The organism is Pseudomonas sp. FA117, from assembly GCF_057370475.1.
The window spans coordinates 5,493,992-5,551,662 of sequence record NZ_CM170675.1 but is presented as its reverse complement, the minus strand read 5'-3'; the positions used below and the strand labels follow the sequence as shown (position 1 = coordinate 5,551,662).

The 57,671-nt window shown below is 63.7% G+C and carries 40 protein-coding genes (2 of these 40 running past the window's edge); 20 read left to right on the top strand and 20 right to left on the bottom strand.

The window, feature by feature from the left end; translation table 11 throughout:
• Positions 1 to 1,213, bottom strand: the 5' end (the start) of a protein-coding gene (locus AC1TXO_RS25395) for a penicillin-binding protein 1A (RefSeq protein WP_486406913.1). Its footprint begins 1,238 nt before the window's first position; only the first 1,213 of its 2,451 coding nucleotides appear in the window; its start codon is at positions 1,211 to 1,213; the stop codon falls past the left edge of the window.
• A 215-nt stretch (positions 1,214 to 1,428) separates the two neighbouring features.
• Between AC1TXO_RS25395 and pilM the strand changes: the two genes are divergently transcribed.
• The 12 genes from pilM (at position 1,429) to AC1TXO_RS25335 (ending at position 17,027) form a co-directional block, all read left to right on the top strand.
• Complete coding sequence (gene pilM / locus AC1TXO_RS25390; RefSeq protein ID WP_486404266.1) at positions 1,429 to 2,283, top strand: type IV pilus biogenesis protein PilM; 855 nt, start codon at positions 1,429 to 1,431, stop codon at positions 2,281 to 2,283.
• Positions 2,268 to 2,801 carry a PilN domain-containing protein gene (locus AC1TXO_RS25385; protein ID WP_486404265.1) on the top strand — a complete coding sequence of 178 codons (534 nt, stop codon included), beginning with the start codon at positions 2,268 to 2,270 and terminating at the stop codon, positions 2,799 to 2,801. The genes pilM and AC1TXO_RS25385 overlap by 16 nt, the downstream gene beginning before the upstream one ends.
• Positions 2,802 to 2,809: 8 nt before the next feature.
• Positions 2,810 to 3,817 carry a pilus assembly protein PilP gene (locus tag AC1TXO_RS25380; protein WP_486404264.1) on the top strand — a complete coding sequence of 336 codons (1,008 nt, stop codon included), beginning with the start codon at positions 2,810 to 2,812 and terminating at the stop codon, positions 3,815 to 3,817.
• Positions 3,738 to 5,009, top strand: coding sequence for a type IV pilus secretin PilQ (locus tag AC1TXO_RS25375; RefSeq protein WP_486404263.1), 1,272 nt, complete (start codon positions 3,738 to 3,740; stop codon positions 5,007 to 5,009). Before AC1TXO_RS25380 ends, AC1TXO_RS25375 begins: the two co-directional genes overlap by 80 nt.
• A gap of 4 nt (positions 5,010 to 5,013) precedes the next feature.
• On the top strand, positions 5,014 to 5,532 hold the full coding sequence (aroK, locus tag AC1TXO_RS25370) for a shikimate kinase AroK (RefSeq protein ID WP_486404262.1): 519 nt from the start codon (positions 5,014 to 5,016) through the stop codon (positions 5,530 to 5,532).
• A gap of 97 nt (positions 5,533 to 5,629) precedes the next feature.
• Positions 5,630 to 6,727 carry a 3-dehydroquinate synthase gene (gene aroB / locus AC1TXO_RS25365; protein ID WP_486404261.1) on the top strand — a complete coding sequence of 366 codons (1,098 nt, stop codon included), beginning with the start codon at positions 5,630 to 5,632 and terminating at the stop codon, positions 6,725 to 6,727.
• 15 nt (positions 6,728 to 6,742) lie between these two features.
• Positions 6,743 to 8,347, top strand: a complete 1,605-nt coding sequence (locus AC1TXO_RS25360) for an AAA family ATPase (protein ID WP_486404260.1) — start codon at positions 6,743 to 6,745, stop codon at positions 8,345 to 8,347.
• Between the two features lie 374 nt (positions 8,348 to 8,721).
• Positions 8,722 to 13,167 carry a glutamate synthase large subunit gene (gltB, locus tag AC1TXO_RS25355; protein WP_486404259.1) on the top strand — a complete coding sequence of 1,482 codons (4,446 nt, stop codon included), beginning with the start codon at positions 8,722 to 8,724 and terminating at the stop codon, positions 13,165 to 13,167.
• Between the two features lie 122 nt (positions 13,168 to 13,289).
• Positions 13,290 to 14,708, top strand: a complete 1,419-nt coding sequence (locus tag AC1TXO_RS25350; RefSeq protein WP_486404258.1) for an FAD-dependent oxidoreductase — start codon at positions 13,290 to 13,292, stop codon at positions 14,706 to 14,708.
• A 195-nt stretch (positions 14,709 to 14,903) separates the two neighbouring features.
• The gene (gene hemE, locus AC1TXO_RS25345) at positions 14,904 to 15,971 is read left to right on the top strand and encodes a uroporphyrinogen decarboxylase (protein ID WP_486404257.1); all 1,068 of its coding nucleotides are present in this window, start codon (positions 14,904 to 14,906) and stop codon (positions 15,969 to 15,971) included.
• 112 nt (positions 15,972 to 16,083) lie between these two features.
• The gene (locus tag AC1TXO_RS25340; RefSeq protein ID WP_486404256.1) at positions 16,084 to 16,599 is read left to right on the top strand and encodes a cytochrome b; all 516 of its coding nucleotides are present in this window, start codon (positions 16,084 to 16,086) and stop codon (positions 16,597 to 16,599) included.
• Positions 16,600 to 16,679: 80 nt separating this feature from the next.
• Positions 16,680 to 17,027, top strand: a complete 348-nt coding sequence (locus AC1TXO_RS25335; protein ID WP_486404255.1) for a NirD/YgiW/YdeI family stress tolerance protein — start codon at positions 16,680 to 16,682, stop codon at positions 17,025 to 17,027.
• Positions 17,028 to 17,075: 48 nt separating this feature from the next.
• Here AC1TXO_RS25335 and AC1TXO_RS25330 read toward each other — a convergent pair whose 3' ends face one another.
• The gene (locus AC1TXO_RS25330; RefSeq protein WP_486406912.1) at positions 17,076 to 18,263 is read right to left on the bottom strand and encodes an MFS transporter; all 1,188 of its coding nucleotides are present in this window, start codon (positions 18,261 to 18,263) and stop codon (positions 17,076 to 17,078) included.
• Between the two features lie 165 nt (positions 18,264 to 18,428).
• On the opposite strand from AC1TXO_RS25330, the gene AC1TXO_RS25325 reads away from it, so the two are divergent.
• Positions 18,429 to 19,334 carry a LysR family transcriptional regulator gene (locus tag AC1TXO_RS25325; RefSeq protein ID WP_486404254.1) on the top strand — a complete coding sequence of 302 codons (906 nt, stop codon included), beginning with the start codon at positions 18,429 to 18,431 and terminating at the stop codon, positions 19,332 to 19,334.
• A gap of 52 nt (positions 19,335 to 19,386) precedes the next feature.
• Complete coding sequence (locus tag AC1TXO_RS25320) at positions 19,387 to 20,160, top strand: ParA family protein (protein ID WP_054891199.1); 774 nt, start codon at positions 19,387 to 19,389, stop codon at positions 20,158 to 20,160.
• Here the strand turns inward: AC1TXO_RS25320 and trxC are convergent.
• The 7 genes from trxC to betI form a co-directional block, all read right to left on the bottom strand.
• The gene (gene trxC, locus AC1TXO_RS25315; protein ID WP_486404253.1) at positions 20,157 to 20,591 is read right to left on the bottom strand and encodes a thioredoxin TrxC; all 435 of its coding nucleotides are present in this window, start codon (positions 20,589 to 20,591) and stop codon (positions 20,157 to 20,159) included. The two genes, AC1TXO_RS25320 and trxC, sit on opposite strands and share 4 nt — an antisense overlap.
• A gap of 49 nt (positions 20,592 to 20,640) precedes the next feature.
• Positions 20,641 to 22,101 (bottom strand): protein adenylyltransferase SelO, encoded by a 1,461-nt coding sequence (selO, locus tag AC1TXO_RS25310; protein WP_486404252.1) that lies wholly within the window; start codon positions 22,099 to 22,101, stop codon positions 20,641 to 20,643.
• Between the two features lie 161 nt (positions 22,102 to 22,262).
• Positions 22,263 to 25,568, bottom strand: coding sequence for a mechanosensitive channel MscK (gene mscK, locus AC1TXO_RS25305; protein WP_486404251.1), 3,306 nt, complete (start codon positions 25,566 to 25,568; stop codon positions 22,263 to 22,265).
• A 36-nt stretch (positions 25,569 to 25,604) separates the two neighbouring features.
• Positions 25,605 to 27,347, bottom strand: a complete 1,743-nt coding sequence (locus AC1TXO_RS25300; protein WP_486404250.1) for a potassium/proton antiporter — start codon at positions 27,345 to 27,347, stop codon at positions 25,605 to 25,607.
• A 255-nt stretch (positions 27,348 to 27,602) separates the two neighbouring features.
• Positions 27,603 to 29,300 carry a choline dehydrogenase gene (betA, locus tag AC1TXO_RS25295; protein WP_486404249.1) on the bottom strand — a complete coding sequence of 566 codons (1,698 nt, stop codon included), beginning with the start codon at positions 29,298 to 29,300 and terminating at the stop codon, positions 27,603 to 27,605.
• A 76-nt stretch (positions 29,301 to 29,376) separates the two neighbouring features.
• A complete protein-coding gene (gene betB / locus AC1TXO_RS25290) occupies positions 29,377 to 30,849 on the bottom strand; it encodes a betaine-aldehyde dehydrogenase (protein WP_486404248.1) in 1,473 nt (490 codons plus the stop codon).
• Between the two features lie 30 nt (positions 30,850 to 30,879).
• Complete coding sequence (betI, locus tag AC1TXO_RS25285; protein WP_486404247.1) at positions 30,880 to 31,545, bottom strand: transcriptional regulator BetI; 666 nt, start codon at positions 31,543 to 31,545, stop codon at positions 30,880 to 30,882.
• A gap of 533 nt (positions 31,546 to 32,078) precedes the next feature.
• Here betI and AC1TXO_RS25280 point away from each other — a divergent pair.
• Positions 32,079 to 34,025 (top strand): BCCT family transporter, encoded by a 1,947-nt coding sequence (locus tag AC1TXO_RS25280; RefSeq protein ID WP_486406911.1) that lies wholly within the window; start codon positions 32,079 to 32,081, stop codon positions 34,023 to 34,025.
• Between the two features lie 163 nt (positions 34,026 to 34,188).
• Positions 34,189 to 38,874 carry a dermonecrotic toxin domain-containing protein gene (locus AC1TXO_RS25275; RefSeq protein WP_486404246.1) on the top strand — a complete coding sequence of 1,562 codons (4,686 nt, stop codon included), beginning with the start codon at positions 34,189 to 34,191 and terminating at the stop codon, positions 38,872 to 38,874.
• A gap of 24 nt (positions 38,875 to 38,898) precedes the next feature.
• Here the strand turns inward: AC1TXO_RS25275 and AC1TXO_RS25270 are convergent, their stop codons facing one another.
• From AC1TXO_RS25270 to gpmI, 4 genes are all read right to left on the bottom strand, one after another.
• Positions 38,899 to 39,663: a divergent polysaccharide deacetylase family protein gene (locus tag AC1TXO_RS25270; protein ID WP_486404245.1), complete on the bottom strand. Its 765-nt coding sequence runs from the start codon at positions 39,661 to 39,663 to the stop codon at positions 38,899 to 38,901.
• An 8-nt stretch (positions 39,664 to 39,671) separates the two neighbouring features.
• Complete coding sequence (locus AC1TXO_RS25265) at positions 39,672 to 40,997, bottom strand: S41 family peptidase (protein ID WP_486404244.1); 1,326 nt, start codon at positions 40,995 to 40,997, stop codon at positions 39,672 to 39,674.
• Positions 40,998 to 41,083: 86 nt separating this feature from the next.
• Positions 41,084 to 42,376 (bottom strand): murein hydrolase activator EnvC family protein, encoded by a 1,293-nt coding sequence (locus AC1TXO_RS25260; protein WP_486404243.1) that lies wholly within the window; start codon positions 42,374 to 42,376, stop codon positions 41,084 to 41,086.
• A 141-nt stretch (positions 42,377 to 42,517) separates the two neighbouring features.
• Positions 42,518 to 44,053: a 2,3-bisphosphoglycerate-independent phosphoglycerate mutase gene (gpmI, locus tag AC1TXO_RS25255; RefSeq protein ID WP_486404242.1), complete on the bottom strand. Its 1,536-nt coding sequence runs from the start codon at positions 44,051 to 44,053 to the stop codon at positions 42,518 to 42,520.
• 206 nt (positions 44,054 to 44,259) lie between these two features.
• On the opposite strand from gpmI, the gene AC1TXO_RS25250 reads away from it, so the two are divergent.
• Genes AC1TXO_RS25250 through secB form a run of 3 tightly spaced genes read left to right on the top strand, consistent with a single transcriptional unit; the run spans position 44,260 to position 45,451 of the window.
• Positions 44,260 to 44,673, top strand: coding sequence for a rhodanese-like domain-containing protein (locus AC1TXO_RS25250; RefSeq protein WP_486404241.1), 414 nt, complete (start codon positions 44,260 to 44,262; stop codon positions 44,671 to 44,673).
• A gap of 1 nt (position 44,674) precedes the next feature.
• Positions 44,675 to 44,929, top strand: coding sequence for a glutaredoxin 3 (gene grxC, locus AC1TXO_RS25245; protein WP_486404240.1), 255 nt, complete (start codon positions 44,675 to 44,677; stop codon positions 44,927 to 44,929).
• Between the two features lie 39 nt (positions 44,930 to 44,968).
• Positions 44,969 to 45,451 carry a protein-export chaperone SecB gene (gene secB / locus AC1TXO_RS25240; protein ID WP_054891215.1) on the top strand — a complete coding sequence of 161 codons (483 nt, stop codon included), beginning with the start codon at positions 44,969 to 44,971 and terminating at the stop codon, positions 45,449 to 45,451.
• A 72-nt stretch (positions 45,452 to 45,523) separates the two neighbouring features.
• Here secB and AC1TXO_RS25235 read toward each other — a convergent pair whose 3' ends face one another.
• Both AC1TXO_RS25235 and AC1TXO_RS25230 read right to left on the bottom strand, forming a co-directional pair.
• Positions 45,524 to 45,967, bottom strand: coding sequence for a hypothetical protein (locus AC1TXO_RS25235; RefSeq protein WP_486404239.1), 444 nt, complete (start codon positions 45,965 to 45,967; stop codon positions 45,524 to 45,526).
• A 75-nt stretch (positions 45,968 to 46,042) separates the two neighbouring features.
• Positions 46,043 to 48,145, bottom strand: coding sequence for a TonB-dependent receptor (locus AC1TXO_RS25230; protein ID WP_486404238.1), 2,103 nt, complete (start codon positions 48,143 to 48,145; stop codon positions 46,043 to 46,045).
• A 486-nt stretch (positions 48,146 to 48,631) separates the two neighbouring features.
• Here AC1TXO_RS25230 and AC1TXO_RS25225 point away from each other — a divergent pair, with 486 nt between their 5' ends.
• Complete coding sequence (locus tag AC1TXO_RS25225; protein ID WP_486404237.1) at positions 48,632 to 49,954, top strand: OprD family porin; 1,323 nt, start codon at positions 48,632 to 48,634, stop codon at positions 49,952 to 49,954.
• A gap of 58 nt (positions 49,955 to 50,012) precedes the next feature.
• On the opposite strand, the gene AC1TXO_RS25220 is transcribed toward AC1TXO_RS25225, so the two are convergent.
• The 5 genes in view from AC1TXO_RS25220 to tssH are tightly spaced (at most 23 nt apart) and all read right to left on the bottom strand, a layout consistent with a single transcriptional unit that may run on beyond the window.
• Positions 50,013 to 50,804: a hypothetical protein gene (locus AC1TXO_RS25220; protein WP_486404236.1), complete on the bottom strand. Its 792-nt coding sequence runs from the start codon at positions 50,802 to 50,804 to the stop codon at positions 50,013 to 50,015.
• Entirely contained in the window at positions 50,801 to 55,210 is a 4,410-nt protein-coding gene (locus AC1TXO_RS25215; RefSeq protein ID WP_486404235.1) for an RHS repeat-associated core domain-containing protein, read from the bottom strand. The genes AC1TXO_RS25220 and AC1TXO_RS25215 overlap by 4 nt, the downstream gene beginning before the upstream one ends.
• Positions 55,211 to 55,218: 8 nt before the next feature.
• Entirely contained in the window at positions 55,219 to 55,653 is a 435-nt protein-coding gene (locus AC1TXO_RS25210; protein ID WP_486404234.1) for a DcrB-related protein, read from the bottom strand.
• An 11-nt stretch (positions 55,654 to 55,664) separates the two neighbouring features.
• A complete protein-coding gene (locus AC1TXO_RS25205; RefSeq protein ID WP_486404233.1) occupies positions 55,665 to 57,602 on the bottom strand; it encodes a type VI secretion system Vgr family protein in 1,938 nt (645 codons plus the stop codon).
• 23 nt (positions 57,603 to 57,625) lie between these two features.
• Positions 57,626 to 57,671, bottom strand: partial view of a type VI secretion system ATPase TssH gene (tssH, locus tag AC1TXO_RS25200; protein ID WP_486404232.1) — the 3' portion only. Its footprint extends 2,630 nt past the window's final position; the window shows 46 of its 2,676 coding nt (coding positions 2,631–2,676); its start codon lies off the right edge, out of view; its stop codon occupies positions 57,626 to 57,628.

The window sequence follows — 57,671 nt, the reverse complement described above, 5'->3', positions numbered from 1 at the left end:
CGCGAACCAGGTCGCCGACCTGCACGACGTCTGCCGGCGACTGTGGCGCACGGCCCTGGGCGTTGCTGTTGATGAACGGGCGGGCCCATTTCATGGTGTCCCAGGCCACGTCTTCGTCCTGGCCGCCACGGGTCATGACCTTCAGGCCGCTCTTGTCGACCTGGGTGACGATGGCCGGCTCCAGGCCGCCAAGGGTGCGCTGCTTGCCCAGTTCCTGCTGCCAGGCAGCGCGGGCCTTGCCCGGGAAGCGCGATTCGGGGCCGCGGTAGCCATGACGTTCGTCGTACTGGGAAAGGCCGTTGAGAACAGCCTTGTTGGCAATTTCCTGGGTGTCGCTGGGGACGGTCGTGGTCACCCGGAAACCTTCGGTGTAGGCATCGCTGCCGTAGCGGCCGACCATTTCGGCGCGGGCCATTTCGGCGACGAACGGCGCGTTAACTTCGGGTGTCGGCACGTGATAGCTGGCGTTCAGCGGTTCGGCGAGGGCCGCCTGGTAGCTGGCCTCGTCGATCTTGCCGAGCTTGTACATGCGGCCAAGGATCCAGTCGCGACGCTCCTTGGCGCGCACCGGGTTGGCCAGCGGGTTGAAGCGCGACGGCGCTTTGGGCAGGCCGGCGATCATCGCCATCTGCGCCAGGCTGATGTCGCGGATCGACTTGCCGTAGTACACCTGCGCTGCGGCATCGATGCCGTAGGCGCGGTTGCCCAGGTAGATCTTGTTGACGTAGAGCTCGAGGATTTCGTCCTTGGTCAGCTCGCGTTCGATCTGCAGTGCCAGGAGGATTTCGTTGGTCTTGCGCGAGAAGCTGCGCTCGCTGGTGAGGAAGAAGTTCTTCGCCACCTGCATGGTGATGGTACTGCCGCCGGTCTGGATATGACCGGACTTCACCAGCTGGGTCGCGGCGCGCATCAGGCTGCTCGGATCGACACCGTAGTGATTGAGGAAATTGTCGTCTTCGGCTGACAGAAGCGCCTGGATGAACTGTGGGGGAATTTCCGCGAAACGGATCGGCGAGCGCCGCATCTCGCCAAACTCGGCAATCAGCTTGCCGTCGCTGCTGTACACCCTCAGCGGGATCTGCAACTGGATGCTTCTGAGCGAGTCGACCGAAGGCAGGCTGGGACTAAGATACAGAAACGCACCGCTCAGACCGAGTACGAGCGCGCAGATGACGGCGACGAAAGACCACCAGAAGAACTTCAGCAGGCGTATCAAGGCTTTTGGGTGTCCAGGTTGAGAAATGGAGTGCACGCAGGCCCGGCGGACGGGAAAAAACGCTGGGCATTATAAGCATTTTCGCCCTGCCGGGTCATCGGCCGGGCGGAGTGAAAGGAGCAGCGGCTCCGGATGGCAAGGGTTTGCCACGGTCAAAAAAGGGAACAGCGATGCTTGGACGCTTTGGCAGGGATGCCGGTTCAGTGTTGGGGGTGCAAATCACCTCTGGTTCGGTGAGGGTGCTGCGGTTGCAGGGGCGGCCAGGGCGCCAGCGCGTAGCTGGGTGGGCACTGGAGCCCATTGACGCACCAGCGCAGGGCGAGGGCGATGGCGAGCCGCTCCTGCGGGCGCTGCGCCAGGCCTGGAGACGCTGTGGCGGTCGGGCGCGGCAGGTCGCGCTGGCATTGCCGGGCTCGCAGGTGATCTGCAAGCTCGGCCACTTGCCTGCTGCGCTGCCCGAGGCCGAGCGCGAAGCCCGATTGCTGGCCGATGCGCAGCAGTTGTTTCCCTTTCCTGTCGAGGATCTGGCCCTGGACTTCCAGGTGCTGGGTGCTTCTGCGCAGGTGCCCGACGCGCTCGATGTGTTGATAGGTGCTGCCCGGCACAGTCTCCTGGAGCCGTGGCTACAGGTGTTCGAGGAGGCCGGTCTCGATGTTGTCGCGTTCGAGGTGGACAGCCTGGCACTGCGCCGCCTGCAGCCGGTTGAGTCCCGTCGACCGCTGTTGCTGATGGAGCCTGACCGGGTGACCCTATACGCCTGGACCGACAGTCCGCTGCCCTGGCGCAGCGGGCAGGCTGTGGCGCCAGGCGCGGACCAGGAGGGTTACCTGCAGTGCATCGATTGCCTGGTTGGGGGGCAGCCGCCTGTCGATCTGGCACGCGGGCTGGTCGTCGGCGGCGCGGGTATCACGGCCGGCTGGCTGCACAGGCTGGAGCGGCACCTTGGCATTGCCTGTGAGCGGGTGTGCATCCCGGGCAACTGGCAGGGCGCATCAGCCGACGAAACGGGTGCGATGGCACTGCCCCTGGGGCTGGCGCTGGGGGGTGGGCAATGGACATCCGCCTGAATCTGCTGCCCTGGCGCGAGCGTCGGCGCCTGGCAGTGTTGCGCAACTTTCGCCTGCTGTTGCTGGGCAGCCTGTTCGCCGCCTTCGTGGCGGTGATGCTGGTGGATCGTCTTGCGCATCAGCGTCTCAAGCTGCAGGCCAGCGCCGCTGCACAGCGAGCGGTGCAGCTCCAGGCGCTGGAGGTGCCGTTGGCACGCATAGCGCAACTTCGCGACAAGCACGATGAAGTTCGCCGGCAGATCGATGCCCTTGCTGGGCTGCGTGCCTCGCAGGAGCTGGTGCCGCAGTTGCTGGCCCGGGTCGAGTCGGCGATGCCGCAGGGCATGCAGCTGACCAGGCTCGACCTGCAGGGCGACCAGTTGCAGATCAATGGCCTGGCAGTGTCTGCAGCCGTGCTGGCGCAGTTCATGCGCGACCTGCAGGGCTGGCCCCTGCTGCTCGACCTCGAGCTCAAGCAGATCATCGGACGTGCGGGGGGCGATGCGTTTCTGCTGGTGGCGCGCGTCGTTGCCTCTTGAGCAGATGGATGGTGTGGCCGTTCGAGTGGCAGGAGTGGGTCGGCCGCTCGCGGTTGTGGCGGCTTGCACTGATGACACTGGGTGTCGCGCTGGTTCTGGCCGGTGGCTACTGGCTGCGTCTGAAAGGATTGCATGACGCTTACCGCCATGGGCTGGCTGAAGCCCTCGAACAGCAGCGGTTGCTGTCACAGCGTGGGCAGCAGGTGACGGCGCTCGATGCCGCCGAAGCGGCATTGGCCGCTGGGAATGCACAATTGCAGGATGCACGCTGGCGACTGTCCGGTGGCGCGCAGATGAGCGATCTGCTCGATCGCCTGGCACTGTCGGGGCGAACCCATGGACTGTTCTTCGAGCAGCTCGATGTGGATGAGCAGTTGCAGGGTCCGGGGTACTTGCAAATCCCCTTGCAGGTAGTGGCCAGCGGGCGTTACGCCGCATTGCGCTCGTGGCTCGATGACTGGCTGGGCCAACTGCGGTTGTTGCGGGTGACGCACCTGCAATGGGAGGCCGTCGCGGACCGTCCGGGTTTGTTGCAACTGCGTTTGCACCTGCAGGTGTTTCATGCCGGTCAAGTGCTGCCCGTGCCAGCCTCTCTGGCACAGGAGCCGTCACGACCGCCGGGCGAGCCACCGCTGCTCGACCCTTTCGCACCCTGGTCCTCGCGCCAGCAGGCCCCGGGACTGGCAGGGGTGCCGCTGGAACAGCTGGAAATGGTCGGTAGCCTGTCGCGTGCAGGGCGGCACCAGGCACTGCTGCGCTGGGCCGGGCGTGTCTACCGAGTGGGGCAAGGAGAGCGCCTGGGGCGGGAGGAGGGTGAGATCATGAGGATCGACCCGGACCAGGTCGAAGTCAGGGAGCGGGTATTCAGCGCCGGGGTGTGGCATAAGCGCTACAGCTACCTCGCCCTGGATGGGCGCGCAGCCGCAAGGAGCAGGGATGAGCGTGAAAAGTCTGTGGGTGGTGATCGTGGCGGTGTTGGCGTCGACCCAGGCGCTGTCGACGCCTTTCAGAGGTGAGCCGCTTTCGCTGAACTTCCAGGACGTGGAAGTTCGCGCGGTGCTGCAGGTGCTGGCCGATTATGCGGGTATCAACCTGGTGGCCAGTGATTCTGTGCAGGGCAATGTCACCCTGCGGCTGCACGAGGTGCCCTGGGACCAGGCGTTGGACCTGGTGTTGCGCAGCCGCGGTCTGGCCAGACGCGAAGAAGGCAACGTGCTGCTGATAGCGCCTGCGGCCGAGCTTGCCGGGCAATCGCGCGAGGCGCGCGTCGACCAGGCACTGGAGGCGCAGTTGCAACCGCTGCAGCGTGAGTTGCTGCCCATCCACCATGCCGATGCCACCGAGCTCGCGCAGCTGTTGCTCGCCAGCCTTGCCGACGATGACCTGGCTCCCGGTCGCGGCAGCCTGAGCGTGGATGCCCGCACCAACACCCTGATCGCCACCCAGTCGGCAGCGCGGCTCGCCGAACTGCGGCAATTGGTGGCGCAACTGGATGTGCCGGTTCGCCAGGTGATGATCGAAGCCCGCATCGTCGAGGCCAGTGTCGACTACGAGAAGATCCTCGGCGTGCGCTGGGGCGCGCAACTGGGGGCAAGGCCGGGGCGGTTGGGGAGCGAGCTGTTCGTCGACCTGGGCGCCTCGACCGCGACTTCCGGCATCGGCGTGGGGCTGGTGCGCGGCGATGTGCTGTTTGACCTGGAGCTCAGCGCCATGGAAAAGAGCGGCAATGGCGAAATCATCTCCCAGCCCAAGGTCGTCACCGCCGACAAGGAAACCGCGCGCATTCTCAAGGGTACCGAGGTGCCCTACCAGCAATCGAGCAAGAGCGGCGCCACCTCGGTGGCATTTCGCGAGGCTTCGCTGTCGCTGGAGGTCACGCCGCAGATCACGCCGGATGGCAAGGTCATCATGGCGGTGCGGGTAACCAAGGACGAGCCGGACTACCTCAATGCCCTTAACGACGTGCCGCCGATACGCAAGAACGAGGTCAACGCCAAGGTGCGGGTGGCCGATGGCGAGACGATTGTGATTGGTGGCGTGTACTCGACGTCGCAGAACAATGTGGTGGACAAGGTGCCATTTCTTGGCGATCTGCCGTATGTTGGACGGCTGTTTCGACGCGATGCATTACAAGAGAAAAAATCTGAGCTGCTGGTCTTCCTGACTCCGCGTATCATGGGTGACCAGGCGATTGCTGTGAGTCGTTGATTCTGTGCGAAATTTGATACTTGTAGGGCCCATGGGCGCCGGTAAGAGCACCATCGGGCGCCTTTTGGCCAAAGAGCTGCGCTTGCTGTTCAAGGATTCCGACAAGGAAATCGAGCTGCGAACCGGCGCCAACATCCCGTGGATCTTCGACAAGGAAGGCGAGCCGGGCTTTCGTGATCGTGAGCAGGCGATGATCGCCGAGCTCTGCGAGCTCGATGGCGTGGTGGTCGCGACCGGTGGCGGCGCGGTGATGCGCGAAGCCAATCGCCAGGCGCTGTACAAGGGTGGGCGGGTCATCTACCTGCATGCCTCGGTCGAGCAGCAGGTCGGGCGCACCGCACGTGACCGCAACCGCCCGCTGCTGCGCACTGCCAACCCGGAGGCCACGCTGCGGGCACTGCTGGAAACCCGCGATCCGCTCTACCGCGAGATCGCCGACCTGGTAGTGGAAACCGACGAACGGCCTCCGCGGATGGTGGTGCTCGACATTCTCGAGCGCCTCGAGCAGTTGCCGCCCCGCTGAGCCGGGACTATCCTCGGCGACCAACGCCGGGCGACGTTGAACGTTACCGCGCTGGCTGCTCAGGCAAAGGCCGCGCCAAAGCATATTGTGGGGATACATGCAGACATTGAAGGTCGATCTGGGCGAGCGTAGCTACCCGATCTACATTGGCGAGGGCCTGCTGGACCAGCCCGAATTGCTCGCGCCGCACATTGCCGGGCGGCAGGTCGCCATCGTCTCCAACGAAACCGTCGCGCCGCTGTACCTCGAGCGCCTGAGCAAGACCCTGGGCGCCTGGTCGGTGCTGCCGGTGGTGCTGCCCGACGGCGAAGCCCACAAGAACTGGGAAACCCTGCAGTTGATCTTCGACGCGCTGCTGACGGCCCGTCATGACCGGCGTACCACTGTCGTGGCGCTGGGGGGCGGTGTCATCGGCGACATGGCCGGCTTCGCTGCCGCCTGCTACCAGCGCGGCGTCGATTTCATCCAGGTGCCGACCACGCTGCTGTCCCAGGTGGACTCGTCCGTCGGCGGCAAGACCGGCATCAACCATCCGCTGGGCAAGAACATGGTCGGTGCCTTCTATCAGCCCAATGCCGTGCTGATCGATACCACCAGCCTGCGTACGCTGCCTGCGCGCGAGTTGTCGGCAGGGCTGGCCGAAGTCATCAAGTACGGCCTGATCTGCGACGAGCCGTTCCTCGGCTGGCTGGAAGACAACATGGTCGCCCTGCGCGAGCTCGACTCCGTTGCACTGACCGAAGCCATTCGTCGCTCCTGCGCGGCGAAGGCTGCGGTAGTCGGTGCCGATGAGCGTGAGTCCGGCGTGCGCGCCACCCTGAACCTCGGCCACACCTTCGGCCATGCCATCGAAACCCACATGGGCTACGGAGTATGGTTGCACGGTGAGGCTGTCGCCGCCGGGACCGTCATGGCCCTGGAGATGTCCATGCGCCTGGGCTGGATCGACCAGTCGGCGCGTGATCGCGGAATCCGCCTGCTGCAGGATGCAGGCTTGCCGGTGGTGCCTCCACAGGAAATGACCCCGGCGCATTTCATGGAACATATGGCGGTCGACAAGAAGGTGCTCGACGGACGCCTGCGCCTGGTGCTGTTGCGCCAGATGGGCGAGGCCGTGATCACCGACGACTATCCGAAAGAGATTCTTCAGTCCACGTTGGCCGCGGATTACCGCGCGATCGTGGCGCAGCTTTGAGGTTGTGACAGCGCAATGACCAGTTTGCATGCCGATGAGGCGTTTCTCGATCACTACCAGTTGAGCCACGATCCGTTCGCACCGCGCGTGCCCGGATTCAAGTTCTTTCCCGCCCAGCGCAAGCCTGTACTGGGCCAGCTGCACCACCTGGCCCGCTACAGCCACCTGATGCTGGTGGTGACCGGCCCGCTGGGCAGCGGCAAGACCCTGTTGCGCCAGGCCCTGGTGGCCAGCACCAACAAGCAGTCGGTACAGAGCGTGGTGGTGTCGGCGCGTGGCGCGAGCGACGCGGCCAGTGTGCTGGGTCAGGTTGCCCAGGCGCTGAACGTGGCCCAGGCCGAAGTGCAGGCCATCCTCTCCCAGGTCGTGCAACTGGCGCTGACCGGTCAGGAAGTCTATCTGCTGGTGGACGATGCGGAACAACTTGACGAGTCGGCACTCCAAGCGTTGCTGGAACTGGCCGCCGGCGTCCCGGAAGGGCGTCCGCATGTGTTCCTGTTCGGCGAGCCTTCGCTGATTGCAGGGCTGGACGAGCTCAGTGCCGAGGAAGAACGCTTCCACATCATTGAACTGGCCCCCTACAGCGAAGAGGAAACCCGCGAGTACCTGGAGCAGCGCCTGGAGGGTGCCGGTCGAGGGCTCGAAGTGTTCAGCGCCGAGCAGATCACCGATATCCACGAAAACTCCGACGGTTGGCCGGGAAATATCAACCAGGTCGCCCGCGATACCTTGATCGAAGCCATGATCGCCACTCGCAGTACCGAGAAGCGACCATCCATGGGGTTCAAAATGCCTAAGAAACACGTCCTCGCGCTGTCCGCTGTCGTCGTGGTCGCCGTCGCTGCCGCGGTCCTGATGCCCAAGAAAGGCGACAAGGCGCCGGCCGAGGCACCTGCTGCCCAGGCCCAGTTGCCCTTGGGGCAGGGGCAGTCCGGCAACGGCGGCCCGACCGTCGAGTTCTCCGGCTCGTCGCAACCCATGCCGCTGCCGTTGGTAGGGCAGTCGCAGCCGGTGATGCGCGAGCCGCTGGCCCAGGCCGCGGGCATGGGTGATGGTGATGAAGGCGGCCCTGCCGGCAACACTGCGCTGCAGCCATCGGCGCCTTCGGCTGCCGTTCCGCCAACCGTCACCACCACCGCACCGCCCCAGGGTGTTGCCGCAGGCCCGGCACCTACGCCTGCCCAGCCGGTTGCACCGGCTCAGAAGCCTGTCGCAACCCAACCAGCCAAGCCGGTTGCGCCGGCCGCCAAGCCTGCGCCTGCGCCAACCCAGGTCGCTACTGCCAAACCCGCTGCCAAGCCCGCCGAGAAGCCGGTCGCCGGTGGTGCTGGCAACAGCAGCTGGTACAGCGGCCAGAAGCCGGGCAACTATGTGGTTCAGGTATTCGGTACCAGCAACGAGTCGGCTGCCCAGTCGTTCGTCAAGGAGCAGGGTGGCGACTATCGCTACTTCAAGAAAAACCTGCAGGGCAAGCCGCTGTACGTGGTGACCTACGGTAATTTCGGCAGCCGCGACGCAGCGGCTGCGGCAATCAAGAACTTGCCAGCGAAGGTCCAGGCTGGTAAACCTTGGCCTCGTACCGTCGGCAGCGTTCAACAAGAGCTGGCCACGGCCCGCTGATCCTTCCGGGCGGCACCACCCCCGCCGCCCAGTTGCTGAGCGAATCCCGGACTCTCAAGAGCCTGCTGTGCTGATGCGCGGCAGGCTTTTCTGTCCCAGACTGCCGGCCACAAGCCTCTGTTGCAGTCACGGCTGAAACGCTTCAGACTCGAGTCAAGCCGCTATCACGGTGCATGACGCAAAAACATTCAAAATTGCGACATAAATTTTCAACGATTCGTCGTGAAAATTTGTGGGGCTCCCTGTCGCTGTGCAACAATGGTTTCCCTATACCCACCGCAAAAAAGCTGGCATTCGATCGGCGTGGATGGTAAGTGGTTGTACTAAAAAGAGATTTGCCTTGGTTGAGAGGCGAACCTGGTGAGAAAGTGTCTATGAAAACAGGTCTGTACCATCCCGAAGAATTCAAGGACAACTGTGGTTTTGGCCTGATCGCCCATATGACGGGCGAACCCAGTCACCACCTCCTGCAAACCGCCGTCGAGGCCCTGACCTGCATGACCCACCGCGGTGGGATCAACGCAGACGGCAAGACCGGTGACGGTTGCGGCCTGCTGATGCAGAAGCCCGACCAGTTCCTGCGTGCCGTGGCCCAGGAGCACTTTGCCGCCGAGCTGCCCAGGCAGTACGCCGTCGGCATGGTGTTCTTCAATCAGGATCCGGTGAAAGCCGAGGCTGCGCGCGCCAACATGGACCGCGAGATCCTCGCAGCCGGCCTGACGCTGGTCGGCTGGCGCAAAGTACCGATCGACACCAGCGTGCTCGGTCGCCTGGCCCTCGAGCGCCTGCCGCAGATCGAGCAGGTGTTCATCGGTGGCGAAGGTCTCAGCGACCAGGAGTTCGCCATCAAGCTGTTCAGTGCCCGTCGCCGCTCGTCCGTGGCCAACGCCCACGACGCCGACCACTACATCTGCAGCTTTTCGCACAAGACCATCATCTACAAAGGCCTGATGATGCCGGCGGACCTCACCGCCTTCTATCCGGACCTGGGTGACGAGCGCCTGAAGACCGCCATCTGCGTCTTCCACCAGCGCTTCTCCACCAACACCCTGCCGAAATGGCCGCTGGCGCAGCCGTTCCGCTTCCTCGCCCACAACGGCGAGATCAACACCATCACCGGCAACCGCAACTGGGCCATGGCCCGTCGTACCAAGTTCGCCAACGACCTGATTCCCGATCTGGAAGAGCTCGGCCCGTTGGTCAACCGTGTCGGCTCCGACTCCTCCAGCATGGACAACATGCTCGAGCTGATGGTCACCGGCGGCATCGACCTGTTCCGTGGCGTGCGCATGCTGGTACCGCCAGCCTGGCAGAACGTCGAGACCATGGACGCCGACCTGCGCGCTTTCTACGAATACAACTCCATGCACATGGAACCGTGGGACGGCCCGGCCGGTATCGTCATGACCGAAGGCCGCCATGCGGTGTGCCTGCTCGACCGCAACGGCCTGCGTCCGGCGCGCTGGGTGACGACCAAGAACGGCTACATCACGCTCGCCTCGGAAATCGGCGTGTGGAACTACAAGCCTGAGGATGTCATCGCCAAAGGCCGCGTCGGCCCGGGCCAGATCTTCGCCGTGGACACCGAGACCGGCCAGATCCTCGACACCGACGCCATCGACAACCGTCTCAAGTCGCGCCATCCCTACAAGCGCTGGCTGCGTCAGCACGCCACCCGCATCCAGGCGACGCTGACCGACGACCAGGGCGTGGCCAGCTACGACGCCGACCAGCTCAAGCAATACATGAAGATGTTCCAGGTCACCTTCGAGGAGCGTGACCAGGTGCTGCGTCCGCTGGGCGAGCAGGGCCAGGAAGCCGTCGGCTCGATGGGCGACGACACGCCGATGGCCGTGCTCTCGCAACGGGTTCGTTCGCCGTACGACTTCTTCCGCCAGCAGTTCGCCCAGGTTACCAACCCGCCGATCGACCCGCTGCGCGAAGCGATCGTGATGTCGCTGGAAATCTGCCTGGGTGCCGAGCGCAACATCTTCCAGGAATCCCCCGAGCACGCCTCGCGGGTGATTCTCAGCTCGCCGGTGATCTCGCCGGCCAAGTGGCGCTCGTTGATGAGCCTGGAGCGTGAGGGTTTCGAGCGTCAGCTGATCGACCTCAACTACGACCAGGCCATCGGTCTCGAAGCCGCCATCCGCAACATCGCCGACCAGGCCGAAGAAGCGGTGCGCAGCGGCAAGAGCCAGCTGGTGCTGAGCGACCGTTTCATCGCCCCGGGCAAGCTGCCGGTGCACGCCTCGCTGGCCGTCGGTGCGGTGCATCACCGTCTGACCGAGCAGGGCCTGCGCTGCGACAGCAACATCCTGGTGGAAACCGCCACCGCCCGCGACCCGCACCACTTCGCCGTGCTGCTGGGCTTCGGCGCCTCGGCCGTGTATCCGTACCTGGCGTATGAAGTACTGGCCGACCTGATCCGCACCGGTGAAGTGCTGGGCGATCTGGACGAAGTGTTCAAGTACTACCGCAAAGGCATCTCCAAGGGGCTGCTGAAGATCCTGTCGAAGATGGGTATCTCGACCATCACCTCCTACCGCGGTGCGCAGCTGTTCGAGGCCATCGGTCTGTCGGACGAGGTGGTTGGCCTGAGCTTCAAGGGTGTGTCCAGCCGCATCAAGGGTGCGCGCTTCGAAGACCTGGAGAGCGACCAGAAGCTGCTCGCTGCCGAAGCCTGGAGCGCGCGAAAGCCGATCCAGCAGGGCGGCTTGCTCAAGTTCGTCCATGGCGGCGAGTACCACGCCTACAACCCGGACGTGGTGAACACCCTGCAGGCAGCAGTGCAGCAGGGCGACTACGCCAAGTTCAAGGAATACACCACGCTGGTCGACCAGCGCCCGGTGTCGATGATCCGCGACCTGCTCAAGGTCAAGGTGGCCGACCAGGCGCTGGCACTGGACCAGGTCGAACCGCTCGAGGCCATTCTCAAGCGCTTCGACTCTGCCGGTATTTCCCTGGGTGCCTTGTCGCCGGAAGCCCACGAGGCGCTGGCCGAGGCGATGAACCGCCTGGGCGCGCGCTCCAACTCCGGCGAGGGCGGTGAAGACCCGGCCCGCTACGGCACGCTCAAGAGCTCCAAGATCAAGCAGGTGGCCACCGGCCGCTTCGGCGTGACCCCGGAGTACCTGGTCAACGCCGAAGTGCTGCAGATCAAGGTGGCCCAGGGCGCCAAGCCCGGTGAGGGTGGCCAGCTGCCAGGCGGCAAGGTCAACGGCCTGATCGCCAAGCTGCGCTACGCAGTACCCGGCGTGACCCTGATTTCGCCACCGCCGCACCACGACATCTACTCGATCGAAGACCTGGCGCAGCTGATCTACGACCTCAAGCAGGTCAACCCGCAGGCGCTGGTGTCGGTCAAACTGGTGGCCGAGGCCGGTGTCGGCACCATCGCCGCCGGTGTGGCCAAGGCCTATGCCGACCTGATCACCATTTCCGGCTACGACGGCGGTACCGGTGCCTCGCCGCTGACCTCGATCAAGTACGCCGGTGCGCCCTGGGAACTGGGCCTGGCCGAAACCCACCAGACCCTGCGCGGCAACGACCTGCGCGGCAAGGTGCGGGTACAGACCGATGGCGGCCTGAAAACCGGCCTGGACGTGATCAAGGCAGCTATCCTCGGTGCCGAAAGCTTCGGCTTCGGTACTGCGCCGATGATCGCCCTGGGCTGCAAGTACCTGCGCATCTGTCACCTGAACAACTGCGCCACTGGCGTCGCGACCCAGAACGACAAGCTGCGCAAGGACCACTACATCGGCACCGTCGACATGGTGATCAACTTCTTCACCTTCGTCGCCGAAGAGACTCGTGAATGGCTGGCCAAGCTGGGCGTGCGCAGCCTCGGCGAGCTGATCGGGCGTACCGACCTGCTCGAGGTGCTGCCGGGCGACACCGAGCGTCAGCATCACCTGGACCTCACGCCGCTGCTGGGCAGTTCGCACATTCCGGCCGACAAGCCGCAGTTCTGTGAAGTCGACAAGAACCCGCCGTTCGACAAGGGCGAGCTGGCCGAGAAGATGGTCGAGATGGCCCTGCCGGCGATCCGCGACCAGGCCGGTGGCGAGTTCGCCCTCGACATCTGCAACTGCGACCGTTCCATCGGTGCCCGCATCTCTGGCGAAATCGCCAGGCTGCACGGCAACCAGGGCATGGCCGCCAGCCCGATCACCTTCCGCTTCAAGGGCACGGCGGGCCAGAGCTTCGGCGTGTGGAACGCCGGTGGCCTGAACCTGCACCTGGAAGGTGACGCCAACGACTACGTTGGCAAGGGCATGACCGGTGGCAAGGTCACCATCGTGCCGCCAGCTGGCAGCCCGTTCGAAACCCAGCACAGCGCCATCGTCGGCAACACCTGCCTGTACGGCGCCACTGGCGGCAAGCTGTTCGCCGCCGGCACCGCGGGCGAGCGCTTCGCTGTGCGTAACTCCGGCGCCCACGCTGTGGTCGAGGGCACCGGTGATCACTGCTGCGAATACATGACCGGCGGCTTTGTCTGCGTCCTGGGCAAGACCGGTTACAACTTCGGTTCCGGCATGACGGGCGGTTTCGCCTACGTGCTCGACATGGACAACACCTTCTTCGACAAACTCAACCACGAGCTGGTGGAAATCCAGCGTATCAGTGGTGAGGCGATGGAGGCCTACCGCAGCCACCTGGCGCGGGTCCTGGGCGAGTATGTGGAAGAAACCGGCAGCGAGTGGGGGCGTGAGCTCTCCGAAAACCTGGACGACTACGTGCGGCGCTTCTGGCTGGTCAAGCCGAAGGCGGCCAACCTGAAGCAACTGTTGTCCAGCACCCGCGCCAACCCGCAGTAAGAGCAGCTGCAAGTGGTGCGCCTCGAACCGCGAACAGAGCGGTTCGAGGCTCGCCCGGCTTAAGTGATCGTCTTGCGGCTTGCAGCGTGTAGCTTGCAGCTGCTGTTGAGAGGTTTTGAAAAATGGCTGAACGTCTGAGCAACGACTTCCAGTTCATCGAAGTGGGCCGCAAGGACCCGAAGAAAAAGCTGCTGCGCCAGCGCAAGAAGGAGTTCGTGGAGATCTACGAACCCTTCAAGCCGCAGCAGTCCGTGGAGCAGGCGCATCGCTGCCTGGGCTGCGGCAACCCGTATTGCGAGTGGAAGTGCCCGGTGCACAACTTCATCCCCAACTGGCTGAAGCTGGTGTCCGAAGGCAACATCCTGGCTGCGGCCGAGCTGTCGCACCAGACCAACACCCTGCCCGAAGTGTGCGGCCGCGTGTGCCCGCAGGACCGCCTGTGCGAGGGCGCGTGCACCCTGAACGATGGCTTCGGTGCAGTGACCATCGGCTCGGTGGAGAAGTACATCACCGACACCGCCTTCGCCATGGGCTGGCGCCCGGACATGTCCAAGGTCAAGCCGACCGGCAAGCGCGTTGCCATCATCGGTGCTGGCCCGGCAGGCCTGGGCTGTGCCGACGTGCTCGTGCGTGCCGGCGTGACCCCGGTGGTGTTCGACAAGAACCCCGAGATCGGCGGCCTGCTGACGTTCGGCATTCCTGAGTTCAAGCTGGAAAAGACCGTGCTGAGCAATCGCCGCGAAGTCTTCACCGGCATGGGCATCGAGTTCCGCCTGAACACCGAGGTGGGCAAGGACATCACCATGGAACAACTGCTCGGCGAGTACGATGCAGTGTTCATGGGCATGGGCACCTACACCTACATGAAGGGCGGCTTCCCGGGTGAAGACCTGCCGGGGGTGCACGACGCCCTGGACTTCCTGATCGCCAACGTCAATCGCAACCTGGGCTTCGAGAAGTCTCCCGAAGACTTCGTCGACATGCAGGGCAAGAAGGTCGTGGTGCTGGGCGGTGGCGACACCGCGATGGACTGCAACCGCACCTCGATCCGCCAGGGCGCCAAGGCCGTGACCTGTGCCTATCGTCGCGACGAGGCGAACATGCCCGGCTCGCGCAAGGAAGTGAAGAACGCCAAGGAAGAGGGCGTGAAGTTCCTCTACAACCGCCAGCCCATCGCCATCGTCGGCGAGGACAAGGTCGAAGGCGTCAAGGTCGTCGAGACCCGCCTGGGCGAGCCGGATGCCCGTGGCCGCCGCAGCCCCGAGCCGATCCCGGGCTCCGAGGAAATCCTCCCGGCCGATGCCGTGGTGATCGCCTTCGGCTTCCGCCCGAGCCCGGCGCCGTGGTTCGAGCAGCATGGCATCCAGATGGACAGCCAAGGCCGCGTGGTGGCCCCGGAGAAAGGCAAGTTCAAGCACCAGACCAGCAACCCGAAGATCTTCGCCGGTGGCGACATGGTGCGCGGTTCCGACCTGGTGGTGACGGCGATCTTCGAAGGGCGTACTGCCGCTGAAGGGATCCTGGACTACCTCGAAGTCTGATCGATCGCTATCGCGGGGCAAGCCCGCTCCTGCAGGGACCACGCATCCCTTTGCAGGAGCGGGCGTGCCCCGCGATGCTTTTTGTATACAAAAATCCTTGATCCACGGCACCCGATAGACAAAACGCATGGCCATGGCCGTGCCTTTTGCGCTGGCGTCTGAGAAAATGCCCGCACTTTTTTGCTGGATGCCGACATGACTGCCCTGAAGAACGATCGTTTCCTGCGTGCACTGCTCAAGCAACCCGTAGACGTCACCCCGGTGTGGATGATGCGCCAGGCCGGTCGCTACCTGCCGGAGTATCGCGCCAGCCGCGCCAATGCCGGCGACTTCATGAGCCTGTGCATGAACCCGCAGTTCGCCTGCGAAGTAACCCTCCAGCCGCTGGACCGCTACCCGCTGGACGCCGCGATCCTGTTCTCAGACATCCTCACCATCCCCGATGCCATGGGCCAGGGCCTGTACTTCGAGACTGGCGAAGGTCCGCGTTTCAAGAAGGTGGTCAGTACCCTGGCCGACATCGAGGCCCTGCCGATCCCCGACCCGCACAAGGACCTGGGCTACGTGATGGACGCGGTCAGCACCATCCGTCGCGAGCTCAACGGGCGCGTGCCACTTATCGGCTTCTCCGGCAGCCCCTGGACCCTGGCAACCTACATGGTCGAGGGCGGCTCCTCGAAAGACTTCCGCAAGACCAAGGCGATGCTCTATGACCAGCCCGAGGCCATGCACCTGCTGCTCGACAAGCTGGCACAGTCGGTCACCAGCTACCTCAACGGCCAGATCGAGGCCGGCGCCCAGGCGGTGCAGATCTTCGATACCTGGGGTGGTGCACTGTCGGCAGCGGCCTATCAGGAGTTCTCCCTGGCCTACATGCGCAAGATCGTCAGCGGTCTGATTCGCGAGCATGAAGGGCGCAAGGTGCCGGTGATCCTGTTCACCAAGAACGGTGGCCTGTGGCTGGAGAGCATCGCCGAGGCCGGTGCCGATGCGCTGGGCCTGGACTGGACCTGCGAAATCGGCGATGCCCGTCGTCGCGTCGGCGACAAGGTCGCGCTGCAGGGCAACATGGACCCGACCGTCCTGTACGCCAAGCCAGGGGCTATCCGCAATGAAGTCGCGCGGATCCTGGCCAGCTACGGCAAGGGCAGCGGCCATGTGTTCAACCTGGGCCATGGCATCACGCCGGAAGTGGACCCGGAACATGCCGGTGCGTTCATCAATGCCGTGCACGAGCTGTCGGGCCAATATCACGGCGGTTGACCGACCGTCATTGCCGACCTGAGAGGTTCGGCAACGACGGGTACAGGATTTCCGACTGAATCTCCAGCTGCTGGTTGCCTACTCTCCCCGTTCCTCAATGCACGGAGTCGGCATGATGGGTACGGTAGGATATTGCTGGCAGCAGAAGGTGCTGCATTGGCTTTCGGCGTTGGTGATCCTGTGGACGCTGGTCAGTGGTTTCTCGCTCGCGCTGGTGGCGGAGCGCCAAGGCTGGCATGAGGACGTGGCCAGAGCCAATGTTGCGCTGGCGACCCTGTATTTGCCGCTGTTCCTGCTCAGGTGCTGGTACAGGCTGAGGCAGCCTGTTCCGCTGGCGGCTGTGATGTCGGCTTGGCGAAACAGGGTGGCTGTCTGGGTGCATGGCGGCATGTATTGGGTGACGGCGATCGTGCTGTTGTCGGGGGTGCTGATGATGGCCCGCCCCATCGAGCTGTTCGGCTGGTGTTCGTTTGGCCCGCTTCTGCAGGGGGGTGAGTGGCGCCAAAGCTGGGAGCAGTTGCACGTGGCGGCTAATCTGCTACTGATTCCATTGGTCGGCCTGCACCTCGTCGGCGTGGTCCTGCACCACTGGGGGGGCCGGCCAATCCTGTCACGCATGTGGTTCTGATGCAGCCTCGCGGATTAAGCTTCAGTTCAGCGATCGTCGGTAATCTGGTGGCATCAAAACGCAAACAGGACCCGATCATCATGAAAGCCCGTTACCTGCCCCTGATTCTCGCCCCGCTGTTCAGCACCGCCGCTCTTGCTGCCGGCTACACCGGCCCGGGCGCCCAGCCGGTGACCACCGTTGCCGCCGCAAAGGAAGCCGCCGATGATACCCCGGTGGTGCTGCAAGGCTATGTGACCAAGAAGGTCAACAACGACGATAAATACGAGTTCAAGGACAATACCGGCACCATCACCGTCGAGATCGACAACGAAGACCTGCCGGTCACCCCGTTCAACGAGAAGACCAAGGTCAAGCTGACCGGTGAGGTGGAAAAGCACCTGATGAGCCGTGAGGTGGATGTGGATATCGTCGAGATCGTCAACTGACTCCAAAGCCCTTTCGCGGCAGTTCACCTGCGAACTGCCGCGAACGTCTCACACCGATTTGGGCGCGAGCTTGCTCAGGCGCAACGCCACCGCCAGCGCCACCGCCAGCAGGCTGCCGATGAACAGGCCTATGCCGTTCCACCCGGCGTAATGCCAGAACACCCCGCCCGCCGTCCCCGCCACGCTCGACCCCGCGTAATAGCAGAACAGGTACAGCGACGACGCTTGCCCCTTGGCCTTCAGCGCGCGTCGGCCAATCCAGCTGCTGGCCACCGAATGCGCGCCGAAGAAGCCGAAGGTGAACACCAGCATCCCGATGATCACCACCGGCAGCGGAGTGAACAGGGTCATCAGCATGCCGCCTGCCATCACCACGATGCTCGCCCAGAACACCTTGCGCCTGCCCAGCCTGTCGGCCAGCGCGCCGACCTGGGCAGAACTGTAGATGCCCGACAGGTACACCACCGACAGCAAGCCGACCAGCGCCTGGTTCATGTGATAGGGCTCGGCCAGCAGGCGATAGCCGATGTAGTTGAACAGGGTGACGAAGGCGCCCATCAGCAGGAACGCTTCGAGGAACAGCCAGGGCAGGCCGGCGTCCTTGAAGTGCATGAGGAAGCCGTCGAGCAGGTTGCGCGGCTTCAGCGACTGCGCGCGGAAGTTGCGTGATTCGGGGAGTACCTTCCAGAACACCACTGCGGCCAGCAGCGCCAGGCCGCCGATCACCAGCATCGCCGTGTGCCAGCTGACGAAGTCGATCAGTACCCCGGTGATCAGTCGCCCGCTCATCCCGCCGATGGCATTGCCCCCGATGTACAGGCCCATGGCCAGGCCGATGTGCTGCGGGTGGATTTCCTCGCTCAGGTAGGTCATCGCCACCGCCGCCAGACCGCTCAGCGACAGGCCGACCAGCGCGCGGGTAGCGAGTACGCCTTCCCAGGTCGGCATGACTGCACTGGCCAGTGTCGCCAGTGCAGCGCACACCAGGGCCGAGACCATCACCGGCTTGCGCCCGATGCGATCGGAAATGGGCCCGGTCACCAGCAGCCCGAACGCCAGCATGGCTGTAGATACCGACAGCACCAGGCTGCTCTGCGCCGCATTGATCGAGAACTCCTGCGACAGCAGCGGCATCATCGGTTGCACGCAGTAGAGCAGGGCGAACGTGGCGAAACCGCCGCTGAACAGCGCCAGCACGGTCTTCATGAAGGCGGGGGTGCCTTTCTCGATCCACATGTCGGTCGCCAGGGCAGGTTCGGGGTCGGCGGGAAGGGGGGCTACAGCAGTTTTCACGGGCGGGTACCTCAGGTGCAATGAAAAAATCATATAGCTGACTAATGATTAGATCCAATATATTGTTCGACCTATTTAAGATGTTTGACGACTTGTTTGGGGTTGCCCATGGAACTGCGCCACCTGCGGTATTTCATCGCTGTTGCCGAAGAGCTGCACTTTGGTCGTGCAGCCCAGCAGCTGGGCATCTCTCAGCCCCCGTTGAGCCAGCAGATCCAGGCACTTGAGCAGGAACTGGGCGCGCGTCTGTTCGAGCGCACCAATCGTCGGGTCGAGCTGAGCGAGGCTGGAAGGCTTTTCCTCGAGGAGGCGCGCCAGGTGCTGGCGCAAGTCGACAAGGCGGCCGATGTGGCGCGTCGCGCACAGTTGGGGGAGCTGGGCGAAATGAAGATTGGCTTCACCTCGTCGGCGCCCTTCACCTCGAGGATTCCCCAGGCGATCCACGCCTTCCGCCAGCGCTTCCCGGCGGTGCACCTGCACCTGACGGAAATGAGCAGCCGCGAGGTGGTCGATGCGGTGTTCGACGAGTCCATCGAGGTTGGCCTTATGCGTCCACTGCCGGTACCGGAAGGGCTGGCGCTCACTGAACTGTTCCGCGAGCCACTGGTGGCGGTGCTCAATGCCTCTCACCCGCTGGCGCTGGGCAGCGAGCAGGGGCTGTATATGCGAGACCTGGCTCACGAACCGTTCGTGTTCTTCCCACGCAGCTACGGCAGCGGTCTGTACGCGCAACTGATGGACCTGGCGCGCCAGGCCGGTTTCAGCCCGCACTTTGCCCAGGAGGCCGGCGAAGCCCTGACCATCATCGGCCTGGTCTCGGCGGGGCTGGGGGTGTCGGTGCTGCCGGCCTCGTTCCAGCGCATCCGCATCGATGGCGTGGTCTATCGCACCCTGCTCGACGAACAGGCGACCAGTGCGGTCTGGCTGGTACGCCGCGAGGGCTCTGGTTCGGCGATGGCGCGTGCGTTCGTCGATCTGCTGGCGGGGCTGGAAAAGCCCGAAGGTGCTGGCTAAACCGCCGCGTCGGACACATACTCGGGCATTCCCTGATACACGGAGGTCAGTCATGCGGCGCGTGGTGTTCAATCAGAAAGGTGGCGTGGGCAAGTCGAGCATCGCCTGCAACCTGGCGGCGGTCAGTGCCAACGAAGGCTACCGGACCCTGTTGATCGACCTGGATGCCCAGGCCAACTCCACCCAGTACCTGACCGGGTTGACGGGCGACGACATCCCCATGGGGATTGCCGATTTCTTCAAGCAGAGCCTGTCCAGCGGGCCGTTCAGCAAGAAGAACAAGGTCGATATCTACGAAACGCCCTTCGATAACCTGCACGTGGTCACTGCCACCGCCGAGCTGGCCGACCTGCAGCCCAAGCTCGAGGCCAAGCACAAGATCAACAAGCTGCGTAAATTGCTCGACGAGCTGGACGAGGATTACGAGCGGATCTACATCGACACCCCGCCAGCGTTGAACTTCTATGCGGTTTCTGCGCTGATCGCTGCTGATCGTGTACTGATTCCCTTCGATTGCGACAGCTTCTCGCGCCAGGCCCTGTACGGCCTGCTGGCCGAGATAGAGGAACTCAAGGACGACCACAACGAAGACCTCCAGGTGGAGGGCATCGTGGTCAACCAGTTCCAGTCACGTGCCAGCCTGCCTCAGCAGATGCTCGACGAGCTGCTCGCCGAGGGGCTGCCGGTGCTGCCGGTGTACCTGGGCAGCTCGGTGAAGATGCGCGAATCGCACCACGCCAGCCTGCCGCTGATTCATCTGGAGCCGCGGCACAAGCTGACCCAGCAGTTCGTCGAGTTGCACTCGCTGCTCGAAGAAAACGCTTAGACCCCTTGGCTGCGCACCCACTCCAGCAACGACTGGAGCGGGAACGCGCCGGCCTGGCGGCTGACTTCGCGACCGTTCTTGAACAGGATCAGGCTCGGGATAGAACGGATGCCCAGCCGCCCGGCGAGGTTGCGGTTGGCCTCGCTGTCGAGCTTGGCCAGGCGGCAGCGGCCACTGAGCTGACGGGCTGCCTGTTCGAAGGTCGGTGCAAAGCTCTTGCACGGGCCGCACCAGTCGGCCCAGACGTCCACCAGCAAGGGCATGTCGCCCTTGATCTGGCTGGCGTAGCTGGCTTCGGTGAGTTCGAACGGGGTGCTCGGCAGCACGTCATTCTTGCAGCGCCCGCATTTCGGCGCGTCGCCCAGGCGTTCGGCGGGCAGGCGGTTGAGGCCGTTGCAGTGTGGGCAGGGGATTACCAGTGGGTCTGACATGTTTTCTCCGCAATAGCGTTCACATATAACCTGTCGGGGCGGGCGTAATTCAGGAAGAACAGCTGATTTCCAGGTGCTTGCCCCACTCCGGCGGGCGCTCGGCATAGGCTTGCATTCCGGGCTGCTCATCGAATGGCCGGCACAATACCTGATGCAGCCTGCGCACTTCACTGTAGTCGCCGCCCTCGGCCGCCTCGATGGCCCGCTGCGCCAGGTAGTTGCGCAGGATATACAGCGGGTTGACCGCATGCATGCGCTCGCGCCGACCTTCGGCGTTACCCGCTTCGCGCTGGCAGCGTGCGAGGTAGTCGGCGCCCCAGGCGTCGAAGCCTGCGAGGTCGATGAAGTCGTCGCGAACCACGTTCAGCGCCTGTTCCACCGGCTGCTCGCCAAGTCGGCGGAAGAACAGGGTGTAGTCCACGCCGCCACTCTGCATGCGTTGCAGAAGACGCTCGATCAGGGCCATGTCGCCGTCTTCGGCGGTGGTCAGGCCGAGACGACGGCGCATCAGGTCCAGGTAGTGCGCCTGGTACAGCGGCAGGAACAGGCCGAGCGTCTCCTTCAGCGCCTCCACTTCGATCACCGTGGTCAGGGCCTGGGCCAGGGCGCTCAGATTCCAGTGGGCGATCGGCACCTGGTTGGCGTAACTGTAGCGGCCGCGATCGTCGGAGTGGTTGCAGATGAAGTTGGCGTCGAAGTCGTCGAGGAAGGCGTAGGGGCCGAAGTCGAAGGTGATGCCCAGGATCGACATGTTGTCGGTGTTCATCACCCCGTGGCAGAAGCCATAGGCCTGCCAGCGCGCGATCAGCTCGGCGTTGCGCTCGACGATGGTGCGGAACATCGCCAGGTAGGGCTGCTCGGCGTCGCGGCATTCGGGGTAGTGCTGTTCGAGCACGTGATCGATGAGCACGCGTTGTTGCTCGGGCTGCTTGGTGTAGTAGAAGTATTCGAAATGGCCGAAGCGCACATGGCTGTGTGCCAGGCGCAGCAGCATGGCCGCGCTCTCGCGGGTTTCGCGCCACACCGGCGTGCTCGAGCCCACCACGCACAGCGCCCGGCTGCTGGGGATGCCCAGGGCGTGAAGCGCTTCCGAAGCGAGGAATTCGCGGATCGACGAGCGCAGTACGGCGCGGCCATCGCCCATGCGCGAGTACGGGGTCTGGCCGGCGCCCTTGAGGTGCAGGTCCCAGTGCTCGCCGGCGTCGTTCAGCACCTCGCCCAGCAACAGGCCGCGGCCGTCGCCCAGGCGTGGGTTGTACGACCCGAACTGGTGGCCGGAATAGACCATCGCCCGCGGGTCGGCCTCTTCCCAGAGCTTGTGGCCGCTGAACAGCTCGGCGAACACCGGCTCATCGGCCTGGGCCGGGTCAAGGTCGAGCAGGGCCATGGCCGACTCGCTGGCGACCACCAGGCGCGGCTCGGCAATCGGCTCGGGCAGCACCTGGGTGGAGAAGACGTCGCCGAGTCGGGCGAAGCGGTTATCGAAGGTGAGTTGGTCGAGGGCTTTCACGTGGCCGGCTCCTGGGTATCGGTGACAGGGGCCGCCTTGCGGCCCTTCGTGGGGCAAGCCCGCTCCTGCAGAGCGCTGTTCGCTGTGGGAGCGGGCTTGCCCCGCGGTCGAGGGCAGAGCCCTCGCAGGCATTCTGGGCGCTTGCACCCATCAGCGTCCACTCAGCTCGGTGGAGTGCTGTCGGGTTTGCTCTGCAGCGGGATCATCTGCTGCTTGCCACCCTTGGTGTCCATCAGGAACACCTCCACCTGGCGCACCGAGATCTTGATGTCGTGGGCCTTGAACTCACGGTTGATGTAGCGGTTGATCTCGTCGAGCGTCGGGTTGCGGTCGCCCAGGTCGCGCACGTGCATGCGCAGTTCATGGTCAAGCGAGCTCTCGCCGAACTGCAGGAAATACACGATCGGCTCCGGATCCTTGAGCACGCGTGGGTTTTCATGGGCGCCCTTGAGCAGCAGGTCGCGCACCAGGTCCAGGTCGGAGCCGTAGTCGATGCCCAGCTTGAGCGTCACCCGGGTGACCGTGTCGGTCAGCGACCAGTTGATCAGCTGGCCGGTGATGAAGGTCTTGTTGGGGACGATGATGTCCTTGCGGTCGAAGTCGGTGATGGTAGTGGCGCGGATGCGGATCTTGCTCACCGTGCCGGACAGGTTGCCGATGGTGATGGTGTCGCCGATGCGCACCGGGCGCTCGAACAGGATCATGATGCCGGAGATGAAGTTGGCGAAGATCTCCTGCATGCCGAAGCCCAGGCCCAGCGAGAGGGCGGCGACCAGCCACTGCAGCTTGTCCCAGCTCACCCCGAGGGTGGCCAGGGTGCTGACGATGCCGACGCCGACGATCACATAGGACAGCAACGTGGTGATCGCATAGGCGCTGCCCTGTGCCAGGCTCAGGCGCGACAGCACCAGCACCTCCAGCAGACCGGGCAGGTTGCTGGCCAGGGCGATGGTGATACCGGCGATGACCAGCGCACCCAGCAGGTCACCGAGGCTGATCGGCACCAGGCTGGCCGCAGCGCCGGTGCCGCTGGAATATTCGTACAGGGTGATGTTGTTGAGGTAGGAGAACACTGTGATCAGGTCCGACCATACCCAGTACAGCCCACCGATGAAGCCGCCGAGCAGGGCCAGGCGGATCAGGCGCAGCGACTGCTGGTTGACCTGCTCGATGTCCAGGGTGGGTTCCTCGACGATGACTTCGCCGTCCAGCCCTTCCTTGGCCGCCGCGCGCTTGCTCAGCGCGCGCTGGTAGGCCAGGCGCCGCGCCGCCACCGACAGGCCTCGCACGAACGCCGCCTCGATCACCAGCCAGAACAACAGCAGGTAGAGGGTGTAGATCAGGCGGTCGGTGAGTTTCAGCGCGGTGTAGTAGTAGCCGAAGCACACCGCGACGAACAGTGCGATCGGCAGCGCGGTGAAGGCTACCCCGACCGCCTTGCGGAACAGCGAGGTGTCGCGGTGCGCCGGGCTGCTCAGCAGCAGGCGGCTGAGCAGCCAGGCCATCAATGCGTAGCAGGCCAGCACCACGCCGATGCCCAGCACATCGTCGGCCAGCGCCGAAGGCTGGTGCTCGGCCACCGCGACCACGCCGACCAGGGCCAGCACCACCGTGCCGAGCCTGCGCACCCAGCCGCGCAGGAACTCGACCTGCGGCTTGTGCCAGCGGAAGTGCACCTCGGCCACGCCTCCCGGCGCCAGCACGCGGTAGGCGGTATAGAACACCAGCCAGGCCTGGGCCAGTTGCCACAGGGCTGCACCGAGGTTGGCATTCTGGCCACGGGCGTCGATCTGCAGCGCATAGCTGCACAGCGCCAGGCCCAGGCTCACCGGCATGGCCAGGAGGATGTTGATCAGGATCGCCTGGGGCGTGTGCCACTGGCTGTCGCGGCGGAAGTGCCCGATGTCCTGGTGCACCTTGCCCAGGCGCTGGTACAGGTATTTGCGGCGCCACAGCAGAGCGCCGATCACCAGCAGCAGCGGCAGGAACAGCAGCGGGCGCTGGCTCAGGCCGTCGGCCAGTTCCGAGATGCCGGACCCCCAGGGCAGGCTGGCGACCTGGTCGGCGAAGCGTTCGGGCACGTAGCGCAGCCAGTCCCAGTCCAGCGGCTTGTTGCTGGGGATCCAGAACATCTGCTCGTCGAGGGTGGTGCGCAGGTTCTGCGCGGTGCTCAGCAACTGCTTCTGGTTCAGTTGCAGGGTGATCGATTCGTTGAGCAGCGCCGACAGTTCGCGGTTCAGGCGTTCGAGCAGGTCGCTGCGGGTGATGGCAACTTCCAGAAGGGCCTTGCGCAATTGCGGGGTGACATCCTGTTCGGCCTGGGTCGACAGCAGCTTGTCGACGTAGCTGGACGGGCTGCTCATCTGCTCGCGCTGCTGGTTCACCTCGAACTGGTACAGGCGGATGTCGGCGATCTGGTCGGCCAGGTCGCGGTCGACCTTCAGGTGCGGCAGCGCCTGCTTCTGCTTGTAGAGAATCTTCGACAGCAGCAGGCTGCCCTTGAGCACGTTGATCTGCTCGTCGAGTGCCTGGTCGGCCTGGGTGAGGGTGTCGAGCTGCTGCTTGGACTGCAGGTTCTGCTGGGTGAGTTCGTTGAGGCGGTCGGTGCTGCGCAGCAGGTAGTCGGAGAGCTTGAGGTTGGCGGCGCTCTCGTTGGCCAGCAGGGTACTGCCACCGGCCTTCTGCGCTTCGATCGACTGTTGGGTGACGGTCTGTTGCGATTGCGCCAGGCGCTTCTCGTTGATCAGCGTCTGCAGGTCCTGGATCTCTTGCTCCAGGCGCGCCGCGCGCTCGATCAGCAGGTCATGGCGGGCATTGCCAAGGTCCTGCAGCAGGCTGTTGCCGGCCAGCTCCTGGCGGCGCAACAGGGTCAGGGCATTGAGCGAGGCCAGCTCGGCGTTGAGCTGGTTGCGCTGGTCGGCGGAGATCGCCTTGCCGTTGTCCTTGCCGGACTTCAGGGCGTTGTTGATCTGCTGGGCGCGGGTCTGGTTGTTGCTGATCTCGGCCTGGGCGCGCTCGGGGCGGGTCTGGGAATTGATGATCAGGCTGTTGGCTTCGGCCAGGGCCTTCTGCAGGTCGCCTTGCTGGGTGCTGCGCTCGCTGAGCATCTGCTCGAGCTGTGGCACGCCGAGGCTGGCGTAGCGTTGGGCCACGGGGGTGACCTTGCTGTCCTTGAGCTTGGCCAGCTCGCGCTGGCTGTCGCGGGTTTCCTGGGGGGCACCGGCGAGCTGCTGCTTGAGGTCGGCAAGCTTCTTCTCGCTGTCTTCCTTGCTGGCGATCAGCGTCAGGGTCTGCTCCAGCACTTGCTGCAGCGCCTTCTGCTCGGGTTCCGGCAGCTTGCGCTCGGCGATCTTGTCGAGGCTGTTCTGGATACCGGGAGCGGCCGGCACCTCGGCCGCCGCAGCGCCGAACGACAGGGAAAGGCACAGCCCGAGCAGGGCTGCGCGGGCATACACGCGCAGGGACATAGGCAGACTACTTGCGAGATGGGGCACGAACGGAGTTTAGAGGAACAGGCCCGGGCCGGGTCGGGTTCCTTCGGGGAATCTGACGCCCACTTTCTGGATCTTGTTCCCGTCCATGGTCGCGACAGTCCAGATCGTGCTGTGCCATTCGACCTGGTCGCCTACCACTGGAGCGCCTCCGACCTTCTGTCGGATGAACTGCGCCAGCGGCATTTTTGCGTCCAGGCCATCGAGTTTCAGGCCATAAAGCGCCGCCACGGCACCCAGTTCGGCATCGCCTTCGAGAACGAAGTCGCCGAAGAAGCGCAGGTCCAGACCACGCTGCGGCGCCTGGCTGAACAGTTTGCCGAGGGCAGGCAGATTGTGTTCGTGACCGATCACGCAGAGCATGTCACCGACTTCCAGTACGGTGCTGCCGGAAGGGTGCAGCAGTTGCTCGCCACGGAACAGCGCCGCAATCCGCGTGCCCTCGGGCATCTTCAACTCGCGCAGGGCGGCGCCGATGCACCATTTTTCCGCGCCCAGGCGGTAGACGAACAGCTCCCACTCGCTGGTGATGTGCACTTCCAGCGCCGAGCGTGAGATCGGCGCCGGGTCCGGCGGCACCGTGACCTTCAGCAGCTTGGCCATCCACGGCAGGCTGGTGCCTTGCACCAGCAGCGAAATGAGCACGATGAAGAACGCCAGGTTGAAGAACAACTGCGCATCCGGCAGCCCCGCCATCAGCGGGAACACCGCAAGGATGATCGGTACTGCGCCGCGCAGGCCGACCCACGAGATGAAGCCTTTCTCGCGGCCGTGGAAGGCCTTGAACGGCAGCAACGCCGCTACCACCGACAGCGGCCTGGCAATGAGGATCATCCACAGCGCCAGGCCCAGGGCCGGCAGGGCGATCGGCAGCAGGTCATGCGGGGTGACCAGCAGCCCCAGCACCAGGAACATGCCGATCTGTGCCAGCCAGGCCATGCCGTCGAGCATGTGCAGGATGCCGTGGCGGCTGCGGATCGGCTTGTTGCCCAGCACCAGGCCGCACAGGTAGACGGCGAGGAAGCCGCTGCCGTGCAGGGCGTTGGTCAGCGAGAACACCACCAGGCCGCCGGCGACCACCAGGATCGGGTACAGGCCGCCGGCCAGGTTGATGCGATTGACCAGTTGCAGCATCAGCCAGCCACCGCCCAGGCCCAGCAGGCCACCAATGCCGAACTCGCGCAGCAGGTGGGTCAGCAGGCTCCAGTGCAGGCCGGTCTGGCCGCTGGCGATCATGTCGATCAGGGTGACGGTGAGGAACACCGCCATCGGGTCGTTGCTGCCCGATTCGATTTCCAGGGTTGCCGTCACCCGTTCGTTCAAGCCCTTGCCGCCGAGCAGCGAGAACACCGCTGCGGCGTCGGTGGAACCGACGATGGCGCCGATCAGCAGGCCCTGGATCAGGCTCAGGTCGAACAGCCAGGCCGCGACCATGCCGGTCAGCGCGGTGGTGATCAGCACGCCCACCGTGGCCAGCGACAAGGCCGGCCACAGGGCCACGCGGAAACTCGCCACCCGCGTGCGCAGGCCACCGTCGAGCAGAATCACCGCCAATGCCAGGTTGCCCACCAGGTAGGCGGTCGGGTAGTTGTTGAAGATGATGCCGCCACCATCGACGCCGGCGACCATGCCGACCGCGAGGATGATGACCAGGATAGGGATGCCCAGACGCGACGAGAGGGAGCTGACCAGGATACTTGCGCCCACCAGCAGTGCGCCGATCAGGAACAGGCTGTTGATGGTGCTGGCATCCAAAGGCAGGTACTCCGGGATATCGCGGAAAGATGACTTGACTGGCAAGTCGCGTGCCAATCGATTCTAACCTGATGAATTGCCAGCATGTAAAGCGTTTCTGCAGATGTGCAAAAGGCACCGCGGTGGGTGCCTTTTGTTGTGTTGCCTATGCGGGCCCTTTCGCGGGCAAGCCCGCTCCCACAGGTTCACCACAGGCATGAAGACTTGTGCAGTACCTGTGGGAGCGGGCTTGCTCGCGAAGAGGCCAGTGCAGGTTTAGCCCTGCTTCACCTCACGCATCGCCTTGCCCTTCACCGGTGCACCGTTGGCCTTGTAGTACTTGGCGGTGCTGCGCGCCAAAGGCTTGCGGTTGCGGATCTTGTCCGAGATTTTCTCGGCGATCATGATCGTGGTGGCGTTGAGGTTGCCGGTGATGATGATCGGCATGATCGAGGCATCGACCACACGCAGGCCCTGCATGCCATGCACGCGACCTTCGCCATCGACCACCGCCATGTCGTCGGTGCCCATCTTGCACGAGCAGGACGGGTGGAAGGCGGTTTCGGCGTGCTCGCGGATGAATTTGTCCAGCTCTTCATCGGTCTGCACGTGCGCACCCGGGCTGATCTCGCGACCGCGATACGGGTCCAGCGCCGGCTGGGCCATGATCTCGCGGGTCAGGCGGATACCATCGCGGAATTCCTGCCAGTCCTGCTCGGTGGCCATGTAGTTGAACAGGATGCTCGGGTGCTGGCGCGGGTCCTTGGACTTGGCCTGGATGCGGCCACGGCTCGGCGAGCGCATCGAACCCATGTGGGCCTGGAAGCCGTGTTCCTTCACGCCGTTGGAGCCGTTGTAATTGATGGCGACCGGCAGGAAGTGGTACTGGATGTTCGGCCACTCGAATTCAGGGCGGGTACGGATGAAACCGCCGGCCTCGAACTGGTTGCTGGCGCCGATGCCGGTGCCGTTGAACAGCCACTCGGCACCGATGGCCGGCTGGTTCCACCACAGCAGCGATGGATACAGCGACACCGGTTGGGTGCAGGCGTACTGCAGGTACAGTTCCAGGTGATCCTGCAGGTTCTCGCCGACGCCCGGCAGGTCGTGGACCACCGGAATGTCGAGGCTTTCCAGCAGGGCGCGCGGGCCGACACCGGAGCGCTGCAGCAACTGCGGCGAAGCGATGGCGCCGGAGCTGACGATGACTTCCTTGCGGGCACGGGCTTCGACGCGTTCTTCGCTGTCGCCGACCAGGTAGGTCACGCCTACGGCGCGCTTGCCGTCGAACAGCACGCGGTCGCTCAGGGCGTGGGTGACGATGGTCAGGTTCGGGCGCTTCTTGGCCTGGTCCAGGTAACCGCGTGCGGTGCTGGAGCGACGGCCATTCTTGGTCACCGAGCGGTCCATCGGGCCGAAGCCTTCCTGCTGGTAGCCGTTGAGGTCTTCGGTGCGTGGGTAGCCGGCCTGTACGCCAGCTTCGACCATGGCATGGAACAGCGGGTTGTTGCCGGCTTTCGGCGTGGCAACGCTGACCGGGCCTTCGCCACCGTGGTAGTCGTTCGGGCCGATGTCACGGGTTTCGGCTTTCTTGAAGTAGGGCAGGCAGTCCAGATAAGTCCAGTCTTCCAGGCCTGGCAGTTCGGCCCAGCCGTCGAAGTCCATGGCGTTGCCGCGGATGTAGCACATGCCGTTGATCAGCGAGGAACCGCCCAGGCCCTTGCCGCGGCCACATTCCATGCGGCGGCCGTCCATGTGCGGCTCAGGATCGGTCTCGTAGGCCCAGTTGTAGCGACGGCCCTGCAGCGGGAAGGCCAGGGCGGCCGGCATCTGGGTGCGGAAATCGAAGCGGTAGTCGGGGCCGCCGGCTTCCAGCAGCAGCACCGAGACGCTGGCGTCTTCGGTCAGGCGGGTGGCCAGGGTGTTACCGGCGGAACCGGCACCGACGATGATGTAATCGAATTCTTGGGACATGCAAAGTACCCTCGTTGGCAGTGTTCAGGGAGCGGGAGCGCCCGTGCGCAGAGGCACGGGCGTGGCCAGACCGGTCTTAGAAGACCGAGTTGTAGCCGCCCAGCTCGACCTGCACCGACTTGATGCGAGTGTATTGGGCCAGCGAGCTGACACCGTTCTCACGGCCGACGCCCGATTGCTTGTAGCCGCCGACCGGCATCTCGGCTGGCGATTCGCCCCAGGCGTTGATCCAGCAGATGCCGGCTTCGAGCTTGTGGATGATGCGGTGGGCGCGGGTGATGTCGTTGGTGCAGACACCGGCTGCCAGGCCGTACTCGGTGTCGTTGGCGCGACGGATGACTTCTTCCTCGGTCTCGTAGCTGAGGATGCTCATCACTGGGCCGAAGATCTCTTCCTTGACGATGGTCATGTCGTCGGTGCAGTCGGTGAACACGGTCGGGGCGACGAAGGCGCCCTTGGCGAACGCACCCTCGGTCAGACGCTCACCGCCGCACAGTACGCGGGCGCCTTCTTCCTTGCCCTTGGCGATGTAGCCCAGGACGCTTTCCATGTGCTGGAAGCTGACCAGCGGACCGAAGTTGGTGTTCTCGTCTTCCGGGTTGCCGACGCGGATGCGTGCGACGCGCTCGGCGATCTTGGCTTCGAACGCGGCCTTCATCGCGGCTGGAACGAATACGCGAGTGCCGTTGGTGCAGACCTGACCGGAGCTGTAGAAGTTGGCCATCATGGCGATGTCGGCGGCCTTGTCCAGGTCGGCGTCGTCGCAGATGATCAGCGGCGATTTGCCGCCCAGTTCCATGGTCACTTCCTTGAGCGAGGAGCTCGAGGCGCTGGCCATGACCTTCTTGCCGGTGGTGGTGCCGCCGGTGAAGGAGACTTTCTCGATGCGCGGGTGCTCGGTCAGCAGGGTGCCGACTTCGCGGCCGCTGCCGGTCAGGACGTTGAACACGCCATCCGGCAGGCCGGCTTCGGTGTAGATCTCGGCCAGTTTCAGGGTGGTCAGCGAGGTGACTTCCGACGGCTTGAAGATCATCGCGTTGCCGGCGGCCAGGGCCGGTGCGGATTTCCACAGGGCGATCTGGATCGGGTAGTTCCAGGCGCCGATACCGGCGGTCACGCCCAGCGGCTCGCGGCGGGTGTAGACGAAGGACGATTCACGCAGTGGAATCTGCTCGCCTTCGATGGCCGGAACCAGGCCTGCGTAGTACTCCAGCACGTCGGCGCCGGTGACGATGTCGACGTAGCGGGTCTCGGAGTACGACTTGCCGGTGTCCAGGGTTTCCAGCATGGCCAGTTCATCGTTGCGCTCGCGCAGGATGTCGACGGCGCGGCGCAGGATGCGCGAACGCTGCATGGCGGTCATCGCGGCCCAGACTTTCTGGCCACGTTCGGCGCTCTCGACGGCGCGCTCGACGTCAGCCTCGGTCGCACGCTGGACGTGGGCGAGGACTTCGCCGGTGGCCGGGTTGATGGCCTCGAAGGTGGCATCGCTGCCAGCGTCGACATAACCACCATCGATGTAGAGTTTTTGCGTTCCGAAACGGGCCATAGAGTCCTCGCAAGTGCAGTGTGTGATTGGCTAGCCGCGTCGTGCTCCTGCCGGTTGGGCAGTCGCTGCGTGCGATCGTTCAGCCGCCTGGGGGTTGGTGTCCAGGGCGTGCTGCTTAGCCAGTTGTAGATCCATGTATTCGTTGGCGATCCGTATCGCCTGTTCGGTGTCGAACGCATCGCCCGACAGCGCGCCACGCAGCCACAGACCATCGATCAGGGCTGCGAGGCCGCGTGCTGCCTTGCGCGCATGGTAGATCGGCAGGACGCGGCGAAACTGACAACACAGGTTGGAGTACAGGCGGTGGTCGTTGATCCGCTGCAACCTGTGCAAAGACGGCTGGTGCATGCTGGAGGCCCAGAAGGCCAGCCAGGTTTTCATCGCCGGGCCGTTCACCTGGCTCGCATCGAAGTTGCCTTCGATGATCGCCTGCAGGTGGGCACGGGGGCTGTCGTCCTTGAGCGCCTCGCGGCGTGCGTTCACGCCATCGCTGAGCATCTTCATGATGTAGCTCATCGTCGCTGCGATCAGGCCGTTCTTGTCCTGAAAGTAGTGACTGATGATGCCGTTCGACACGCCGGCCAAACGGGCAATCAGCGCAATGCTGGCATCCCCCAGTCCGACCTGATCGACCGCCTGCAGGGTGGCTTCGATCAATTGCTGGCGGCGGATGGGTTGCATACCGACCTTGGGCATCTTGCTATCTCCTCAGGCCTGCGAGCGGACGACGTGCATCCGACTCGGCGAGGGCCAGTCTATTTTGTTTTGATTGAACGTTCAATCAATAAAGAATAAGCTCTGCGACAATTTGTGCCATTGACAGTTTTTCAGGCGGTCGAGCAGGCACGAATTGACACCCCAGGAACACGTGTAACCCCCGGAATACAAGGCGTTGACGGGCAAGAACGGTGCAGGGACAGATTCTGCCGAGCGGCCAATAGCCGTGCGGACGACCCTTGGAGCGGGTCAGGCGAGCTGTGACGAATGCGCGCATCCCCACGGGATGACGGCGTTCGGAGGCGCTCCGCCGGTCTGTTTTCTTGCAGCGTTTCGATTCGGGATCACGGTTTCCAGGGTGCTTTTATAACACCTGACGCAGTGGGGCTATTGCACCAATTGCGCGGGAACGACTGATTAGCCTCCACCGTTGTACTGCCCGGAGCATTCGTGCAATGAGTTCTGCCTCCCTGACAAAGCCCCCCGCCGAGAGGGTTCGGGTCAACCGCGTGGTGTTCTTCACCTCCGCGCTGCTGGTCCTCGCGTTGACTGCCTTGCTTATCGCTGTTCCCGAAACCGCCGGCCAGGTGCTGGGCGTGGCCCAGAAGTGGCTGACGCGCACCTTCGGCTGGTACTACATGCTGGTGATCTGCGGTTACCTGCTGTTCGTCGTCTACCTGGCGTTCTCCGACTACGGCAAGCTCAAGCTTGGCGGCAAGGATGACCAGCCCGACTTCAGCTACGGAGCCTGGGCCGGCATGCTGTTCTCCTCCGGTATCGGTATCTCGCTGCTGTATTTCGGTGCCTCCGAACCGCTGGATCACTATTTCAATCCGCCGGAAGGCACCTCCGCCAGCCTCGAGGCCGCGCGCCAGGGCCTGCAGCTGACCTTCCTGCACTGGGGCCTGCACGGTTGGGCGATCTATGCCCTGGTGGGCCTGGCCGTGGGCTACTTCGCCTACCGCCACAACCAGCCGCTGGCACTGCGCTCGGCGCTGTACCCGCTGGTCGGTGAGCGCTGGGTCAAGGGCGCGGCGGGCAATGCCGTGGACATCTTCGGCATGTTCGTCACCCTTTTGGGGCTGGTGACCAACCTGGGCATCGGCTCGATGCAGGTGTCCTCGGGCCTGGAATACCTGTTCGGCATGGACCACAGCAAGACCAACCTGCTGGTGGTGATCCTGGTGATGGCCGGCGTGGCCACCGTGGCGGCGGTCTCGGGTGTGGAAAACGGCATTCGCCGCCTGTCCAACCTGAACATCATGCTGTTCAGCGGCCTGCTGATCTTCGTGCTGATCGGTGGCAACACCCTGCATCTGCTCAACGGCTTCGTGCAGAACGTCGGCGACTACCTCAACGGCATCGTGCTCAAGACCTTCGACCTCTACGTCTATGAAGGCGAGGCCGGCAAGTCCGAACGCTGGCTGGGCCTGTGGACCGTGTTCTACTGGGCTTGGTGGATCTCCTGGGGCCCGTTCGTCGGCATGTTCATCGCCCGTATCTCCAAGGGCCGTACCGTGCGCCAACTGGTCAGTGGCGTGCTGCTGATCCCGCTGGGCTTCACCCTGGCGTGGCTGTCGATCTTCGGCAACACCGCGCTGGACCTGGTGATCAACCACGGCGCCGTGGAGCTGGGCAAGACTGCCCTCGAGCAGCCGTCGATGTCGATCTACCAGTTGCTGGAATACTTCCCGGCGGCCAAGGTGGTGATCGGTGTGGCGGTGTTCGTCGGCTTCGTGCTGTTCCTCACCCCCGCCGACTCCGGTGCGGTGATGATGGCCAACCTTTCGTGCAAAGGCGGCCAGGTGGACGAGGACGCGCCGCACTGGATGGTGGTGTTCTGGTCGGTGATCATCACCCTGGTGACCATCGGGTTGTTGTTCGCCGGTAACTTCGAAGCCATGCAGACCATGGTGGTGCTGGCCGGCCTGCCGTTCTCGGTGGTGCTGGTGCTGTTCATGTTCGGCCTGTACAAGGCGATGAAGCAGGACGTGGCGGTCGAGCAGGAACGTGCCGAGCTGGCCGCCCGTGGCCGTCGCGGCTTCAGCGAACGTCTCACCCAGCTCGAGCTGCAGCCGACCCAGGCAGTAGTGCAGCGCTTCATGGACAAGCAGGTCAGCCCGGCGCTCAAGGAGGCCGCAGAGCAACTGCGCGCCCTGGGCTTCGAGGTGGAGACCCGCGTCGGTCAGTCGCGCAACATGATGGGCGTGCGGGTGATGATGGAAGAGGGCAACCCTTTCGTCTATGAAGTCAGCCTGGACGGCTACATGGCTGCTGCGAGCGAGGCCGCGGTCGATGGCGAGGCCGAGGTGCGCCAGCGCTTCTACCGTGCCGAGGTGTACCTGCACAACGGCAGCCAGGAGTACGACCTGATGGGCTTCACGCCTGAGCAGATCGTGCGCGACGTGCTCGATCAGTTCGAGAGCCATCGCCAGTTACTGGGGCGAGTGTACAGCTGACAGCCGCTGTGGCACATGGCGCCGCAAACAGGCCCTGTCGCGAGACAGGGCCTCTTGCTTTGCAGCACGACTCTGCAGCCGCTGTGCCTGAAAGCAATATGTAGCGCTTTGCACGCACTGCGCATACGCATGCTTGCACTCCTTTCTCCGAGGAGTGCAAGCAATGAAGATCCCTACGTCCGATTGTCCCGCCTACGACCTCTGCGCCGCTGTCGCCAGGCAGTTCGCCGCACGCCCCACCTTGCGCCAGGTGGCCGGCGAACAGGCGATGAAGCTGATCCGTGAGCATTATCCGCTGGTCGCCACCCATCGTCCCGAGTTGACCACGGCGTTGCCCTTGCATGTGCTGTACACCACACCCGACGGGCAGTCGCTGCATGCACCGCTGATCGATGTGCTGCTGGGCGCGATGCTGAATGCGGCGCCAGTGGACTTTGGCCGGTTGGGCGCCTACGCCTTCAGCCTGAAACCGATGACACGGTTCTTCGCCATCGAGGATGGCTTCGAAACCATCGAGGGGGATCTGGTCGAACCGTGGATTCTCACCGATGCCTTCAACGACTTGCTGCTCATGCTGCCCTACCATTTCCAGCAAGCGCAGATCGACTACTGGAACGGCAGCATGGGCGCCGATCGCGACCTGTGGTTGCAGCAGATCCTGCGCATGGGATTGATGGAGGGTCTGAGCGCGCTGGATGACGACGACGAGCGCCAGTGTCTGCGCGGGCTGATCCTGGGTGATTTCAACCGGATCAACGCGCAGGCAGTTCGCGTGCAGATGCGTCAGGGGGATCGTACGTTCAGCCAGTTGCTGCCCTGGCTGTTGGTCAATACCGAGGTCAAGGGCAAGCAGGTGGTGTTCTGGTGTTCGCCGGACGGGGAGGTTCGACGTTTCGATTCCTTGCATGGCTTTGCCCGGGCACTGCAGGTGCAGATGGCCGAGCGCTACAGCTTCGATTCGTTGAGCTGGGCAGCGTTGAGCGCCGACGGTGATGCGTTTTCCCTGCAGAGCGGCCTGGTGCTGGAAATCCTGCTGGATCGAATCGGGCAGGTCCGGCGCAGCGCCCTGAATGGCATCGATGCGCTGGAAGCGGCCTACAGTGAGGCCTGCGACCCTTCGAAGCTGTTCACCGGTCGTCTCATTTCGACCACTACGCAGGCACTCCTGTTGCCGGGCGGGCTGAAGCGAGCCAGCCCCGATGCACAGACAGGTTACCTGCAGGCGATGCTTGACCTGTCGCTGCAGCAGGCTGCTTCCGATGGCGCGCAGGCGCTCGACGGTATAGAGGACCTGCACGGCTATGCGGCTCGTCGTCTGCGCGAGGAGCTGCTGCATGATTATCCTGACGAAGCCAATTATTTCCCCGACGACTTGATACTCACGGTCGATACCTTCGTCAGCGACGGGCATGGCCTGGGCTTCGGGCAGAAGATCGATTCGCGCAAGCTCACGTTGACGACCCTTGCAATAGGCCGGCTCGATGCGAGCATCGGCGGCGCGGTCACCCGCATCGAGCACCGGGACAACCAGCTGATCATGGACTGGATGACCGTGGACTACATTCATGAGCTGATCGCTCGGGTCGATATCGGCGGTCGCTATCCTGGCTATGTCAACGAGCTGCTCGCCGACCAGGCCGCCAGGCCGGCGCGTATCGCCAGCTTTACCCGGCAATGGCGAACCACCCTGATGTTCGATGTCGCCAGGGCGCGGGTGGTCGAGAGGCTGGATGCGCATGCGCATGCTGCGCTGGTGCGTTTCTGCAAAGGCCATGAGCAGGATTCAGCGAGCGTGCGCATCGCCCCGCTGGCGTTGCGGCGCTCGCCTACCTCGCAGCTGGTCGATGTGGTGCACGGCATGTATGTCATCGAAATCATCGAGTCGGGCAGCCATGTCCTGTACATGCCGCTCTATACCCACAAGGCCATCTGTCAGTTCCCGGACGCCCGTGCACTGCTGGCCGCAGTAGCCGAGCAGGGCTCGCTGCAGGACATGGCGCTGATGTGGCTCGACCAGGAAGTCCAGCCGATCTACGCCAATGGTGGCTTCAAGGAGCCGCACCTGCCGCACTGGGTCTTCGATCCCTATGCGCCCCTCGACAAACCGGAGCCTGCCATGCTGGCGCTGCAGTTCTGGACCCGAGACGTGGACCAGCAACTGTTCGAGGCCAAGCACCAGCTGATGATCGAACTGGCCAACCGTAAGGCCCCCAGCAACAGCGTGCTGCGCTGGGGCGTGGTCACCGCATTCGGCTGGGAACTGCTCAACGTCGTCATGCCCGTCTTGCCGGGGCCGCTGGTATCGGTGGCGTGGCTGTACATGGGGATAAGGGGGATGGAGAGCGATGCAAAGGGCATTGCCAGTCGCAATACCGGTGAGGTGATCCAGGCGACCGTCGACATCCTGAACAACACCCTCATGGCCTGGGTGCATCTTCAATTGCCCAAGGGCGATCTGCCGTCGATACCTGTCGAGGCGCCGTTGCTGGACACACTTCCCGCCCAGGAAGCGACAGTGCCCTGGGCATTGCCGGCCCCGGAGCAGGAAGCGGGTGGACCATTGAGCCGCTTGCACGACATCGACCGCTCCCATCTGGACTTTTCGTGGCGGGGCCTCGGTGGTGTGAATGCACTCGCGCCAGGGCAGCGCAGTCGTCTGCGCACGCTGGCAGTGGACGTTTCGCTGGCCGGCGTGGCGCCGATCATGCAGGGCCCCACCGCCGGACTCAAGACGCTGGGTGATCACCTCTACATCGAGCTGGCGGGTGATGTGTACAAGGTACGGAACCTCGAAGATGGGCTCCAGATCATTGCGCCGGACCAGACACCAGGCCCACGCCTGTACAACGATGGAACCGGCTGGCGGGTGGATACACGATTGCGCGGCGGCAGCGGGCGAGCCGATGCCAAACAGCGTCTGCGCAACAAGCTGGAGGCGCCATCCAAGAAAGCGGTGGACGATCTCAATGCCGAATTGAGCGCTGCGCATGGCGTCACCAACGATTACGCTGCCTTGAACGAGAGGATCCTTGTGGTCTCGGACAGCCTCAAGGCCGTCGATGATCGATTGAATACCCCTGCCCCTGCCGACCCGGGCAAGCTGGCGCAATTCGAGCAGGTAAAGGAGCTGTTTACAGCCAAAAAACAGACCCTCATCGAGCAGGTATCGAGCTTGCGCAGGGAACGTATCGACAAGCTGCGCCTGATCATCGGGCATTATTCGCAGGCTGAGAGTCTTGTCGTCCAGCTACTCGACAATCCCAGCTACCAGCGTGCCAATTCGCATCAGGAGTATCAGCGCAAAACCCTCGCCGAACTGCGCCAGACCCTCATAGGGTATGGCATCTTCATGCTCGACGAGCAGGTAAGCGTGGGGGATTTCAGAAGCTATCAACCACTGGTCAACGAGCTCTCGGCGGCGCCGCCGGAGTTCAAGCCGGCCCTGTACGACAGATACACACGCATGCTCGAAAGCATGGTGCAGGACCAACAGCAGGTCATAGAAGTGTCCGACATGCTGGACCGTTTGCTTGCAGTCAGTGACCTCGCAATGTCGGTCAAGGTCAACCAGGTACCGATGACCGTTGCCCAGATCATCCAGCAGCGCAAGACCACGACCGTCGCCATCCGCTTTTTCCAGGCCATGAACCATGTCGAGCTGACTTTCCAGTCGCTGGGTGCGGCCAAGGCCAGCCACTACACCATCTTCCGTGAGGCATTGGCCAGCAAGCACCTGAGGGTGGCTGCCAATACCCATCAGTTGTCGCTGTACTGCGAATTGTCGATCAACGACCGTATCGAAGTCCTTGAAACTGCGTGGGATGCCTACCTGGCGGCAATCCTGAACAGTGACAGGATCGCCAAGCTGGGCAGCGCGCTCATCGACACGCAACGCCTGCTGGCCTACAAGGAGCAGATGGTGCAGTTGAAAGACTATGTTGGGCAGGCGCTGACCGAAGCCATGCGCGAACAGGCCTCCGGGCAGGCTGCATCTTCTCGTCGCTCGGTCTATCCGATGAAGTCGATGCAGGTGGCGCATACCCGGGAAGGACAGATCGTGATCGGCACCGAGATCGTGGTGGACGGGGAGTCGATCCTGCAAGTATTTCCCACCTTCAGCGATGAAGTTGCGCATAGCTTCCATCGCCAAGGTGACATCTGGATTGAACAATCGACCTCGCCGGTACCCACCCCAGGTACCGAATCCCGGGCCTCGACCCCGGAAACCGAGCAGAACAGCAAGGACCTGGCCGAAGGCATTCTGCAGCAGAACGAAAGCGTCATCGAGCAAGCCAGGGAAATGGTCGCCAGCGATGCGGATGATGGCGGTCTGATTTCAATTCTTGACGGTCAGGTCGGTGAAGTCCTGGAGCTGCGTGAGCAGTTGAAGGATGCGCTGGTCGATGGCGACCTCCTGGAGCGCCTTGATGGCGCGGTGGCGCGCCTTAAGGACGTCAAGCGTCAGTGCCTTGTCGAACTGTATAGCCAGACACGCTACCCGGGCGCCAAGGCGCTGAACTTCCTGCATCAGGAACAGCTGATCAAGACTACGTACGAGGGCCCGCGCCAGGAGTTGTCCGATGGATATCTCGATGAATACCGCATCGAGTTGCTCAAGGCCCCAGGTGATGCCAGGGGCAAGCCTCTGTGGGCTGCGCATTTCCATTTCGCCGACGCCCACGCAGCGCCCACCGCATTCGGCAAAGGCCATCTCAAGCTGTGGAGCCAGCGCCTGATGGGGTACAAGGAGCAGATGGAGAAAGCCAGGGGCGGGCAGGTGCTGAAGATCTATCGGGGTAACCTGACCTACGCACAAGCCCGGCACGCCATTCCTTTCAACGACTACTGAGGCAGAGTGATGTCGCGCGCAAGGCTAGCGGTTGGCGTAACGCCCGCTGCGACCATGCGCCGGCATGGCCTGGTTGCTGCGCTGGGCGATCATCTGGCGCAGTTCGATGAGTTCGATGCCCTGGCTTCTGAGCCGGGGCATTTCCTTTTCCAGGACCTCGAGGGTCTGCGGATAGGGATGGCCGATCAGTACTGCCGACCCCTGCTTGCGTGCCAGCTCGACACCCTGGCGCAGTTGCGCGGCAATCGCCTCGGGCGTACGCACATCGTCCAGGAACACATCGCGCGACACATGCGCCAGATCCAGCGCCTGGGCCTTGGCCGCCGCCACCGTGGCGGCGCTGGTGCGGCTGTCGACGAAGAACAGTGCGCGCCGCTGCAGTTCACCCATCAGCCAGGCCATGGCCTCGGGCTGCGCAGTCATGCGGCTGCCCATGTGGTTGTTGATGCCGGCAGCGTACGGCACCTTGAGCAGTGCCGCATCAAGCCTGCGGGCCAGCTCCTCGATGGGCAGGCCCGGATGCCAGGCGTAGGGCCCGGTGGCCGGGTCCATGGGCATGTGCAGGATCACCGTACGCCCGGCCTTGTGGGCCTGGCGGGCGAAATCGGTGGCGTGCGGGGTGTCGGGCATGATCGCCAGGGTGACCGGGCCGGGCAGGGCGAGTGTGCGGCTGTCACGCTCGCTGCTTTGGCCCAGGTCGTCGATGATGATGCTCATGTAGGCCTTGGCCGGCGCCGCATGTGCGGTGCCGGCCAGCAGGCAGAACAGCGTGAACAGCAGAAGACGCATGGTGGTTATCAGTCACCCTTGGTGATGTTCAGGCCCTTGAGCAGGCTGAGCGCCTGGCTGAGCTGGAAGTCGTTGTCCTGCGGGCGCTCGGTACGCTTGCTGCTGCCGGTCGGGCGGTCGGCACCGCCGTTGCCGTTGCCCAGGTGGCCCTGCAGGTCGGCTTCCTTGAAGTTGTCGGTGTCGGCCTCGGCGGTGAGCTTGGCCTGGCGTACCTCGATGTCCGGCACGATGCCCTGGGCCTGGATCGAGCGGCCATTGGGGGTGAAGTACAGTGCGGTGGTGAGCTTCAGCGCCCGGTCGTTGGCCAGCGGCAGCACGGTCTGTACCGAGCCTTTGCCGAAGCTGTCGGTGCCCATCAGCACGCCGCGCTTCTGATCCTGCAGGGCACCGGCGACGATCTCGGAGGCCGAGGCGCTGCCTCCGTTGATCAACACCACCAGCGGCACGCCTTCGCTGGCGTCGGCCGGGTCGGCGGAGAAGCGCAGCTCGGAGTTGGCGATGCGGCCCTTGGTGTAGACGATCAGACCTTTGGTGAGGAAGTGGTCGGCCACTTCCACCGCCGACTGCAGCACGCCACCCGGGTTGTTGCGCAGATCCAGGACCAGGCCGCGCAGCTTCTTGCCGTTGTCCTTGCGCAGCTTGGCCAGCGCCTTGCCGACTTCCTCGCCGGTCTTGACCTGGAACTGGGTGATACGGATGTAGCCGTAGTCGTTCTCCAGCAGCTGGCTCTTCACGCTCTTGACCTGGATGACCGCACGGGCCAGCGTGACATCGAAGGGCGTGCCGCCGTCGCGTACCAGCGTGAGGGTGATCTTCTGGCCGATCTTGCCGCGCATCTTGTCGACCGCTTCGGTCATGGTCTGGCCGCGGGTCGGGGCGCCGTTGATCTTGACGATCAGGTCGCCAGCCTCGATGCCGGCGCGCGAAGCCGGGGTATCGTCGATGGGCGAGACCACCTTGATGAAGCCGTCTTCCTGGCCCACCTCGATGCCCAGCCCGCCGAATTCGCCGCTGGTGCTTTCCTGCAGCTCCTGGAAGTCTTCAGGGCCGAGGTAGGCCGAATGCGGGTCGAGGTTGCTGAGCATGCCCTTGATGGCGTTCTCCAGCAGGGTCTTGTCGTCGACCGGTTCGACATACGCGGCCTTGATGCGGTCCATCACCTCGGCGAAGGTGCGCAGCTCGTCCAGCGGTAGCGGCGCCTTGGCCGTCACCTCGGTGGCCGGCACGGCAGCCGGCTTGGCGGGCTTGACCGGCTCAGCGGCGCTGGCCAGGGGCGCGCCGACGACCAGGGCGATGGTCAGGGCCAGCTGGGTGAGGCGAGACGAGTGCAGCATGTCGAACGAACTCCTGATCCTGTAGGTGCCCCCGCGGGAGCATCGGTGCGGCCCGCTGTCGGGCCTTGCCGTAAATGTTGCGGTGCCTAGCCTCGGCACCATTGCGCAGGGTCGGTGGGCCGGCCCTGCTGGCGAATCGCGAAGTACAGACCTGCGCTGTCCTGGCCACCGCTGTCACCGACGGTGGAAATGGCTTCGCCGGCCTTGACGATGTCGCCGGCGCTCTTGAGCAGGCTCTGGTTATGGCCGTACAGGCTCAGGTAACCATTACCATGGTCGAGAATGACCAGAAGTCCAGCGCCGCGCAACCAGTCGGCGAACACCACGCGCCCGCCATGTACCGCGTGCACCTGGGTGCCGGCAGCGGCGCTGATCATCACCCCGTCCCACTTGGCACGGGCGTCACCGCCGCGGGTGTCGCCAAAGCGCGCCAGCAGTCGACCATTGACCGGCCATGGAAGTTTTCCGCGGGCGGCGGAAAAAGCACCGCCATAGCTCGCGCCATCGCCGGAAACCATCGGCCCGAGCACGGTGCGGGCCTTTTTCGGTGGCTCCTGCGGCTCGTCGCGGCGGGCGTCGGCCAGGGCCTGCTCCTTGCGCCGCTTTTCTTCTTCCTGCTTGGCCAGCAACGCCTTCTGCCGCGCCTCTTCGGCTTCGCGGGCCTGGCGGGCGAGGGTTTCCTCGATGGTCTTGAGCACCTTGGCGAGGTCGGCCTGGTCCTGTTCACGGGCCTGGAGCTTCTGGTCGCGCTCCTTCACGTCGCTGTTGAGCTTGGCCAGCACCTGCTGGCGCTTGCTGCGTTCGGCTTCCAGCGCCTGGCGGCGGCTGTCGAGGTCGGCGCGCTGGGCCATCAGCTGCTCCTGCTGGCCGGAAATCTCCAGCTCGACGTTGGCCAACTGGCGCAGCGTTTCGTTGAAGGCGCGCAACTGTTCCAGGCGCGCCTTGCTCAGGTAGTCGTAGTAGGTGAGCGTGCGGGCGAACTTCTCGGGGTTCTGCTGGTTGAGCAGCAGCTTGAGGTATTCCTCGCGGCCGTTCTGGTAGGCCGAACGGGCCTGGATGGCGATCAGTCGCTGTTGTTCAACGCGGGCGCTCTGGAGTTTTTTTTTCTCGTGGTCAAGGCGCTCCAGTTCGCCCTCGGTCTTTTTTAGCTCTTGCTGCAGACCCTCCACCTGTTTTTCGAGGTTGCCGATATCGGTCTCGGTGGACTTGAGGTCTTTCTGCACGCCGGCCTTTTCTTCCTGGAGCTTGCCCAGCATCTTCTTGAGCTCGGCGATGTCCTGGCGAGTGGCGTCCAGTTGTTGCTGGGTCTGCGCGCGCTCATCGGCGAACGCCGGGCTGAGCAGGCATGACAGGGCGAGGAATATGAGGGCGCGGCGCATGGAATCGGGCGTACCAGGGATGGAGACTGGCCTAGTATGCCCGCCTGAGCGTGCAAAAAAAACGCCCCGCTGCAGGTGCGGCGGGGCGTTTGTCCGGAAATCGCATCAGGGCAGGCTGTGCGGCTGCCCTGCTGCGAAGTCTCAGGCGTCGATCAGGATCGAGGTGCCGGTCATTTCAGCCGGCTTCTCCAGCCCCAGCAGCTTGAGCATGGTCGGCGCCACATCGGCCAGTACGCCGCCGCCGCGTACTTGGACCTTGCGCTTGCCGACATAGATGAACGGCACCGGCTCGGTGGTGTGGGCGGTGTGCGCCTGGCCGGTGGATTCGTCTTCCATCTGCTCGACGTTGCCGTGGTCGGCGGTGATCAGCGCTTCGCCGCCGACCTTGTCCAGCGCCTCGACGATACGCCCGACACAGCCGTCCAGCGCTTCGACCGCTTTGACGGCAGCACTGAACACGCCGGTGTGGCCGACCATGTCGCCGTTGGCATAGTTGACCACGATCACGTCGTAGCGCTGCTGCTCGATGGCCTCGACGATGCGGTCGGTCACTTCCGGCGCGCTCATTTCAGGCTGCAGGTCGTAGGTGGCGACTTTCGGCGACGGGATCAGGATGCGCTCCTCGCCCTCGAACGGCTCTTCGCGCCCGCCGGAGAAGAAGAAGGTCACGTGGGCGTACTTCTCGGTCTCGGCGATGCGCAGTTGGGTCTTGCCGTTCTTGGCCAGGTACTCGCCCAGCACATTGTTCAGGCTGGCCGGGGCGAAGGCCGCCGGGGCCGGGATCTTTGCCGAATACTGGGTCAGGCCGATGTAGGCGGCCAGCTTGGGCAGGCGCGCACGCGGGAACTCGTTGAAGTCAGGCTCGACGAACACCCGCGACAGTTCGCGGGCACGGTCGGCGCGGAAGTTCATGAAGATCACCGCGTCGCCATCTTCGACCTTGACCGCCTCGCCGATGCGCGTGGCCTTGACGAATTCGTCGCTCTCGTCGCGCGCATAGGCAGCTTCCAGGCCGGCCACGGCGCTGTCGGCGCTGTACTCGGCAGTGCTGTCGACGATCAGGTTGTAGGCCGCGCTGACGCGGTCCCAGCGGTTGTCACGGTCCATCGCGAAATAGCGGCCGATCAGGCTGGCGATGCGGCCCTTGCCCAGCCTGGCGAAGGTCGCATCGAGCAGTTCGAGCGACGACTGCGCGCTGCGCGGCGGGGTGTCGCGACCGTCGAGGAAGGCGTGCAGGTAGATTTTCTCGGCACCACGCTGCGCGGCCAGTTCGGCCATGGCGACGATGTGGTCCTGGTGGCTGTGCACGCCGCCGTCGGAGAGCAGGCCCAGCAGGTGCACGGCCTTGCCGGCGGCGACCGCCTTGTCCACGGCGCCGGTGAGCACCGGGTTCTCGAAGAACTCGCCGTCACGGATGGCCTTGGTGACGCGGGTGAAGTCCTGGTAAACCACGCGGCCGGCGCCGAGGTTCATGTGACCGACTTCGGAGTTGCCCATCTGCCCGTCCGGCAGGCCGACATCCATGCCGGAACCGGAGATCAGGCCATGCGGCTGGGTGGCGCGCAGGCGGTCATAGACCGGTGTGTTGGCGGCATGGATGGCGTTGTATTCGGGGCTTTCGCTGTGACCGAAACCATCCAGGATGATCAGGACCAGGGGCTTGGGCGTGCTCGTCATCAATCAAACTCACGGTTGTTCAAAGATGATAAAGACACGCATTTTAGGGCAAATCGGCCAGCGACGGCGAATATTCATCGGCTCGAGCGACCGGCGTACCGACAGCCTGCACATGAAGGCTGGTTTCGCGCCGGCCCGGCGGGCTTTGGCGGGCATGGGTGGCTGTGTATACTGGCCGGCATTTTCAATCGCCTGGAACACCCCTGATGGTTGCTCACCTGATTCAATTTGCGACAGATCACTTCATCCTGGTTGCGATCTTCTTCATTCTGCTGATCCTGCTGCTGGTCAATGAAATCCGCCGCGGCGGCCAGAGCCTGAGCAACGGCCAGCTGACCGCGCTGGTCAACGCCGAGAAGGGCGTGGTGATCGATATCCGTCCGAGCAAGGACTACGCCGCCGGCCACATCGTCGGTGCGCTGAACATCCCGCAGGACAAAGTCGCCGGCCGCATGGCCGAGCTGGAAAAACACAAGGAAAAGACCCTGATCATCGTCGATGCGATGGGCCAGCAGTCCGGCACCATCTGCCGCGAGCTGCTCAAGGCCGGCTACACCGCCGCCAAGCTCAGCGGTGGTGTGTCCAGCTGGAAAGCCGATAACCTGCCCCTGGTGAAGTGATATGAAGCCCGTCATCGTCTACTCCAGCGACTACTGCCCTTACTGCATGCGCGCCAAGCAACTGCTGGCGAGCAAGAAAGTGGCCTTCGAGGAAATCCGCGTCGACGGCAAGCCGCAGGTGCGCGCCGAAATGGCCCAGAAGGCCGGGCGTACGTCGGTGCCGCAGATCTGGATCGGCGGCACCCACGTTGGCGGTTGCGATGACTTGTTTGCGCTGGAGCGCTCGGGCAAGCTCGACGCCCTGCTCGAGGCCTGATTCACGCCTCTTTCAACCATTTTCAGAAAAGGATCTGCCATGACTGACCAACAGAACAACGGCGCCGCCGAAGAGAACAGCCCACAATTCTCGCTGCAGCGCATCTACGTGCGTGACCTGTCGTTCGAAGCCCCGAAAAGCCCGCAGATCTTCCGCCAGCAGTGGGAACCGAGCGTCGCGCTGGACCTCAACACCCGTCAGAAAGCCCTGGAAGGCGACTTCCACGAGGTCGTGCTGACCCTGTCGGTTACCGTCAAGAACGGTGAAGAAGTCGCCTTCATCGCTGAAGTTCAGCAGGCGGGCATCTTCCTGATCTCGGGTCTGGACGCAGCGTCGATGAGCCACACCCTGGGTGCGTTCTGCCCGAACATCCTGTTCCCGTACGCGCGTGAAACCCTCGACAGCCTGGTCACCCGTGGCTCGTTCCCGGCGCTGATGCTGTCGCCGGTGAACTTCGATGCCCTGTACGCCCAAGAGCTGCAGCGCATGCAGGAAGCTGGCGAAGCGCCTTCCCTGCAGTAATCGCTTGCGTGACTGACGAAAAAGCCCCTGCGGGTCTACCGCAGGGGCTTTTTTGTGGGCGAGTGCCGGGCTTCAGCCAAACTGCTTCTGCTGTTGCTGCTGCCTGGCCACGGCCTCCGACGCCGCCACGTAGGCGTCCTGGAATTCATCGCTTTCCAGCCAGGCCATGGTCGCCGCTTCATCAGCGCCGTCGAGCCAGGCGCGGTAGGCGGTGAACACCAGGACAATGTAGTCGGTGGCGTGCTCTTCCTTGTGCCCCTTGAGCACCAGTGCCAGCAGCGGGTCGACCAGAAACACCGAGATCATCGAGACCAGGTCGGTTTCCTGGGCTTGCTTCATCCTGTCGAACAGGGCGTCGTAGCTTCCGGACTCCATGGCCTTGTTGAACACCTGCTCGACACTGCTGCTGTCGCCAGCGCTGGCCTTGACCGCCTGCCCGCCGCGGACCATGCGGTTCTGCTTGGCCTTGGAAGCGGCGCGCTTGGCGCGTTTCTGTTGCTTGGTGTTCGAAGCCATGGGTGAATCCTTGGGTGTGTCCGGAAAAACGCGTATTGAAGCCTAGTTGCCGCGCTTCTGGATAGAGCCCGGCGGTCAGAAGCTGTAGGTGCCGGTCACCACCAGGCTGCGCGGATCGCCGAACTGGATCTGCGCGGCGCTGGTTGCCGAGCTGTAGTAGGTCTTGTCGGTGATGTTGTTCAGGGCCGCGCGCACGTCCCAGTCATGGGTGCGGTAGCCGGCCAGTGCGTCCCAGTGCCCATAGCCCGGCAGCACCGTGGTGTTCTGGTTGTCGGCATAGCGCTCGCCGACCAGCACCAGGCCGGTTTCGGCGTACCAGCCCAGCTCCGGCTTCCAGGTCACGAACAGGCTGGCGTTGCGCCGCGCCACGTTGTTCACCCGGTTGCCTTCCAGGCCGCTGTTGTCCTTGGCGATGATGGCATCCTGCAGGCCGATGCCGCCGCGCACGTACCAGTTGCCGACCACATTGCCCTGGGCGGTCAGCTCCACCCCGCGCGAGCGCTGCAGGCCGGTGAGGATGGTGATGCCTGGGTTGTCCGGGTCGGTGGTGCGGCGGTTGTAGAGCTCCAGCTCGTAGACGGCAAGGGTGGTGCTCAGGCGATCGTCGAACCAGTCGCTCTTGACGCCGATTTCCTTCTGGCGAGTGTTTTCCGGCGCGGTTTCGTTGGTGTTGCCCGCCGCCCCCGGGGTGATGCCGATCAGGCCGCCGCCGACCGGGGAATAGGTCTTGCTCCAGGAGGCGTAGAACGAATGCTCCTGCCAGGGCGAATAGACCACGCCCAGGCGCGGACTGGTGCTGTTGTCGTCTTGCTTCTCGGAAATGCCCCGCAGCTTGTTGGTGGTTTCCACCTCGAACTGGTCGAAGCGCACGCCTGCGAGGATCTGCCATTGCTCGTTGAGGCGGATCTGGTCCTGCAGGTAGACGCCACGGCTGTCGACCACGGTGTGGTTGTAGCTCGACGGCACCATGGGCCCGTTGTGCTGCAGGCGTCGGTTGGGATTGTTCAGGTTCAGCGGTGGTACTGCCTGGCCACCGACGTTCGCTGCCAGGGAGGTATACAGGCGCGGGTCGCGGCGCTGATTGCCGAACTCCAGGCCCACCAGCAGCTTGTGCTCCAGGCCCCAGGTGCTGACGTCGCCTTCGGCCTCGAGGTTGTTGAACAGGTTGCGGGTGTTCAAGTCCTGCTGCCAGCGCTGGCGGGTCACCAGGTTGGTGCTCGGGGTGTAGCCGGTGAGGTAGGTGTTGTCGAAATCGCTGTCGAGCTTGAACAGGCTCAGGGTGTGGCGCACTTGCCAGTTGTCGCTGAGCTGGTAGTTCAGGCGCGAGCGCAGCGACTGCGACTTGTCGTCGATGAAGTCGCGCTGCGTGTCGCCATAGGTGGTGCTGCGCCCGACATCTGCCGGACGACCGCCGACACCCGGAATACCGCGATCCGGCGTGCGGTTGTAGCGGCTGTATTCGTACTGCACCAGCCAGTTCAGGTCGGGGCTCAGCTGCCAGCTCAGCGATGGGGCGAACAGCTGGCGGTTGCCATCGATGCCGTCGCGAAAGCTGTTGTTGTCCTGGTTGCCCATGTTCAGGCGCACGCTGATGTCGTCGGTCAGGTCGGCGCTGAGGTCGGCATACAGGCTGCGCAGGTCCTCGCTGCCGCCCTGGGCTTCGATGGTCGAACGGCGACCATGCTCGGGCGCCTTGCTCACCCGGTTGACGATGCCACCCTGGCTGCCGCGGCCATAGAGCACTGCGGCGGGCCCCTTGAGTACCTCGACGCGCTCGATGTTGTGCAGGTCGCGCACGTACTGGCTGTCGTCACGTACGCCGTCGAGATAGAAGTCGTTGCTGGCATCGAAGCCACGGATACGCACGCTGTCGAAGCGCGTGTCGGCGCCGCTGCTGACGTTGGGGATGCCTTCCAGCGCCTTGCCCAGGCTGTTGTTGCCGTAGTCCAGCACGTTGGCGGTCTTGACCGTGTCGATCGCCTGCGGGACGTAGCGCACCGGGGTCGAGGTGCGGGTGGCGGTGCTGACGTCCTTGACCCTCGGGTTGTCGCGTTCGCGCTCGCTTTCAGCGGTTACCGAGAGCTCCGGCAAGGTAGTGGTGGCGGCGCTGGCAAGGCCTGCGCTGAACATCAGCGACAGACCCAGGGACAGGGGAGACAGGCGGCAGGGGGCAAGCATCGGCAGGCATCCAGCAAGGTGGTTATGGGAAAAGGATGCGAATGGTAATGCTTGCTATTTGCTTCCGCTTGGCTATTTGTAAAGGCAGAGCTTTACGAATGTATCAATTTGTAACTGGTAATTATTCGCTTTAAAGCGCTGTGTTTCTGTCAAGTCGGAGCGCAAGGAGTCGTCTGTACGAACGTGCAGAAAATAGAGGGAATAACTATATGCCCCGCCATTCGGCACTGATTTGCACCAGCGCAAGGCGTTAATTTGGTTATATCAACCTTCATTTCACGTTTTTTTGACATTGAGAAGTGCACGCGGCTAGGATTCGGCCTCTACGCCTGCCGGCCATCAGTTGGCCGAGCGCCGGACGAGGCCCGCTACCTGCAAAAGGAGCGGAGTTTTCAGTTTGGATACAAGCGTCGAACCTACGAAGGGGCGTTGGTTCCTGGCGTTTTAGGTAGCAGAGCGTTCTGATTCGGTAATAAGGAAAACAACATGTTGAATACAAGGATCAGCCTGGTCGCGCTGGCACTCATCGCCGCCACCCAGGCCCAGGCCAACGAGCAGGCCGAAAGCAAGGGCTTCATCGGGGACAGCCACGCCAACGTCCTCCTGCGCAACGCCTTCATCAACCGTGACCAGAAGCACGACACCAACGATCGGTCCCAGTGGGGCCAGGGCGTGATCGCCAACTTCTCCTCCGGCTTCACCCAGGGCACCGTGGGTGTCGGTGTCGACGCCTTCGGCCTGTACGCCGTGCGTCTGGATGGCGGCAAGGGTCGTAACGGCGGCGCCGGTATCGACTTCTTCAAGCGCGAGAATACCGTCGATGCCGACGGCCGCAGCTCCGCAGCCAACGACCTGGCCCGTGGCGGCGCGGCGATCAAGTTCCGCATCTCCAACACCGTGCTGAAGTACGGTGACCAGATGCCGGCTCTTCCGGTTCTGCAGTACGACGATTCGCGTCTGCTGCCAGAAAGCTTCACCGGCGCCCTGCTGACCTCCAAGGAGATCAAGGGCCTGGAGCTGAACGCCGGTCGCTTCACCCAGGAAGCGCGCAAGAGCGCCCAAGGCCGTGACAGCGGCGCACTGAAGTCGATCAACGTCTTCGGTGGTAGCTACAAGTTCACCGACAACTTCACCGCGTCGCTGTACACCGCCGACAACGAAGACGTAATGCGCAAGCACTACCTGGGCCTGAACTACGTCTTCCCGATCGCGGCCGACCAGTCCCTGACCCTGGATTTCAACGGCTACAAGTCGAGCCTGAACAAGCAGTTCGTCCAGCGTGCCGAACTGAACGGCGACAGCAACACCATCTGGAGCCTGGCGGCCACCTACGCCTTTGGCCCACACTCGATCACCCTGGCGCACCAGCGCAACACCGGCAGCACCGGCTACAACTATGGCGGTTACAAGAACCAGCCATGGGGCGTGGGTGACGGTGGTTCGACCATCTACCTGGCCAACTCGTACTGGTCCGACTTCAACGCCGAGGACGAGCGTTCCTGGCAGCTGGGCTACGGCCTGGACTTCGGCGCCTTCGGTATCCCGGGCCTGAGCTACAAGATCGCCTACGTGGTGGGTGACAACATCAACACCCGCAAGCTGAGCAATCCGCAGGGCTTCGGCGAAGGCAAGGAGCGCGAGATCTTCAACCAGCTGCGCTACGTCGTCCAGGACGGCCCGGCCAAGGACCTGTCGGTCAAGCTGCGCGGCTCGTGGGTCCGCACCAACAACGCCGTCCAGCAGAACGGTTACAACGACGACGGCAACGAAGTTCGCGTGTTCGTCGAGTACCCGATCAGCATCTTCTGATACTGATCTGGCGAAACAAAACAGCCCCGGCAGATGCCGGGGCTGTTTCGTTTCAAGGCTACTGCGCCAGCAGTTGCGGATAGTCGCCGAACCAATATTTCATCGCGTCGGCGTCCACGCCGTTTGCCCCTGTCCAGAAATCCACCGGATAGCTCCAGTCCGACGAGCGCGAGCTGCTGGGCGCCAGGCCCTGGTTGGTGAAACGCTGCAAAAGCCCGGGGTGTTCGGGCGTCTGCAGGATCGCGCAATGCCCCAGCAGATCGATAAAGCTGCGCGCTTCCTCTTCGCTCATCTTCACGCCCTTGAGCTTGCGCAGTTGCTTGAGCATATCCTTGGGCCTTGCGTCGCCCGGCAACTGGCGGATCATCTCGAAGATGCGAGTCGTGAGCGGCAGAGCCTCAGGGCGGGGGCTGTCGATGGCGTTGGCCTGCTGCAGAAAGAACGCCATCTCGGCGATATCGCCACTCAGCACGCTGCCGCACAGGTAGCGTGTCTGGTTCAGCAGGACGAAATCGATGTCCAGGTGCTCGAAGGCACAGCACACCTGGCAATTGAGCTGGTTGTCGACGCTGAACGGGTGCTGCATGAAGTGAGTCGCGCTGGCGAGTGAGGAAAGTCCGGCGCGCAAGTGTGCCTGGTTCGTTTCCACGCCGTGCAGGAACTGGGCGACGATATTTGCCTTGTCGGCCTTGTCACGCTCCTGCAGCAGCCACTGCACCACCTGGTCGTGGGACATTTTCTGGCTTGCAGGTGCCAGCCCGGCCTTTTTCAGCACCGGGTCGATCGCTTCGCCTTCTTCGTAATCTTCCAGTGCCTCGCGAATCGCCGCCAGTTGCTTGCTTGTCGTCATTTGCCACATGTCCTCGTATTGACCTTTCTCGGTGCAGCCTTGCTGGTCAGGACCGGCAGTGAACTGACCTTGCTGACACCCGAATTGCGCAGATAGGTCTTGGCTGCCTTGATTCTGCGTCTGCCGCGGACCGTCTTGGCCTTGGCATCGGAAATACCGTGGATCTTGTTGCCACGCACCCTTGGATTCTTGCGGCCGAGCACCTGCTTGCGTTCGCGGATGCCGGCGTTCTCGATACCGCGTGCCACGTCCTTGGGCGTGCCATGGGGCGTGACCTGGTTGATACGGTCGCCATACCTGAAACGATAGCCGTCGGTGCCTTTGGTCTTGCCATGACGACGCATCACATCTTCCAGCGAAGTCTTGTCGGACGCCCGGCCGTGATAGTAAGCCTTGCCGTTGCGGTCGGTCAGGATGTAGTTCCAGTCCAGCCCGTGAGGGTCGATCCAGGTGAATGGGTTCGGCGAGTACTGGTAAAGGTTTATGCCGCCTTCCAGGCCGATGGGGTCGGGCTGGGTGAATCGCCCAACCTGCGGGTCGTAATAGCGGAACAGGTTGTAGTGAAGCCCTGTTTCGCGGTCCAGGTACTGGCCCTGGAAGCGCAGGTTCTGCTGTTCGGTGAACCGAGCGGCATTGCGCTCGTGCAACGTAGCCCCCCAGGTTCGATACTCGCACTCCCACAAAGTCTGGCCGTCGGCGTCGTTCAACTCGATAGGCTGGCCGTTGAGGTCGGTCTGGTAGTAGCGGATATGCTGATGTTCACCCAGCCCGTCGATCCGGGCCATTGGCTCATACTCGTCGCCGTACAGGTACAGGGTGCTGTGACCGTTGCGGGTTTCGCCCAGCAGTTGCAGACCGTCCCAGAGAAACCAGGTGCTGCCCAGCAGGTTGCCGTGGTCATCGTGCTCGTCCTTGCCAATGCGTCGCCCCAGAGGGTCGTAGTGCATGCTGACCTTGCGCTCCCTGCCGTGGAGGATGGTCGCGACCTGAACCAGGCGCTCCTGCGCGTCGTAGGTGAAGGTCTGCAATCCATGTTGGCTGCTGCGTCGCTCGAGCAGGCGGCCGAAGCCGTCGTAGCGATAGCGGTTGTCGCGATAGCGCTGCAACTGGTTGTGGCGAACTGCGACGCCAGGCGTCTCGGTGAGGTTGGCGGCGGGATCGTAGTGGAAGCTTTCGTTCTGCCCGGCCAGGGCGCTCTGGCAGGCCATCACCCGGCCGCTGGCATCGTGTGGCAACAGCATTTGATGTTGTTTGCCGGGTTGCTGGGTGTAGTGCTGGACCAGATTGTCCAGATCATCGAACACGAAACGCTGCTGCCAGGGCGCCGGACCGTGAGTTGGCTGCTGCGCGTTGCGGCGTAACTGGGTGCGCAGGCGGCCACAGCGATCGTACTCGTGGGTTGAACTCATGCGCCCCTGGGTCCGGCTGATTTCTCGATGCAGGCGGTCGCGCTCGAAGTCGCAGACCACGGTGCCGTCGATGTTGACCTGGTGCAGGTGACCGCTGCCGTAATACAGACGGTTCAGCGTACGGCCATCGGGCAGCTGTGTCTGGATCAGGTTGCCCAGTTCATCGTAGCGATGCAGCAGCTTGCCGGCGTCGGTGATTTCGGCCAGGCGCTGTCCAAGGCCGTCGTATTCGAAAGCGACACTGGCCGCCTGCCCCTGAGTGTCGGTGAAGGTGACCGATAGCAACTGATCCACGCCGTCGTAGCAATACTCGGTACAGCCATCGTCGGTAGTGAATGACAGCAGCCGACTGCCAGCATCACGCACATAGGTGTGCCGCAGCACCGGCTCTGGGCTGCCAGGTATGGGGTGCCAGTCGATTTCCAGCAGCTCGCCGAGGGCGTCATAGCGATAGCCTTTGCTGCTCAGGTCCAGGTTGTGCTGGCGCTGCAGGCGATCAGCAGCATCCCATTCGAACCGGTAGTGCTCACCGTTTTCGTTGGTCAGCGTCACCAGGCGGGCGAACAGGTCATAACCCAGGCGTACGCTTCGTCCCAGCGGATCGCGCTGCTCGGTCAACTGGCCGTGGCGGTCGTAGTGGTAAAGGGTCTGGTGACCCAGCGGGTCGACGTATGCCGACAACAGGCCAGCGACGTTGTAGCTGTAGCGGTGGGTTCGCCCATCGGGCTCGACCTGCTCGACCATCCGACCTAGCACGTCATAGCTGTAAGTGGTGGTTTCACCATCGGCATCGGTTACCCGGCAGGGAAAGTCATGGCGATCATAGTCGTAGCGGGTGCGATAACCGGAGCAGTCGATGTCCTCGACCAGCAGGCCACGACTGTTCCAGCGTTGGTGACGCTGATGCCCCGCGGCATCGGTGATGACGATGACCTGCCCACGTTCGTCGTACTGGTAGCGGGTCACCTGCTGCAAGGGGTCGGTTTCGCTGATGCAGTTGCCGCGCTGGTCGTAGCGGTAGCGCCAGCGATTTCCGGCACTGTCACGTTCCTCCCGTGGCAGTCTCCAGTGTTCCAACCACAGGGTCGACTCGCTTCGTCCCAGTGGGTCGATGGTCTCGGCGAGGTTGCCGGACTCGTCGTAGAAATAGTGCCACTGGCCGCCAAGCGGATCGGTCGCGCCGAGCATTTGGCGCTCATCGTTCCACTGGAACTGCCAGCAATTACCCAGGGCATCGAGATAACGCTCGATCTGGTATTGGCAGTTCCAGTGACGGACGCTGGTACGTCCGAGGTTGTCGGTGACCTCGGTCACTCCCTGGGCGATGTCGTAGCGATACTGGTAGCGCTCGCCTTCGCTGGTGGTGTGCAGTGACACGCGCCAGCCGTCCTCGCTCAGCACCCATTCGTAGAAGCAGCGCAGACCTGAAGGCGTCTGGTGTTCGATCAGCCGCTGGCCTTCGTCATAGGCGAATCGACGTTGCAATTGGCCCAATGCATCGCGTACCTCGTTCAGGTCGCCTCGAGAGTCGTAGCCGTAACTGGCCAGGGTTTGTCGGCTGCCGTCTTCGAACAGCTGTTCGATATGCCCCAGGCGGCGCGGCCAGCGCTCGTGCGGAATTAGCTGGATGCAGACGCGATCGAAGGTATCGCGCAGACCTGAAAGGCGTCCTTGATCGTCGTAGTCGAGATGGATGCGATTGTCGTTGCGGTCGCCCAGTTTGCTCAGGCGCAGGTGTGAAGGATTCGTGGGTGCGGGCTCGAACAGGCGGTAGAGGCCGGTCTCGATGTCCTCGATCAGCAGCTCGCCATTGAGGGCGTGACGTACGCTCAGTCCCTCGGCCGCGCTGAACACCGCATCACCTGGCGGGATCTGGCCCATGTCGATGACCCGCATCTGTTCATCGTTGTACAGCAGGCGATCGGCCCGGACAGTCACGAAGACTTCGTAGGGTACGCTCCAGCTGGCGCCGAACAGGCCGTCACGACGCTCGTCGCGGCTGTTGTAAGAGCGCTGCCAGTCCAGCGGCAGCAGGCTCTGCAGACTGAAGTCCAGGTCCAGGTCGTCAGCGAGCACCTTGGCGCCGGTCGGTGCGTGGACCGGATTCGGCGAGCCGGCAATTGCCGAGGTCAGGGCGCCGGTCACTTCGCTGGTAATCAGTGTCGTCACGCCGCCAACCAGCATGCAGCCGAAGCGGCTGTAGAACTTGCCACCGCGTCCGCGCAGCATCAGCAAGGCGGTGATGGCCAGGCCGATACCTGGAGTCTTGCCGCTGCGGATCTCACGCACGACGATCGGTTCGCCACCGATGCGCACGTTTTCGGAAATATCCCCGGCATCGACGATGACCGCCTCGCAGGTGCTGCGATCACCGCTGCGACAGGCGGGGTGACCGTTGATCAGCACCTTGCTCGAGCCCTCCGCCAGGTACTGTGGCGGCATGGGTGGATGCTTGCTGCAGAGGATCTTGTCGTCTTCGGCTTGCTCTGTATTGGCGGCGGGGCTGGCGACGGTCGGTCGCCACATCTGTGAGAAGAAGCCCTTGGCCATGTCGAGGAAGCTTTCGTCCTTCTCCACGCCTGGCGCGCCTTCGCCACTCGCGGCCAGGGGTTGCGCGGGACCAGTGACGATTCCGGCCGCTCGCGCAGCGCGTTTGCCGTTGGTCCTGGTGTCGGAGGAGCCGGTGAGAACGTTGGCTTGTACGCTCGGCGGGAACAGGGCATTGCCGATGCCCTCGCATAATCGACTGAGCCCGGTGTCCGCCCCGGTCTTGGCCATCACCACGCCCACCACCAACCCCACTACCGCGCCGAGCACGAAGCAGCCCAGGCCGCCGGTGGCCACCGTCAGGCCCAGTGCTGCCGCCACCGCGGCTGTAGCCAGGGCGCCGATGGCGATGTTTGCGGCAACCTCCAGCACACCACCGACAATATCGGCCATCATCGAGGTATGCATCAGTGCGTCGCCTTCGCGCGCGGCCCAGAGTGCGTCGGACATGTGTCAGGTCAGCCGAGGTTGTCGAATTCGAGTGACTGTTTCAGATGTGCCCAGTGTGCCGCTTCCGCTGCCCCCAGCGGCGTGGGCTTGACGTAGCTCAGCGCGAACATCTTGCGTGTGCCGGGCAACACCAGGGCGAGCTGGTACTGGTAAACCTTCTCCTGGCCTTTGCTGAACTGGCTGCTCAACTCGATAGCGTCGATGTCCTGCGCTGTGCCTACCCGAAGCGCCTGGGCCGGCTGGAATTGCAGGTCCTTGACTTGTTGCTGCAGGCGCTGCAACTGGCCATCGAAGTTGTTCTGCAGGGTCTCGCCCTCGGCGAGCAGGCTGCGGCTGATGATCAGCGAAGTGCCCAGGGCTTCGAAGCGCAGGATATTGATGCTGGTGTCGCGTACGTCGGCGTCGGGCAAGGCCAGACGGAATTCGTTGAGGCGGTAGCTCATGGTCGTTCTCGTTACTTGCCTGTGTTCGGGAAAAGCGCTTTCACCGCATCATCGATGGTCTTCTTCACCCCTTGTTTGTCCGGCGCAGTCTGTGCGCCGCTTCCGACGTTCAGGTCGAGGGTGCCGTCCGTATTGATTTCTCCGTCCTTGCTGGCGTGAAAGCTGAACTGCTCGCAGCTGATATTGATCTGGCCGCTGGCGTTGAGCTCGATCACGCTCTTGCCGCAGACCAGGCGCAGATTCTCGCCGACCTCGATCAGGTAGCTGGTGCTGACGCTGTCGGTCTTGCTCGCCCCGACCATCAGCATGTCGTCACGGCGCACCGCACGGATACGGTCTTGGCCGATGGTGATGGTTTCCAGCATGCCGACGGTCTGCACTCGACTGGCGCCCACCGACAACGTCTCATTCTGCTCCACCACCGTGTCCATGTTGCGCTCGGCATGCACATACAACTGCTCCTGCCCGCGCTTGTCTTCCATGCGGATCTCGTTGAAGTTGGCCGGGCTGCCGCCTTTGCTCGAACGGCTCTTCATGCCGCTCTGGGTGGCGCTGCCGGGCAGGTCGTAGGGCACCGTCTGTTCGGCGTTGTAGACCCGGCCGGTGATGATCGGGCGATCAGGGTCACCCTCGAGGAAGCTGACGATCACTTCCTGGCCGATCCGCGGCACCTGGATCGAACCCCAGTTCTTGCCCGCCGTGGCCTGGGATACGCGGATCCAGCACGAGCTGTTCTCGTTGGACTGGTCGTGGCGGTCCCAGTGGAAGTGCACCTTCACCCGACCATACTGATCGGTCCAGATCTCCTCGCCGCTGGGGCCGACCACAACGGCGGTCTGCGGGCCCTTGACCAACGGCCGCAGGGTGCTCGACACCGGGCGGTAGCTCTGCTGGGCATCGATGCAGCTCAGGTTGCTCTCGAACTGCGCCGAGCCGCTGCCGCCACCGGTTTCCAGGCGTTCCTGCACCACGTAGTAGCGGGCGGCGACGATCAGGTATTCGCGGTTCTGGTCCTGGCGGGAAAAGCCGCTGAGGCTGAACAGGTGACCGCTGCCAAGACCGCGCGCGTTGCCGCGCAACTCGACGCGTTCGTGCAGGCTCTGCAGCGACTCCAGGCGCGTGCGCGCATAGTGTTCGCCATCCTGGGTCTGCTCGTAGGCGCCGGGGTAGTCGTACAGCGGGTAGTCGCCGGCCTGGTGCGGACGCGGCATGGCCGAGCGCACGTCGATGCGCGCGCTGGGGCGCTGGAAGTCGTAGTCGTTGAGTTCCAGCGAGCCGGACTGCACCTCCTGCGCCAGGTGCCAGTCATTGATGTGGTCGCGCTCGCGGTGCTGGCCGTCTGGCGGGTAGAAGGGCACCGACTCGTAGCCCGGCACCTTCTGGTGCGCGCCGTAGGCATCGGCCAGTACCAGCACGTGACGCTCCTGCTCATGGCGGAAGAAGTAGTAGATGCCTTCTTCTTCCATCAGGCGGCTGACGAAGTCGAAACTGGTCTCGCGATACTGCACGCAATACTCGCGCTCGCGATAGCTGCGGCTCAGGGCGTCCTCGAAGTCCGAGAACCCCAGGTCGCGGAACACCTGCTTGATGATCTGCGGTGCGCTCAGGTGCTGGAAGATCCGGCAGTCGCTGGTGCGCGTCAGCAACCACAGCCAGGGCCGCAGGGTGACGCGGTAACTGGCGAACTGGCCGCGGTCGACCGACTGGCTGCAGCGCGCGACGATGCCGTGAAAGTGACGCGAGCCCATGCCGCTCATCTGCAGCGACAGGCTCATGGGCTTGCCCAGCAGCTGGTTGAGGTCGATGGCCGGATCGTCGCTGGTCAGTTGCAGCTCGTAGTCGAACAGGCGGCCCAGCTCTTCGCTGCCGCCCATTTCGCTGAGGATCAGCACGTTCGGCCCCAGGGGGCTGTTGATCTGCGCCAGGCGCGTCAGTTGCGTGAACAGCATGGGTGATCCTGTAGGCGCGGCGGTCAGCCGGCCGCGCTGAAGTCATAGTGCAGGTCGTTGTCGCGCGCG

Coding starts and splice junctions, on each gene's coding strand:
- AC1TXO_RS25385 (WP_486404265.1), top strand. CDS start 2,268: ATGGACATCCGCCTGAATCTGCTGCCCTGGCGCGAGCGTCGGCGCCTG.
- AC1TXO_RS25380 (WP_486404264.1), top strand. CDS start 2,810: ATGGTGTGGCCGTTCGAGTGGCAGGAGTGGGTCGGCCGCTCGCGGTTG.
- AC1TXO_RS25375 (WP_486404263.1), top strand. CDS start 3,738: ATGAGCGTGAAAAGTCTGTGGGTGGTGATCGTGGCGGTGTTGGCGTCG.
- aroB (WP_486404261.1), top strand. CDS start 5,630: ATGCAGACATTGAAGGTCGATCTGGGCGAGCGTAGCTACCCGATCTAC.
- AC1TXO_RS25360 (WP_486404260.1), top strand. CDS start 6,743: ATGACCAGTTTGCATGCCGATGAGGCGTTTCTCGATCACTACCAGTTG.
- gltB (WP_486404259.1), top strand. CDS start 8,722: ATGAAAACAGGTCTGTACCATCCCGAAGAATTCAAGGACAACTGTGGT.
- AC1TXO_RS25350 (WP_486404258.1), top strand. CDS start 13,290: ATGGCTGAACGTCTGAGCAACGACTTCCAGTTCATCGAAGTGGGCCGC.
- hemE (WP_486404257.1), top strand. CDS start 14,904: ATGACTGCCCTGAAGAACGATCGTTTCCTGCGTGCACTGCTCAAGCAA.
- AC1TXO_RS25340 (WP_486404256.1), top strand. CDS start 16,084: ATGATGGGTACGGTAGGATATTGCTGGCAGCAGAAGGTGCTGCATTGG.
- AC1TXO_RS25335 (WP_486404255.1), top strand. CDS start 16,680: ATGAAAGCCCGTTACCTGCCCCTGATTCTCGCCCCGCTGTTCAGCACC.
- AC1TXO_RS25330 (WP_486406912.1), bottom strand. CDS start 18,263: ATGTGGATCGAGAAAGGCACCCCCGCCTTCATGAAGACCGTGCTGGCG.
- AC1TXO_RS25325 (WP_486404254.1), top strand. CDS start 18,429: ATGGAACTGCGCCACCTGCGGTATTTCATCGCTGTTGCCGAAGAGCTG.
- AC1TXO_RS25320 (WP_054891199.1), top strand. CDS start 19,387: ATGCGGCGCGTGGTGTTCAATCAGAAAGGTGGCGTGGGCAAGTCGAGC.
- trxC (WP_486404253.1), bottom strand. CDS start 20,591: ATGTCAGACCCACTGGTAATCCCCTGCCCACACTGCAACGGCCTCAAC.
- mscK (WP_486404251.1), bottom strand. CDS start 25,568: ATGTCCCTGCGCGTGTATGCCCGCGCAGCCCTGCTCGGGCTGTGCCTT.
- betA (WP_486404249.1), bottom strand. CDS start 29,300: ATGTCCCAAGAATTCGATTACATCATCGTCGGTGCCGGTTCCGCCGGT.
- betB (WP_486404248.1), bottom strand. CDS start 30,849: ATGGCCCGTTTCGGAACGCAAAAACTCTACATCGATGGTGGTTATGTC.
- betI (WP_486404247.1), bottom strand. CDS start 31,545: ATGCCCAAGGTCGGTATGCAACCCATCCGCCGCCAGCAATTGATCGAA.
- AC1TXO_RS25275 (WP_486404246.1), top strand. CDS start 34,189: ATGAAGATCCCTACGTCCGATTGTCCCGCCTACGACCTCTGCGCCGCT.
- AC1TXO_RS25270 (WP_486404245.1), bottom strand. CDS start 39,663: ATGCGTCTTCTGCTGTTCACGCTGTTCTGCCTGCTGGCCGGCACCGCA.
- AC1TXO_RS25265 (WP_486404244.1), bottom strand. CDS start 40,997: ATGCTGCACTCGTCTCGCCTCACCCAGCTGGCCCTGACCATCGCCCTG.
- AC1TXO_RS25260 (WP_486404243.1), bottom strand. CDS start 42,376: ATGCGCCGCGCCCTCATATTCCTCGCCCTGTCATGCCTGCTCAGCCCG.
- gpmI (WP_486404242.1), bottom strand. CDS start 44,053: ATGACGAGCACGCCCAAGCCCCTGGTCCTGATCATCCTGGATGGTTTC.
- AC1TXO_RS25250 (WP_486404241.1), top strand. CDS start 44,260: ATGGTTGCTCACCTGATTCAATTTGCGACAGATCACTTCATCCTGGTT.
- grxC (WP_486404240.1), top strand. CDS start 44,675: ATGAAGCCCGTCATCGTCTACTCCAGCGACTACTGCCCTTACTGCATG.
- secB (WP_054891215.1), top strand. CDS start 44,969: ATGACTGACCAACAGAACAACGGCGCCGCCGAAGAGAACAGCCCACAA.
- AC1TXO_RS25235 (WP_486404239.1), bottom strand. CDS start 45,967: ATGGCTTCGAACACCAAGCAACAGAAACGCGCCAAGCGCGCCGCTTCC.
- AC1TXO_RS25230 (WP_486404238.1), bottom strand. CDS start 48,145: ATGCTTGCCCCCTGCCGCCTGTCTCCCCTGTCCCTGGGTCTGTCGCTG.
- AC1TXO_RS25225 (WP_486404237.1), top strand. CDS start 48,632: ATGTTGAATACAAGGATCAGCCTGGTCGCGCTGGCACTCATCGCCGCC.
- AC1TXO_RS25220 (WP_486404236.1), bottom strand. CDS start 50,804: ATGACGACAAGCAAGCAACTGGCGGCGATTCGCGAGGCACTGGAAGAT.
- AC1TXO_RS25215 (WP_486404235.1), bottom strand. CDS start 55,210: ATGTCCGACGCACTCTGGGCCGCGCGCGAAGGCGACGCACTGATGCAT.
- AC1TXO_RS25210 (WP_486404234.1), bottom strand. CDS start 55,653: ATGAGCTACCGCCTCAACGAATTCCGTCTGGCCTTGCCCGACGCCGAC.
- AC1TXO_RS25205 (WP_486404233.1), bottom strand. CDS start 57,602: ATGCTGTTCACGCAACTGACGCGCCTGGCGCAGATCAACAGCCCCCTG.